The following is a 41,648-nucleotide window of genomic DNA, read 5'->3' on the forward strand; positions in this document are numbered from 1 at the left end:
CAGCTATAGTAACATCATTTCTAGTTTCAAAATCAACATCTAATTGCTGACCATCACAAACCTCTAAAGCTGTTTTAAATCTTTTTACAATTCATTTCAAAGAACTAGGGTAAAAATAGTCATTTTTTGGCAGACATTTGGCAGACATTTGAAAACATACCTATAAAGTAATAAAATTTAGTGAGAAGTTATAAAGCTCAAAAAAATTATTATTAGATTTTGACAGAGTTAAAATAAGAGTTGAGGTGTTTTTTGAAAAAATGACGAAATTTTGTGTTTTTGCCAGGAGGGCAAATCTTGGACTTTTTTTAACCTTAAAAAGCTGAATATTTTAGTATCTAAAAGTTATTAGTTTTAATTTTGGGACACTTTTAAAAATTGACTTAGAACTATTTCTCAAAAATTACTGTCTTTTAATTTAGCTCTTATAAACTTAACTAAAAGTCTTATCTACAATAACTAAATTTTTTACAAATTATTTACAGTTAAGTTTCGATGATGTTCAACTTGATAAATTGTGTCGTAAAACATTTATCGCACTGTAATATTTCTCAGAGAGGATAAGGTAAACACAAATTAAACAGAAAAGATCTTTTTCATTTGAGGATATTCTAATAGGAAATTAAAATAAAAAAGTTTGAATAAACTCGGAAACGCCACCTGTTTAATTAACAATTTTAGATTGGTGATTTTTAAAATTGTTTACCACTTTACCAAATTCTTTACCACTAAAATAACTTCTACAACTCTTTCTATTGTTGAAGTTTACCTACTTTACCACGTTATCCCCGTACTTATATAGTATTAGGACTGGAAAAAACATAAAGATCCGCAAAAACAGAAGTCTTACAGAGTTGGGAATAAATTTGAGACCACTCCCCTTCAGTCTTAATGTGATTTTCATTTTCTATCGGTTATTCTTTGCTCTTATCCAACTAATAAATAGCTCGACAACTTCAGAAATAACTCTAGAAATTTTCTCTTCTGAATTCTCTTTTTGATCTATCTTTTTAAATTTTTTATTATTTCTATAAGGTTCGCTTCTGATTAAAAAGACCTCGAGTTGAAATCCTTTCTATTTTTACTTATCGAGAAATGATAAAATTTCACTCATCATAGATTCCCAAGCGAACCAGGCAAGCCAATTAAAATATTGTACCTCATCAGTTGGACTTGATTTATTTTCTAATTTCCCACATTCGCTTTCAAACTCATCAAGAATTTGTAATATGCTCAAATGATACTTTTTTGCAAAGGCTACTGTATCTGTATAATAGATCATTCCAGGAACCGATCCCGAGTTTGCAGCATAATAATCTTGTGGATTTTCTTTTAAGAGTTTCCATTCTACATCTCCTTGTTTTAATACTTTTTTATGAAAATTTGGAAATGAACTGTGATTTTCTAAAAATCTTTTTTTACTTAATTTAGACATAATGTTTGTTTCTAATAAGGCCACTAAACCTTAAAAAAGACGTGTTGAAACAAACAATAAAATCATTTTCCCTTAAAGTAAATTTTTCTGAAAATCGGAGAAATCTCTTTAATAAGTTAACATAGGAGTTCACAAAAAGCGAAAAGAAAGATTTATTTGATAAATATAAACTTAGTGGAGGTTCTATAGATCGATTTTTGAATAAGACAGAGCTCTTTAAAAGAGTAAAGCAAGTTAGTTGTAAGAAAATCGTTAAATAAACTTAATAACATCACCTGTTGAAAAGCCAATTTTAAATGGTTGGTTATTAAACACTTTACCAAGTTTACCAATCTTTTACAATTCAAAAATCATCCAAAACCTTTATTAATGTTGAGGTTTACCACGATTACCAGGTTTACCAACTGGGTATATGATAGTTAATAATCATATCTATATTAAAAAAAAATCATTCACATAATATATTTTATGTCAAATCTGGGGGAACATTCTACTACTAATAGAGAGTAAGGTACCTCCCCCAGATTTGACAATTTTTATTGAGGCAAGAATAGAAAGATTTTCTTTTTTTCTGATGAAATTTCTGATCCATTTTATTCTCAACAATTTTCATTTGCTTTACAAAACCTCTTTTTAAAATATCTAATGCTATTTTCATTAAAAATTTCATTTTTTTAAATAATGCGCTATGAAGCATAGGTTTTATTTTTTAAACTTTATATTTTTATTTAGGATTGCATTTATCTCGTTTATCAATTTCTTTTTAATGTTTGTATACATTGAATCTGAAGCAACATTGTATACTTCATAAGCATCTACTTGATGATTGTACAATTCTTCTTGACCATTACTATATTTGATATATCTCCAGTTTTTAGTGCGATATGAGAAATTTTGTTTTTCTGTTGGAATTTTAATTCCGTAATTTCCAACAACTGTTAATGCGCCATTTGGTCCTTTCCAGTTTTTTTGTTTGTTCTCTAATAGTGGTTTAAGGCTAAAGCCACCTAATACACCACCCTTCGGATTTTTTTTGTTATTTCCTTCTAAATCACACAAATCGATTAATGTTGGAAATAAATCGATCAGAGAAACAGGTTGTTCAATTTTTAAACCAGGTGTTGTTTCTGGTGTTTTAATGATCATTGGAATTCTAGCACTTTCTTCCCAAGGTGAGTTTTTAAATAAATAGTTTTTTTCACCCATTTGCCAACCATGATCGCTTGTAAAAACTACAATGGTATTGTCTTTAAATGCACTTTTATCTAAAGCTTCCATTATTTTACCAACTTGTTCATCAACAAAAGCTACACATGCTAAATACGCTTGTAGAAAATGTTTTAATGCTAATTCTCGGTCACCATTATAAGATTTCAATAGTGTACGAAAATATCGAGATCCTTTCTTTTTACTATCAAAATTATTATTCCAATAAGTGTCAATTGAGTCATCTGCTTTCCAATGTTCTAATTCTAAATTTTCTATTGGAAACATATCGAAATATTTATCGGGCGCATGCAAAGGGGTATGAGGTCTTACAAAACCAACGCCCATAAAAAAGGGTTGTTGTATTTTCCTTTTCTCAAGTTCATTTATTTTTTCCACAGCCCATTTTGCATGTAGCTCATCTTGCATCAAATCTCTGTCATTATCATTGATGTATCTCATTGGTTCATTACTCCATCCATAGACCAGTCCTTTCTCTCCATTTTTCCCTGTTGAAATTCCAGCATCTGATAAACGGCCATAAGAACCGTCTACAGGGCCAATAGCTCTGTAAGGTGTTGGCACTGTTGGTAATGCTATTTTCTTTTCGCCATCAAAATAAAAAGGACCATAATTATTTTTTAAAGACATTCCCCATTCATCCCAATCTCTTTCAACATTGCCATGGGTTATTTTACCTGTACCTAAAGTTGTATACCCATTTTCTTTAAAAAGCCGCATTATGGTTTTATTATTCTTTAAAACTGGTTGTTTTTTTAAATCTGTCCATCCATAATCTTTAGAAACGTGTGGGTAGACACCTGTAATAAAACTATTTCTAGATGGAGAGCAGACAGGAACATTGGTTTGTGCATTTACAAACTGAACTCCCATGGATGCCAATTTATCAATATTAGGTGTTTTTGCTTGTGGGTGGCCACCAAAAACACCTTGATAATCATTTAAATCATCACAGATAATAAATAATACATTGGGTTTTACTGTCTTGTTTTGAGTAAACACACTCCAACATAAGAAGGTATACATTAGAGTTATTAAAATATTCCTAGTTTTCATTTGCAGTCGTATTAGAAATTATATAGCTGAAACTTAAGTTTTGTGGTTTAATTTGGTATTCTTTATGTGGCATTGCACCCCAACTAGTATCACCACCAACACCCATTTGTGCCATATCTATATTGATATTAACAAAATCTCTTTTTATAATATCTGTGGTGTGACGTTGCTGCTTTGTTTCTCCTGCATCAAAATCACTGTTATATTGATGGTGTGCACTAAAACCGATATAATTGTTTGCAGTAACTTGAATACCTTTTCCTCTAGAATTTGTAAATTTTACCCAACGTGTATCTGTTTTGTATCCATTTTCTTGAGGACGAATATAAGGAAAGTACAAATCTGAAACACTAGACGTATATTGTCCTACTAACGCAGCCGTATTTCTATCTTGATAATTTTCATGCGGTCCTCTACCAAACCATGAAACAGCATTATAGCTTTCATCAATCATAAAATTAGTACCAAATCTTGGTAGAACAGGAAGACTTGAAGCTACATTCTTAAGCTCTGTATATACGTTTACTGTGCCATCTGAACTGATGTTATAAGTCATGACTACTTTCGCATCTTTTATAGCTGGTAAATTATAGGTTGCTTTTACTGTTACATTTTTCCCTGAGTTGTTTTCTTCAAAAGCAATCAAATCCTGATTGTTTGATGCTTCTTTCCATTCACTTAGTTTTTTAGGCATTTTAAAACCAAAATCATTATCTGTTGTAGCACGCCAAAAGTTTGGTTTGATTCCCTTTTTTAATACGTTATCATCACCATAATTCAGGGTTATTATTTCTCCAGTTTTTGTGTTAAACTCAATTTTGAAATTAGCATTATAGATGTTATAAATTGAATCGTTTTTGTTACTAACAATATCACTTTTAGAAATAACAGAATTCTTACTAAAATTTCCTTTTTGAAGCTGAAACTGCTCATAGGCCACAATGTGATTTTTAGGAACTAATGGACTAGCTTTAGAAGTTTTAGCGTATATATTTAGATGATAATCGCTATCGCTATTTGTTAAAGTAGGTATGTCGATTTTTATTTTTGTAGATTGATAAGGAGGCACATCAATTACAGGTAAATTTCCTTCAGCTACTTCAACACCGTTTTCTAAAAGTTTCCATGAAAAGGTTAATGTATTTAAATTTGTAAAATCATAGATGTTTCTGATTTCAATTTCACCAGCGTTTAAATTTGTCTGCTTAAACTTTACATATTGATATACTTTTTTAGTTTCATACAAGGCAGGATGAGGAGTTCTATCAGGATTTACAATTCCGTTTAAACAGAAATTATTATCGTTTTGCAAATGTGCACCACCCAAATCACCACCATAAGCCCAGAATTCTTCATTTTTGTCATTAGTAGTTAGTAAACCTTGGTCTACCCAATCCCAAATAAAGCCACCTTGCATGGTTGGGTAGGCTTCAATAACATCCCAATAATCTTGAAAATTACCAAGGCTATTTCCCATAGCATGTGCATATTCGCATTGTATTAAAGGTCTTGAACCATCTTCTTTTACATATTTAATCATTTTTTTTATGGGCCAATACATTGGTGCTTGTATGTCTGTGTTTTCATAGCCTGTGGCACCTTCATATTGTGTTGGCCTAGTAGTATCATGTTTTTTTAACCATGCATATGTTGCATAAAAATTATCTCCATTGCCAGCTTCGTTACCCAAAGACCATGTTACAATGCTTGGGTGATTTTTGTCGCGCTCAAACATTCTAATTGTTCTATCTAAATGGGCTCCTTTCCAAGATGGTAAATACGCTGGGTGTTTGGCTTGTTTTTCTAAATTATGGTCTAAACCTTGATTCGTAGTTCCCATTCCGTGTGTTTCTATATTGGCTTCATTAACAACATAAAACCCGTATTTGTCTGCTAATCTATAAAAGAAAGGATCTTTAGGGTAATGACTACAGCGAATGGCATTGATATTATTTTGTTTCATTAACTCCATATCTTTAATAGTTAATGATTCTGTTATTCTATGCCCTGTTTTTTCGTCATGATCGTGGAGATTAACGCCTTTTATTAAAACGGGTTTTCCATTCACTAAAAACTGACTATTTTCAATTTTTATGTTTCTAAATCCGACTTTGACTGCTGTAGACTCACCGTTTAATGAAATTAGCAGTGTGTATAAGTTTGGGTGTTCTGCATTCCAAGATTTTACATTTGAAATAATTTTACTAAAATCAATGCTATTGCTTCCTGCATTTAGTGTAACAGGTTTCGTTTCTGAGTATACTGAATTATCCCCATCAAACAACTGTATAGTAACTTCTTTTTCAACGGAAGTAGCTAAATTGTTATCAACTTTTAGGTTTAGATTGAATTTACCATCTTGATAGTCATTTTCTAAATCAGCGATTACTGTAAAATCTTTTAAGCTAATTTTATTGGACGCATACACATAGACATCACGTTCAATACCAGACAGACGCCAAAAATCTTGATCTTCCATATAACTAGCATCAGACCAACGTAAAACTTGCACTGAAACACTGTTTGTTCCTGGTTTTGTAAATTTTGTAATATTAAATTCTGCTGCTGTTTTACTTCCTTCATTATAGCCCACAAATTCACCATTAATCCAAACATACATGGCACCACTTACGCCTTCGAAATGTAAATAATGGTCTTTACCATTCCATGATTCTGGTATTTGAAAAGAGCGTTTATAACTACCATTGTTGTTGATGTTATGAGGAATAAAGGGTGGGTTTGCTGGAAACATATACTTAATGTTGGTGTAGACTGGTATTCCAAAACCTTTCATTTCCCAATTTGAAGGAACCGTAATTGTGTCCCATCCACCTAAATTAAAGTCGTTTTTATAGAATTCTGTTGGTCTAGCTTGTACACTATCAGCATAATAAAAGTTCCAAGTGCCATTTAAAGATTGATATAATTCTGAATTTTGCCAAGTATCATTTTTTAAAGCATCTTCTTTATTACGATATTTATAAAAAGAGGCAGTAGGTGACTCTCTATTGATTTGAAAGATTTCTGGATTTTCCCATTCTGGATTTTCCCATTTTTCAGCAGTATAAATTGGTTTTTCTACATTTTGTTTTTGGCACGAAAAAACAGTTAGTATTGATAGTATTAGGCCTAGATGATAAATTTTCATAATAAAAGCGATTGATTTTTTAATTGATGTAATTATTTAGCAAAAGCCAATTCCTACATTGATTTGTCCAATATTGGCTAGTGGTATTTTCTTTTCCTAAAAAAAAGGCATGTTTACCATTCTGAAAAGCATGAAATTCTGCTGGCACATTATTTTTTTTTAAAGCAAGGTAATAAGCAACACTATTTTCTATAGTTACAGCTTTATCGTTTGAAGCATGTGCTATAAATGTTGGTGAAGTAAAGGCGTTTACGTGATATTGATTAGAAAATTTTACTATATTATCTTTAGATGGATGGTTGCCTAACAATCGGTTTCTAGAGCCTTTATGGGTTATGCTGTCTTCCATTGAAATTACTGGATAAATTAAAAGTGAAAAGTTGGGTTTTGCACTGATTGTGTCTTTATTTTTATAGATTTTATCTTGGTAATGCGTGGATAATGTTGATGCTAAATGACCGCCTGCAGAAAAACCTATAATTCCGATTTTTTGCGGGTTAAGATGCCATTTTTTTGCATATCGCCTCACATATCGTATAGATTCTTGAGCGTCTTGTAATGGTCCAATTGGTTTATTTTCCATAATTTCATCGCTAGGTAATCTGTATTTTAATACAAATGCTGTTATTCCTAAAGTGTTTAACCATTTGGCAACATCATAACCAGATCTTTTTATTGCCAATAAAGTATAACCACCACCAGGACAAATAACCATTGCTGTTCCGTTTGGTTTTTCTGGTACAAATATTTTTAATGTTGGTGTTTTAACGTTTCTAACTTGATCTAAACTCACATCATACGATTCTGTATAAGTATCAGAAGCTATTGCACCAGGAATATCAGTTTCCCACAATTCAACTTCTTGATTTTGAGAATTAACATAACCAGTAATGCAGGCTATTAAGAAAGTGGCTACACCTAATTTATGAAGTATTTTTGTCATTATTGTACTCGTCTTTTGTTTATTATCTAACGTGCTAACTGTGTATCTTAAATTTTTTATTTCTAAAACATCACCCCAAATAAGAAGTGTTTTTGGTTATTTAACAATTGTATTGCTTCGAATTATGGTACGTTTTTTTCATCACAAGAAATTAGAAACTAAAAAAAATAAAACGGTAAACTTTAATTTCATTTGTTTTTAAAATTTAAACTGTTGAGATTCGGTTCTAGCACTTGCCATAAGTTTTTTCAATTCTTTAAATTTTTGGGGCATTTTATCAGCTAGGTTAATAGATTCACCTGGGTCTTTTTCAATATCAAAAAGAAAAAACTTTGGTGTCTTTTTAACATTGTATTTTATTAGTTTCCAATGATTTTTTAAAACGGCTTGTCTGCCACCTTTTTCGTGAAATTCCCAATACAAAAAGTCATGTTTTTTTTGTGGCTCATTTTGTAATAAGGTTGGTAAAAAAGAAATACCATCTGTTTTAGTTTTTAGATCTACATTTAAAAGATCTGTAATGGTTGGCAACACATCCCAAAAAGCAGATGGGTGATTTGTAGTCGAATTTTCTTTAATTTTACCTTTCCATTTTACAATCATTGGCACCCTTATGCCACCCTCAAATAAGTCGCGTTTAAAACCTTTATAAATTCCATTACTATTAAAATAAATCGGATCTGCACCAGCTTCTTTATGTGGGCCATTATCTGAAGTAAATATAAAAATGGTGTTTTTTTCTAAGCCTAAATCTTTTATTTTCTGTACAATTTCTCCTACTTGATCGTCTAATAAGGTTATCATTGCCACAAAAGCTGCGTGACCATTTTTTTGAGAACCATACCTACCTTTTTTATAAAGTTTACCCTGATCAACCCCTTTATAAGATTTTTCTGGGTTGAATTTTCCAATAAATTGATTTATATATTGCTTTGGCGCGAATAATTCTGCATGCGGAATTATCGTTGGATAAAATAAGAAGAATGGTGCTTTTTGATGTTTTTCTATAAAAGAGAGTGCTTTTTGATGGATAAGATTTGGTGCATACTGCTTTTTATTTAAACCTTGATTGCCTTTTAAGATTACTTTAGTATCATTATCCCAAAGAAAATTTGGATAATAATGATGAGCTAACATTTGGCTATGAAACCCAAAAAAAGTATCAAACCCTTGATGAAGAGGTGAGCCAGATTTACCCGAAGTTCCTAAACCCCATTTGCCAAAACCACCTGTAGCATAACCATGATCTTTTAAAATTTCTGCAATGGTAAGGCTTTTTTTAGGAAGCTCCATTTTACTGTTTCCTCTAATTGGGGTGTTACCAGTATGTAACCCTGTCATTAAAGAAGATCTTGATGGTGCACAAACTGTAGAACCAGCGTAATGTTGTGTAAATAAAATACCTTCTTTTGCTAACTTATCGATATTAGGTGTAGAAAACTTTGTTTGTCCGTAAGCACTTAAATCTCCATAACCTAAATCGTCTGCTAGAATATAAATGATGTTTGGTTTTTGCGTTATTGATGCATTATTTTTTTTCTTTAAAGCGCAAGATGAAGATATCAATAGGATTAATGATATGAGTAAAAATTTCAAATTCATAATTATAGTTGACTTTCAATACATTTAATGATTAGTTTGCTTATTTTGTTGTAACCAGTTGCTGAATAATGCACGTCTTTAGAGCCTTTACCGTATTTATTATGAATGGCAATAGATTCTGTATAAATATCATTTACCTGAATATTGTGTTTTTTCATGATTTTCTTGGCAGCATTATTGTATCTCTTAACATCTTTTAGGCGCCTACCAGGTTCATTTATAGGAACATAAGTAGTGGTTACATATATTAATTTTGCACGTGTTTTTTTCTTTAAAATAGTTACAAGTGAATCTAGGTTTAAAGCATATTCATCAATAGTATACTCAGGTTTTCCATTAATTTTATCTCTGTTTCCATATTCTTTTGAATCAGGATGACGATAACACATATCCCATAACCCCCAATTAAATTGAATTACATCCCAATGTTTATCTCCTAGCCATTCTTCAATTTTTTTTAATCCAGTTCCTGTATGTTGGGCATTACCAAAATTATGTGCCACATTTGCCTTTTTTGAAAAATATTTTTGTACAAATGGTGTATAACCAATAGAAATAGAGTCTCCAATAATTAATATCTCCTTTTTTTTATTGACAAAAGCGTTTGTTATTAAAATAACAAATACAAATATTATCGTATAAGAGACTATTTTTTTGATCATTTAATTTAAAATTAATTTACCATTAGATTGATTTCCTTCGTGATCTGTTATCGATATTATGTACACACCTTTTGAACTATTTTTTAAATGAATACGTGCTTCTGTAAGATTGAGATTTTCTGACTGTTGGATTATTTGACCTTGTGTATTGTAGATTATGTATGATTGTATTGGTCTTTTTGTTTGGATTGTAAACATACCTGATGAAGTATTTGGAAAAATTGCAAACGAATTCGAATTGAAATTTAATACATTTAGTGTTTCAGATTTTAGTAACAGCGCATTGTCTATAAACCATCCAGGAGTTGAAGCATCTTTTTCTACATAAAATTTAACAGATGTAACATCCGCAGGAACAGTAAAGTTTAATGTTATTAAGTTCCAATCTGTACTAGATGTCATTAGTTTGCTAGCAATTATTTGATTATTGCTTGCGTTTAGTATTTGAACAGATATTGCTCCTTGAGATGGGGTAACAAACCACTTGGTATAAAAGGATAGGTTGTATGTTGCTAAAGGTTTTATAACTACGGTTTGTTGAAGATTACCTGCGTTAGCCAAAATTCTTCCTGAGCTTGTACCCTCGTAAACGTTTGAGTTGGATATATTTCCGATATTGGCACCATTCCATCCAGTTAAATCACCAGTTTCAAAAAAACCGTTTACTAATAAATTATCAGGAGAGCCTGTAAGCCTGTAATGAATATCTAAATTATTGTTTTGTAAAAGTATGCTCTCTGGAATAGAAGGTGTAGATGCTTGGTTTTTATAAAAACTACCTACATTGGTTAAATTTGTTTTAGACGCATCATAGTAATCAGCAGTATTTGAAAAAGGTTCAAACCAAGCATATCTTTCTACATAATCTAAAGTTTCTAAATATGGTAAGGCCAATTGCATAAATCCATAATTCGTAGCGTTGCTTCTATTCGGATTTGCATTAAATTCTGTAATCCAAATTGGTAGCCCATATAAATCATAAACTCTTTTTAGATAATTTTTAAACCGATTAAAAACGGCATTAGGGTCTGCATTCGGACTATTTTTAGGATTCGAAGCCCAATCATACCAATGTACCCCAATAACATCAATTCTAATATTTTGTGCATTGGCTTTATCATGAAATTCTTTTAACCAGCCAAAAGGTGCATCTTCTCTACCACTTGGTGAAACTAAACGTAAGCCTGTTTTCATTAAGTTTTTATAAGTACTTACAGCAACATCTGTATCACATAAATTATTATATTGCCCTGATTGATCTTCACAATTATCAGATTCATTAAAGGCCAATACATGGGTGGCTTTGTATTTAGATTTGTACAATTCAATATCGGCATCATCATTGGCACCACCAAAGCCCCAAGACATAGGAGCATATTCTATATTTAGTTTAGAAGCTCCGTTATTATTCCATCTGTAGAACCATCCGTTATCTAAGCCAGAAGTATTTCCTCCAATACCTTTTTTGGTTACCCAGTTCCATGGTAGAACTCTAATAAAAGAAATATCATTTAATAAATAGGAGGGAAGCTCATTAACAATTAAGTCTTCTGTAGAAGCTATATAATTTTTACTTTTATTGGTACCGTTTTCCGCAACTGCAAATGTTGCCATAAATCCTTTTTTAAGGATGAAGGATTCCGTTTTATTATTCATACCATTAGCAATAGCTAATCCACTATGCACAATATCTACACTTAGTTTGGCAGATGTACCTTGCAGATTTTTATCATCATATATGATTAACGGATTGGTTGATAAATCATTACTTCTTATAACTGTGCCCTCTAGATAATAATTATCTAAACGAAGGTTTGTTTGATAAATAGCTGTTTCTTCATTTACCTTAAACTGAGATATATAATTATTGAGTATACTATTTGCTCTTGTATTTAAAGTTCTAAGCCAACCAATACCAGAAGTAAAGTTGATAGATACATTGTTTTGAAGTGGAATGTTATTATTTAAATCAACATAACCTTCATTATTTATTGAAACATTACCAGAGGAAAGAGCAGTGGCTTGGAGGCTTGAAGCCATAACAGAGAGGCTACCAGTGCCTAAATCGATGACGCCATTAGCAACTACCAAAGAACCAGCATTGTGCAAATCTAAGGCTAGGTTTATAGGTTGACCAGCATTAATAGTTCCAGAAACAGGAGCAAGATTTGTGCTAAGATTTTGCCAATTATTTTCATCAAAAAAATCATTATTAGAAGCATTACCTGTCCAAATTACTTGTTGAGAGTAACCACAAAAAGAGATCATAAAAATAACAAATACAATTAGCTTTTTTTTCATAGCGTTTAATGGTTATTTAAAATTAGGTTCTTCAGTATCATTATAAGATAATCCTCTAATGGCTTGAAAATCTTCTATCATTTCTAATAATTTCTTACGATTAGTGTCTGCTAAATTATTTTCTTGACCAATATCATCTTTTAAATTATAGAGTTGAAATTGTTTAGAATTCCCAGTTTCTATATTTTTAATTTTATTAACAGCAGGGCCTTTATAAGGAGGAATTAATACCCAATTTCCTTTTCTAAAAGCAGTACGTGTTGTAGCCTCTATAATTAAGTTTTCTCTACCATTATTGGTTTTACCTAAAAAAGTATCTATTAAATTTTGGCTATCAGTTTTGTTTATATCAGCATCAACTAAATTTGCTAAAGAGGCTATTAAATCAACTTGAGAAACCAATGCATTAGACACTTTAGGCTGAATAGTCCCTTTCCAGTAGGTTATGAAAGGCACTCGTGTACCTGCTTCTAAAAGACTGTATTTTCCGCCTCTAAGTTTTCCCCAAGGCTTGTGTTTACCAAGTTTTTGAACTGCATCATCTGCATATCCGTCATCTAATACAGGGCCATTATCACTAGATAAAACAATAAGTGTGTTTTCTAAAATACCTTCTGCTTCTAAAGTTTTTAAAAGTTCTCCTATACACCAATCAGCTTCAATAATTACATCTCCTCTTGGCCCCATGCCAGACTTTCCTACAAATCTAGAATGCGGTGTGCGAGGAACATGAGGTTGTTGCAAAGCATAATACAGAAAAAAAGGATTGTTTTTTTGTGTTTTTATATAGTTTTGCGCTTTCGTTAAAAAGGTATCTGCCATATCTTCATCAATCCATTTTGCAGAGTTGCCTCCTTTCATATATCCAATACGTGGTATACCATTATTAATGCTATTACTATGCTGTGGGTCTCCTTTCATTTTTAAAAGCTCAGGATTTTTTGTGCCTGTAGGTTCTCCTTCAAAATTTTTAGAGTAGCTTACTTGTATCGGGTCACTTGAATCTAAACCTTCTACAAAACCATTTTTTATATATACTGTTGGCACTCTATCTTGAGTTGCTGCCATAATGTAACTATAATCAAACCCTACCTCATTGGGACCTGGAGTAATATGTTCGTTCCAATTTACATTACCATTACCTAAACCTAGGTGCCATTTACCCACAATGCCTGTTTTATACCCTTTGCTTTTAAGTACTTTAGGAAGTGTATTTTGTTTAGTGTCGATAATTAAAGGTGCTGATCCTTCCAAAATTTTTGCTTTTTTATTACGCCATGGATAAATACCCGTTAGCAATGCAAATCTACTTGGTGAACACGTTGCCGAAGTTGAATAACCATTCGTAAATTTAACACCACCGTTTGCTAATTTATCTATGTTTGGAGTAGAAAATTCAGTAGCTCCATAGGCACTTACATCTCCATATCCTAAATCATCTGCATAAATAAAAATGATATTTGGCTTAGAATTAAGTTTTTGTACTGCAGTACTTTTTGTTTCTTTTTTATTTTCAGTTTTACACGATGTAAAAGCTATGAACATAATAAGAATTAGGTAAATTGATTTTTTCATTAATACTAGTGTATTCATTTAGTGTGTTTTTTTAAATCTATTAGGATGAGAATTACTGTATTTTGAATCTTGTAGTAAACCCATAAAAATAGGATCGAGCATTTGAGAATTCCAGTGGTTATAGGCTTTTTCCAGTTGCTTAAAAGCCTCTAGTTTTGTTTGAATAATGTTGTTAGTCTCAGAAATATCTGTAGTTAAATTAAACAATAAAGATTTCTTTTTTAAAGTAACCGCCTTTTCTCCTTTATTGTTTCGAATTGCGTGATTATTGGCATCAAATTTTCTCCAAAATAAAAAATCATGAGGTTTTGTTTTTTGAACTCCATTTATATAAGGAATAAGATCAACACCATCTAAAGTGTTTTTAGTTTTAATTGGTATTGCTGAATTAGCTATGGCTGTTGCAAAAATATCAAATGAGATAATTGAAGACTCATATATAGTTCCTGCTGAAATTTTACCTGGCCATTGCATAGCAAAAGGAACGTGAATGCCACCTTCAAAAAGTTGACCTTTACCTGCCCTTAGAACTCCATTGTCTGATCCATTTTTGCTTTCTGGGCCACCATTATCTGATAAAAAGAAAACAATCGTATTTTCAGTTAATCCTAATGTATTTAGTTTGTTTAAGATTCTTCCCACGCCATCATCCATAGCACTTACCATAGCAGCATACGTCTTTCGTTTTTTATCTTTAATATTCGGAAACCTGTTTAAATATTTATCAGTAGCTTGTAATGGCGCATGTGGCGCATTATAGGCTAAGTACATAAAAAAAGGGTTTTCTTTATATTTTTCGATATAATTTACGGCTTCTCTAGAAAGTGCATCTGTTAAGTATTCATTTTCTTCTATTCTATCATTATTTCTTAAGAGTTTTGTTTTATAAGCATCAAATTGTGCTTTTACTTCATATTCATCTTTTAAGGTCCATAGTTCAGGAAAGTATTGATGCCCTCCACTTAAAAAACCAAAAAAATCGTCAAATCCTCTTTTTAAGGGACGTTGGCTCTCGTGAGCACCTAAATGCCATTTGCCCAAAGCAATAGATTTATAGTTTGCTTTTTTTAGAGCAGTTGCTAATGTTTCTTCGCTTAGAGGTAAGCCCATTTGAGGGTCGTTGGGAGCAAATAAAGGGTTTCTGCCAAAACCGAAACGATCTTGATAACGACCTGTAATTAATCCTGCTCTACTTGGACCACAAACTGCGTAACTAACATATGCATTGGTAAATTTTACTCCATTAGAAGCTATTTTGTCGATGTTTGGTGTTGGGATATCTTTGCATCCATTAAACCCAACGTCATTGTAACCTAAATCATCTGCCAAAATAATGATAACATTTGGAGATTGTTTTTTAACATTGTCATTTTTTTGCGCATTAATGCAATTGAATGAAAGTAAAAGAAAAAAGAAAATAGTTGTGCTTTTCATTTAATTTAAAATTTATGTGCTCTTTTTATTTTGTAAAAACAAAACTAATGTTTGATGTGGCAATAGAGGTGGTGAATTTATTCAATGAGATGGTAAATACAGTCATTATAAAATAATCTGTATTTATTTACTTTTTTGGGGTAAACAAACTCAAATCCCATTCTTTATACCAACGGATCTCCATTTTGCCATTTCTAGTAATTGTAATTGGTAGAAAAACATATTCTGAGTTTGAACTTCCTCTTCCATTCCATCTGTCTCCCATATACATGTAAGCATCTTTATACCCTGGAATCTTGAAAATATAACAAGGTTGAGAATTAAAAGAGTTATTGCCTACATCACCAATAAAAGGGTTTCCTTGGTTTTTATAAGGCCCCATTATGTTTGAAGCAGTGTAATACGTACCAGAATTAGGTGTCCAACCAGTACAATCACTGGTTAGTAAATAAAATGTACCATTTTTTTTAAGGATGCTAGGTCCTTCGCAATGGGCATCAATATCTACATCATTAGTAGTGGTGCTTAAATAATCTTTAGACAATTTCACTATTCGAATCGTTTCATTAATGTGGCCTGCAGCATAACCAATGTATGCTGTACCTGTTTCAGGGGCTATATACATACCAATATCTCGAGATTCATTTCCATTTGGTCTGTAATGATCTTTTAAAACGAAAGGTCCAACAGGGGTTTTGCTTACAGCAACACCAAGTTCTGCAATACGATAATTTTTGCCATTTAATACACCATCATAATGAAACCACATTACATACTGGTTTTTAATTTTATCATAAATTACCTTGGGGCGTTCAAAAACTTTAATGTTTCCTTTTTCAATTACATTGCCTTCGTTTTTCCAATTGTACAAGTCTTTAGAAGAGTAGCAGGCTGCACCTCTTGGTTCTCCACGTCGTTCACCATACCAATAATAGGTTTTTTTATGTGCAACATAAATAATATTACCACCATGACAATCTATATGAACGCCATCTGTATCTAACCATTTACCTCCAGGAGTAAAAGAATTGTATTTAATAGGCTGTTGTGCATGAGTAAAAAAGTATAGAAAAATAGTTATAATAACAAAGTGAAATAATTTGTTTGAGGCTATTTTTTTTACAATAGATTTTATATTTATCATAACATTTATTTTTTTGAGAAATTGCAGGTCTTTTTCAAAACTAAAGATTAAAAACCCTTTTTTAGTTTTCATATAAATCAAAAATATAGTCAATATGATTAAGTTTAGTTGGTTTTTAAATTAAACACCTACATCATCGTTATTTTTTAGATGGATGTATGATTAGATTGAAAAAAAGTTTGTTTATTTTATAATTAATCTACTGATTGTGAGTTTTTTTAGCTTTTTCTAATTGATTTTTTAACGTTATAGACCTTTTTTTTGACCTAAAACTCCAATAGGTTTCAGTTATTCTCAATTAACTTTACGTACTCAAACGTACATCAATGTTAAAAAATATACTTTTTTTTTTGTCAATCACAATAAGCCTTTGTATTTATACGCAAAACACATATTATTTTAGTAGTTCTATTGGAAATGACAATAACGTTGGTAGCGAAACAAGCCCTTTTCAAACTATTGTAAAATTAAATAGTTTACCTCTTAAACCTGGAGATAAAATTTTGTTTAAAAGAGATGATGTATTTACAGGTCAAATCATAATTTCTTATTCTGGTTCTATTGGCTCTCCAATTATTTATAATAGTTATGGCACAGGAAATTTACCTATTTTAAGGGCAAGCAATGGCGATAATGGAGTTGCAGATCCAAGAAGCACGATAAGAATAATTGGCAAAGAATATTTGGAGTTCCATAACCTGCAAATAGAAAATGAACGTTTTGACACTGATGGAAATTCTTCTAATGATGATAAATCTTATGGAATTTACTTTCAAAGTTTTTTAACCCTACCACCGTCTAAAGATTTTGAAGACAGAAACCTATTCAAATATTTTAGATTTAGTAATCTTCGTTTTCAAAATATCTATTCGATTAGTAGTACAAATACATCTTTTAATAGTATTAGGACTTCTGGATTGCATTTTTTTGATGCCTTTGTTAATGATGTAATTGTGGAAGATTGTTTTTTTACAGATATTGAAAGAACTGGAGTTTGGTTAAGACGATACGGATCTGATATTATTATTAGAAACAATTCTTTTATAGATATTGGTGGCTCTGCTACTATTTTATCGCAAACTAAAAGGGTTTTGTACGAAAATAACATCATGAGATTTACGGGTTCTAAAACAGATTCTAGAATGATAGGAAGAGGAAGTGGTATGTGGGTTTTTGCATCAGACAATGTTGTTGCGCAGTACAACATCTCTCAACATGCAAGAGGTGCAGGAGATTCTTCTGGCATGCATGTAGATTATGGAAACACCAATATACTATATCAATACAATTATTTAGAAGATTCTGCTGGTGGTTTTTGTGAAACTTTGGGAGATAATGATAATATTATTTGGAGGTATAACATTAGCGTAAACGAAGGAACAGAAGAAGGTGGAGGAAAAAATAATTTACTTTGGGTTAATGATTATGCAGGTACAAATAGAAAGATAAAAAGTAAAAATATATTTATTTATAACAACACAATTTATCAAGGTAGAGATTATAAAAATGTAATAGCTGATTCTAAAATTTTACTTGTTGCAGAAGATATTAATTTTTTGAATAATATTATTTATTTGGAACCGAATGCCAAATTAGGGATAAAAGATTATGAGTTTAATGTGGGTTCATCAAATTTTAAAAATAATTTGTTTTTTGGAGGTACAATTTCTACTGCATTTAAAAATTTAGATGCTACTAGGTTAGAGGTAAATCCTAGTTTTAATGTACCTAAGTTGAGGTACTTTTCGGGTTATAGCATTCAAACTTCTAGTCCTGTTATTGCAAATGGCCATCGTTTTATTGAGCCAGAGTTTCCTTTGGCAGGTATTGGTATTTTTAAAAATATTACATCAAAAGCAACCAAAGATGTTTTTGGTAACTCTGTAAATCTAGCAACAAGTACTAATATTGGTGCAGATAATAGTAAAGGTATGCCTTCTGTAAATGTAGTAACTTTTGAGGCAGAATCTGGCAATTTTGAAGGAGGCGCAAATCAAATTAACTGTGTAAACGCCTCTAATGCTAAAGCTGTTAATTTTCAAGATAATGGCGAGTCGCTTACCTTTAATGCTATTGATGTTTCCGAAAATGGTGACTATTTAATTACAGTTTATTATTTAAATGCTTTTAAAAGTTCATTAAAAATAGCTGTAAACAACAACGAGCAAGAAACAATTATTTTACCAGCTTCAGACGCTTATTGTTTTCAATCGGGTAATCCTACTTCTTTTTCTTTTGTACAAAAACTAAATACAGGGCTGAATTCAATAAGATTTGAAAATGGCATTTTAGATAAAATAGAAATTTTAGACGTTTCTAAAACAACTCTTAGTTTAGAATCACAATTATTAAACACAAAAAAAGAACTCCTTTATTTAAACAAAACTGTTTTTAAAAGTACAGAAAATATTAAACTCAATTACTTAGACATTAATAGCATTAAAAAAACAAAAGTAACCGTATACAATACAAACGGAAGTTTATTATTCAAAGAATCTTTTTTAGAAAATTCCATGCAATTTAGTGCAAGTAAAATAGGCAAAGGTGTAAAAATTATTGTTGCAGAAATGGGAGGGTACACTCTTGTTAAAAAAATAATAGTCTATTAAATTAAGCTTTTAAGTGGTTTTTTAAACATCATTTTATAAAAGCAAAACCTGAAATCAACAAGATTATTTTTAACAACTTAACTTTATTAAAATGAATAAAAAAAACTTATTTTTTTTGTGTTTTGTATTTTTTATGATTGGCCATTGTTATACCCAAACCAATATAATAGCAAAAAAATATAATCGTAAAAAACAACAAAAACCCAATGTTATTTTAATAATGGCAGACGATATGGGAATTGGCGATTTATCTTTTTTAAATAATGGCTTAACCAATACACCTTCATTACATAAGTTGAAAAATGAAAGTGTTTTTTTTACCAATGCTTATTCATCTTCGGCGGTTTGTGCACCAGCAAGGGCTGCTTTATTAACGGGAATGTATCCTCATAGAACAGGTGTAGTAACTTTAAATTCAGAAAAATATCCCAAACTTACCAGAATAAAAAAACAAATACCAACACTAGCGAATGCCTTTAAACAAAATGGTTACAAGACAGGGTTAATAGGAAAATGGCACACAGGAGTTGGAGAAGATTATCATCCGTTACAAAGAGGGTTTGATATTTTTGAAGGTTGGTTACAAGCAAAACAAATACCCACATATTTTAACTATACTTTAGAATCTAATGGTTCGCAAGTTCATCAATCTAATAAATATTTAACGAGAGATTTATCTGAACGCGCCATAAATTTTATTCACAAAAACAAAGAACATCCTTTCTTTTTGCATTTAGCACATTATGCACCTCACAGGCCCATTGGTGCACCAGAGGCTTACATAAAAAAATATCGAAAAAAAGGGTTCGATAACCAAACTGCAACAGTGTACGCAATGATTGAAATTGTAGATGAAACTATTGGAAAATTACTACTAGAATTAAAGAAATTGAATTTAGAGGAAAATACAATTGTAATTTTTACGAGTGATAATGGGCCAGATCCAATGGTTCAAAAAAGATTTAATTTAAATTTTAAAGGGTCTAAATACACAGTTTATGAAGGTGGAATTCAAGTACCTTTTATGATGAAATGGAAAAACCAATTAGTACCATCTGAAACCGATAAAATTATTACGTTTATAGATGTATTGCCAACATTAGTCAAAATTTGTGATTTAAAATTTAGCACGCCTTTTCATATAGATGGCAGTAGCTTTTTAAACGATAAGAACACTATAAGTGCTACAAAAAAGCACAAAGAATTTTATTGGCAATGGAATCGATATTTGCCTAATTATAAATTTAATGCAGCAATACAAATAGACCAATGGAAATTGGTAAGACCTTTTACCACCAAAGAAATTCCAAAACCAAATACAGATTTACCAGCAGTTTTATATCACTTAAAAACAGACCCTAAAGAGCAAGTTGATTTAGCTAAAAAATATCCTAAAAAAGTAAAAAAACTAACAAAATTATTAGATCGCTGGACGCAGAAAATTGAGAAGGATCGAATAAATCTTAAAGATTAAATATTTACTAAAATATGACCACAAAACACACACACATTATAAAACAATTTTTTATTTTATTCTTTATAAGTTTTAATATATGTAAAGCACAAACCCAAAACAAAATTGAAGATATAGGAGTAGAAATTAATCACTCTAAAGCAAGCTCTAAAATTTATTTAGGTAGTCCATCTATAATCATACTAAAAAATGGGCACTACCTAACATATCATTGTGAAATGGGACCAAATTCTAAGAACACATCACATCCCACAGCACATATTTACCTTTCAAAAGATAAAGGAGTTACATGGCAAAAACAATCAACATTAAACAACATTGTATGGGCCAACCTTTTTTTGCATCAGGATATTATTTATGCAATGGGAGTTTCTAAAGTATATGGAGATTTAGTCATCAGAAAAAGTACCGATAACGGTTTAACTTGGACTCAAGCTAAAGATGATAAATCTGGACTTTTAAGAAATGATTTAGAATACCATACAGCCCCAGTTCCTATGGTTACACATAAAGGTAGAATATACAGAGCTGTAGAGGTTAGAAACCCTGGTTATGGTTGGGGTTTTAATTTTGAAGCCTTACTTATTTCTGCACCAATAGATTCTGATTTATTACAGGCAGAAAATTGGGTAGTATCTAACAGGTTACACTTTGATCAACGATGGCTAGGAACTGCATGGTTGGAAGGTAATGTAGTTGTTACCCCCGAAGATAAATTAGTAAATATTCTTAGGGTTCACTATCAAGAGCATGGTGGAAAGGTTGCCAAGGTACATTATGATGTCAACAAAAACCAAATAAGTTATAATCCAGATAAAGATTTTTTGAATTTTCCTGGAGGCTCAAAAAAATTTACCATTAGGTATAATGAAAAAACAAAACGGTATTGGACGCTATCCAATCATATAAAAGATATTGGGTATAACCCAGAAAGAACACGAAATTGTTTAACCCTATCTTCTTCTAAAGATTTAATGAATTGGCAAGTACATAAAGAGGTTTTATATCATCCAGATTTAGAAAAACACGGTTTTCAATATGCAGATTGGCAGTTTGATGGTAATGATATCATTACAATTATTAGAACTGCTTATGATGATGAATTTGGTGGTGCAGATAACCAGCACAATAGCAATTATATGATTTTTAAAAGAATAAAAAATTATAGTGAATCGTCTAAAAACACAATAGCTACCTATTATAATTTTTAAATTAATAAGTAGAATGGTAAATTTTTAAAATAGTTTATTTTTGTGGATAATATAATTTTTATACCTTTTTTTTAAGTATTTAAAAATATGTATATTGGTTTTGTAAGAATTGTTAATTTTAATTAGATGTAATATTAGTTGAAATAAAATGAATCTTGAACAATTTAAATGAAGCAAGTGTTTTTTTGCCAACATTAAATGAATACTTTTTTAAAATGATGAAACATACAATTATTGCATTACTTTTTTTATGCTCTACGCACCTTTCAGCTCAAAAAAATGATTTTAATTATGTTGTAGATTTTATAACTACAGAGCAAGGTTTATCACACAACTACACCACCAGTATTTTAAGCGATGATTTAAATATAAAATGGATTGGTACAGAAAATGGTATTACAAAATTTAATGGGTACGATTTCGAATACATTAAACCCAGCTCTGTATATAATGAGCTGTTAAATGAAAATATTGAAGTACTTTTTAAAGACTCAAATTCTAACATTTGGATTGGAACAAAAACAGGAGGCCTTTCTGTTTTAGACACAGAAAACAACCGCATTAAAAACTATAACAATTTAATTGATTCTAGTTATGATGAAAGCCTAAGAATTACAGCATTGGCAGAAGATAAAGAGGGTAATATATGGGTAGGTACATGGAAAAATGGATTGTTTGTTATAGATATCAACAAAAAAAAACAAATAAGACACTACAATAGTAGCGTTGCCACATACAGCATTACAAGAGATTTTAAAAACAATATGTGGTTTTGTAATGGTAATAATTTACATTTTTTCAATTCTTCAAACAACGCTATCCGTACGTTTAAAATTCCTGGCCAAATTACAGACATATCAGCAGATGTAAAGCGTAATAAAGTTTGGGTTTCATCTTCTAAAAAAGACACAAAAATATATGCCTTCAATTACAAAACAGATGCTATAGAATCATTAGAAACTGGGGTAATTAGTGATTTTTCCAAAAAAATTTCTTTAGATAAACACAATAGAATTTGGTTAGGAACTTGGGGGAGAGGGGTTTATAGAAGTAACGATAGCCTTACTGAGTTTGTTGAAATTGATTTAGTTTCAAAAAATCCTGAAAAAATCAAAGACAATTATAAAACAATATTAGACATACACCACGATACCAATAATGTTACTTGGATTGCTACAGCAAACGGAGGTATTGTTAAATTGCTAGAAGGTAATGGTTTTAAAAATGCCAATAAATTTATAGAAAATAAAGAATTAAAAGAGCACTTAAACTTTACATCTATACATAAAAACGAAGATAATATTTTTCTAGGAACCCTTTTTAGTGGTTTATTTTATGGTAAAGATTTTTCTAATTTAAAACAAATTAAGGCAATTGGAAATACAAAAGTAAATGCTTTATATCAACACAAAGAAAAACTATATATAGGGGTAAAAGATGGGTTTTATATTTATGATTTAAATTTAGAAAAAATTATATTTTTTTCGAAACGAATCAATAAAGTAACCGCTTTTTTAATTAAAAAAAATACCATTTACATAGGTAGCCAACAGCAAGGAGTTGCTGTTGTTGAATTAGCAAATATTAACAAGCCTAAAAAGTATGCTATTTATTCGATATTCAAAAAAAATAAAAATAGAATAAAAAGCAATCGTGTAACAGCTATTTTAAAAGATACAGACAATCGTGTATGGATGAGTACATACAATGGCTTGCATTTATTTGATGAAGAAAAAAAAGAATTTATACATGAATCATCACTATTAAGTGATAAATCAACTAGTGGTATCATTAATTCATTTGCAATAAAAGGTCGTTTTATTTGGTTAGCCACCCCCAATGGTTTGATAAAGTTAAAACATCAAAATGGTAAATTAACACAAGAAAATACACTTACTAAAAAAGAGGGTTTAAATAACGATTTTATTTGCTCAATAACTTTTGATGCTAGCTATAATTTATGGTTAACAACCCATACAGGCATTGTAAAGTATAATGAAGCAAATGCATCTATTACTAGCTACGATGCTACAAATGGTATTAGAACAACTTCATTTAATAACCGAAGTTTTTATAATTATAATGATGAATCTATATATTTTGGTGGTATTGATAATATTACTTTTTTTGAGCCTTTAAAAATTAAAGATTTTAAAAATATACCAGAAATTATATTTACAGGGTTACGAATTAATAACCAAATAATTGATTTTAATACGCATAAAAAAATTCTGGATAAAAGTTTTAATTATGCTGATAAAATAAAATTAACATATCAAGACAATTATTTTTCAACCCGATTTGCAGCCAATGATTTTTTGGGTCCTTTAAACATTCAATATAGATATTTATTAGAAGGCTATCATAACGAGTGGATAAATTTGCAAAATAGAAACGAAATAAACTTTGCTGGTTTAAACCCAAAAAAATATACGCTTAAAGTACAAGGAACTAGAGATGGGCAAAATTGGAGCCAACCTAAAGTATTAGATATTTATCTAGAAGGATCTCCTTGGAAAAGCCCTTGGGCAATACTAATATATAGTTTCATATTATTAAGTATTGTTGCATATTTAATTAGGTCTAACAACTATAAATTAAAATTAAAAAGTAGTTTAGAAATAGCCAGAATAGATAAAGAAAAAGAATTGGAATTGAGCGAAGCAAAACTTAACTTTTTTACCAATATATCTCATGAATTTCGAACTCCTTTAACCTTAATTATAACTCCTTTAAAAGAACTACTAGAAAGTAAAAATTTATCAGATAAAGTTTATAAAAATCTGGCAATAATAGATAGAAACTCAAATCGGTTGTTAAACCTTATCAATCAATTGTTAGATTTTCGAAAAGCAGATAATGGGTTGCAGGCAATACAAGTTTCGCACGGTAATTTTGTTAGATTTTCTAAAGAAGTTCACCTTTATTTTAAGCAATTGGCAAAATCTAAAAATATCAAATACAAATTTGTATCAGATGAAGAAGAAATATTTTTTCCGTTTGATAGAAATAAAATGGAGATTGTTTTGTGCAATTTACTATCTAACGCTATAAAATACTCTAATGCAGGAGATAAAATAACCATGTCTATAAAACGTAAAGATGGGTTTTGTATCATTTCTATAAAAGATAACGGAATTGGTATGAATGAAGAGGATTTAGATAAAATTTTTGATCGCTTTTTTCAAATCAAATCAGCAAATACAACTAGAATGATTGGAAGTGGCATTGGCTTGGCTTTTTCTAAAAAAATTATAGAACAACATCATGGAACAATAAACGTTAAAAGCAAAAAAAATATAGGAACAGAATTTACCATTAAACTCTCTTTAGATTCTAGTTTATATCAAGGAGAAATTAATGAAAGCTATATCAATACAGATAACATGAAAGCCTATGGACCTTTATCAAATGTACACGCAATAAGAAGTTTAAAAAACACGACCAAAGAGCATAGTGTGCTTATTATTGATGATAATCTAGAAATACTCAATTATTTAGAAGATATTTTAAGTGATACGTATCATATACTAAAGGCAGATAATGGTAATACAGGGTTTACTATTGCTACAGAAGAAATTCCAGATTTAATTATCAGTGATGTTATGATGCCAGAAAAAGATGGCATAACACTTTGTAAAGAGTTAAAAACTAAAATAACAACCTCTCATATACCTGTTATTTTGTTAACAGCCAGAACATCATCAGTTTTTGAAATAGAAGGCCTTCAAACAGGTGCCAACGATTACATTACAAAACCTTTTAATGCTAGTGTAGTAAAGGCAAGAATAGCTAGTTTATTAGAAAATAGAGAAAAAGTAAGAGCGCATTTACAGAATAAAATACGATTTGAACCTACAGAAACAGTAAATATAGACACAGATATTGAAAACACCTTTATACACAAAGCTATTTTGTTAGTAGAAGAAAATATGGAAAACTCTAATTTTGGTATTAATGATATGGTAGACAAATTGCATATGAGTCAATCTACCTTATATCGTAAAATAAAATCGCTTACAGGTCTATCATTAACCGCTTTTATAAAATCTATTCGTTTAAAAAAAGCAGCTTATTTAATTTTAGCCTCAACAGATATGAACCTAACACAAATTGCTAGCGAAGTTGGTTTCAACGATTATAAATACTTTAATGTGTCATTTAAAAAACAGTTTAACTGTTTGCCATCTCAATACAAAGAAAAAAACTCCAAAAGCCAAGGTTAAGGTACTGTTTTCAGTAAATTAATCTATTCAACCAATTCTTTGACTTATTTAACCCACCCTTTTTTTTATGTTTTTTAGAATTTTGAAACAGGGATAAAACCATTTTTTTCAGTGATTTTTTTAAACCAAAAATTAATAGTTAAAATGAATAAAAAAACAACTTTTTCAAAATTAGATGTAAAAAGAAATGCAATAGATAATGTCCTAATCAATCTTATAGATTATTAAATTAAAAAATACAGTACTCACAGCAAAGCCTCTTAAATTTTCTTGTTAGGTAATTCTAATTTAGACGATTATGCGCTAACTAGTAGGTTTTGCTAAAAAACAACCAGAGATAATATTTCAATTATTGATTCGCTTAGCGAAAAAAACTAAAAACAATGAGAGTTAAACAAAAACGATTTTATTTATTTCTAATCCTATTAGCTTCATTAAGCATAAATCATTCCTTATGGTCTCAAGATATTAGTATTAAAGGAAAGGTGGTAGATAGTGAAGGAAACCTACTTCCAGGTGTTTCAATAATAGAAAAAGGAACCACTAATGGTACTACAACAGATTTTGATGGTAATTACAATTTATCAGCTTCATCAAAGGGTATATTAGTTTTTAATTATTTAGGTTTCGAAGTTAAAGAGGTGTCTATTAATGGCAAAAATAATATTGATGTTGTCTTAAATTCTAGTACAACAGATTTAGAAGAAATTACTATAGTAGCTTACGGAGAGCAAAAAAAGACTACTGTAACAGGGTCAATAAGTACAATAAAGTCGGCAGAGCTTGTGCAATCTCCAGCACCTAACGTTGCAAACTCTTTAGCAGGTAGGGTAACAGGTTTGTCTACAGTTCAATTTTCAGGACAACCAGGAGCAGATAATCCTAATATTTATTTACGTGGAATCGGTTCTTTGTCTGAAGGAAGATCAACCCCTTTAATGATTGTTGATGGTGTAGAACGATCTTTTATGTCTTTAGATCCTAACGAAATTGAAAGTATATCTATTCTTAAAGATGCGTCTGCTACTGCTGTGTATGGTGTTAGAGGTGCAAATGGTGTTATTTTAGTAACTACCAAAAGGGGTAAATTCGGAAAAGCAAAAATATCAACAAGTTTTTCAACTGGTATTCAAGAGCCTACAAGATTATTAGATTTTGCGGATAGTTACACCTATGCTCAGCGTTATAACGAGGCTCAATTAAATGACGAACCCAATATTGATCCTGCCAATCTTAAATTTTCTCCAGAGGCATTAGAAGCATTTAGAACTGGTTCAAACCCAATATTATACCCCAATACAGATTGGGTAGATTATCTTTTAAAACCAAATGCACAACAAACACAAGCAAATATTAATATTTCTGGTGGTACCGAAAAGGTAAAATATTTTGTATCTCTAGGAATTTTAAATCAAGATGGTTTATTTAGAACATTTGAGTCTGATTACGATTATAACTTTTCTTTTCAAAGATATAACTATCGCTCTAATTTAGATATTAAAGTAACCAATACCACAAAATTAGGAGTTACTATTGGTGGTCAGGCCAGAGTAACAAATCGTCCAAACACAAAGAATAATTTTAGTGAATTGTTTAGAGATATTTATTGGTCTGTACCATTTTCAGGGCCTGGTATTGTAGATGGTAGATATATTTTAAATGGTGATTTTTACATTCCTGGTAACAAAAAGGATGGTTTAGATCCATTCTATGGTCAAGGATTCTCAAATATTTTAAATAACAGATTAAATATGGACCTTGATTTGGTTCAAGAATTAAATTTTATCAAAGGCTTAAAGTTCAGAACTAAATTTGCCTACAATACAGCCTACACTCATAGTAAAAATAGAAATTCTTCAGTAGCAAGTTACACACCTATTTTTCTTAGAGATATAGATCAAAATGCCGACCCTAATAGCAATGAAATTGTTTACCAAAGAAATGGTCAAGATGGTAATTTAACCTATGGTGAAGGCTATGGTACAAGTAGAGACTGGTATTTAGAGGCAGGTTTAAATTATAAAAACAAGTTCGGTTATCATAATGTTAGTGGTTTGCTATTGTATAATCAACAAAAAAGATATTATCCAGGCCAGTTTACAGATATTCCTCTTGGTTTGGTGGGTATTGTTGGTCGTGCAACCTATGATTATAAAAATACTTATTTAGCGAACTTTAGTATTGGTTACAATGGTTCAGAAAATTTTGCTAAAGGCAAACGTTTTGGTGTTTTTCCTGCGTTTTCTGCAGGATGGGTAATGACAAATGAGCCTTTTATGGAAAATCAATCCGTATTAGATTTTATGAAAATACGTGTATCATATGGTCTTGTTGGTAATGATAGAATTGGAGGAAATCGTTTTCTTTATCTTCCAAATAGTTTCGATCCAACCAGTGGAAACTACAATTTTGGTACAGATACACCATTTAATCAACCTGCAGCAAGTGAAGGACAAATAGGAAACCCAGATGTTACTTGGGAAACTTCCGAAAAACAGAATTATGGAATAGAACTTAAATTACTTGACAATAAATTAGGCTTAAATGTCGATTACTTTATAGAAAACCGTTCAGATATTTTAGCTTTTAGAGGTACAGTGCCAGCCTTTGTTGCTTACGATTTACCTGCTGTAAATATTGGTAAAGTGCAAAATAAGGGTTTCGAAATTGAATTAAAATGGAATCATAAAGTCAACAGCGATTTTAATTACTGGATAAACGCAAATGTATCTAATGCCAAGAATAAAATCGTCTTTCAAGATGAAGTGCCTCAAACAGAAGATTATCTACTCAGAACAGGAAATCCTGTAGGACAACCTTTTGGGTATATATTCGATAAATTTTATAATGATGCAGATACTGGTAATGATGCACTTCCAGATCACCTATATAACTTAAAGCCGGGTGATATGGTTTACAAAGATTTAAATGGTGATGGAATTATTAACCAAGATGATCAAAGAGCAATAGGTTATCCTGTATACCCAATGTATAATTTTGGACTTAACTATGGCTTTCAATACAGAAACTTTAGCTTAACGATGTCTTGGGCAGGAGCCACAAATACATCTAGACTTTTAGCAGAAACTTATCGTGTAGCATTTGGGGCAACTTTAGATCGATCATTATTACAATATATGGCAGATGGACGCTGGACACCAGAAACTGCAGATACAGCCACATACCCAAGAATGACGCTTACTGGTAGAGCTAATAATACCAAAAACTCAGATTTCTGGCTACGTGATGCTTCATACATTCGATTAAAAAACCTCGAAATGGGGTATAACTTCAAAAATCAATTTTTGAAAAAAATGGGCATTGGTAACTTAAAAGCATTTTTAAATGGTACTAATTTAATTACCATCTCTAAACTAGATATTACAGATCCTGAAACAAGAACAGGTAGCGACTCAGTATATCCGCTAACTAAAGTGTATAATTTTGGTTTAAGAGTAAACTTTCTTTAAACAAAAGAAATTAAAAAAGAGGATAACGAACATTTATAAAGCAATACATAGCAGAAAATTAGATATAAAGAAAAATAATTTAATGGATGTTACAATTGATAATAAAAAATATAAACAAATGAAAGCAACTAGAATAATTTATATGATTACCATGCTAGCGCTAATTTTAAGTAGCTGTGAAAAAGTAGAGTTTGGTAATGATTTTTTAGAAAAAGAGCCTAGTGTAGACGTTACTTCAGACACCATATTTAATTCGTTAGAGTTGTCTCAGCGTTATTTATGGCGCGGATATTCTACATTACCTTACGGATTAAATACCAATTGGTCTGCAAAAGGAAATAAATTAGGTATGGATATTTTAGAATCGCTATCAGATTTGAGCCATACTTTTATGCCATGGGGTGGTGTAAATCAACTTTACTACAATGGCCAATATTCTGCAGCAGTAGAAAACAATGATGCAAGGGTAAAGTATAGCTATACCAAAGAACAAAGTTGGGATGGAATAAGAATAGGATGGAATTTTATAGAAAATGCAGATCAAATTCCAGACGCAACGCCTGAGTATATAGCACAGTTAAAAGCAGAGGCAAAAATGATTATTGCACTGCATTACACAGATATGTATCGTAATTTTGGAGGCCTTCCTTGGGTAGATCATGCTTATACTCCTACCGAAAATACAGATTTACCAAGATTAACATCAAAAGAAACTATGAATAATATAGTGGCACTTTTAGACGAAGCTATTGCTGATTTACCTTGGGTTACAAATGACCCAGCCAATTGGGATGGACGCTTTAACAAGGCTGCAGCAATGGCTTTAAAAGCAAGAGTGTTGCTTTTTGGAGCAAGTCCTTTATTTAATGACACTCAGCCATATCTTTCAGGTGAAGCTTCTGATAAAAATTATACTTGGCATGGAGGTTATGATCCAGAATTATGGTTACGTGCAGCTGAAGCATCTAAAGAATTGTTAGATAAAATTGCGCTAGAAGGGGGCTATGCACTTAAAAATACAGGAAATCCAAGACAAGATTTTCAAGATGCTTATTACGATAGAGGTAATGGAGAGGTGTTAATTAGTACTAGAGTTAGATATAGAACTGGTTTTCGTTTTGATGGGCAATATTATTTTTATCAAAGTGCTGCTGGTTATGGTACAGCCTGTCCTACTAAAGAATATGTAGATATGTTTCCAATGGCAGACGGTACTCCAATTAATTCACCAGGTTCTGGCTGGGATCCCAATGACCCCTGGGCAAATCGTGATCCAAGACTTTATGAAACAGTACTTGTAAATGGTGATGATTTTAAGGGTAGAAAAGCAGAACTTTGGATAGGTGGACGCGAACGTAGAAATATTAACTTTAATGGCACCAGATCAGGGTTTGGTATAAAGAAATTTCTATTAGATCAAAATGCAGCCACTTCTTTTCAGTCTGTTGTGCATTGGCCATATATGCGTTTGGCAGAAGTATACCTCTCTTATGCAGAAGCTTTAAATGAGGCAAATGGTGGTCCAACACCAGAAGCATACGCAGCAGTAAATATTATAAGAAATCGTGTTGGTTTAAATGATTTGGCATCAGGGTTATCTAAAGAAGCGTTTCGAGAAGCTGTTTTGTTAGAAAGAGCTCTAGAGTTTGGTTATGAAGAAGTTAGATGGTATGATATAATTCGTTGGAAAAATGAGGAAGCTTTTACAAAAGCATTGCATGGAGTAAATACTACAAAACAAGGTAATACTTTTTCTTATGAGGTGTTCGAACTTCCAGAACGTTATTGGCAGAGTAATTTTTCGCCAAAATGGTACTTAAGCGCATTTCCGCCAAATGAAATTAATAAAGGCTATGGCTTGGTACAAAACCCAGGGTGGTAATACATACAATTTTGAATATACTAATCAACATCAAATGAAAAATAACAAACTAGAACAATTAAATGACAGCGATTCAAAATATAGATATATGTATAGTTCTACTGTTTCTCGTTTTCAAAATTTATTAATGTCTACAAATCATAAATCTCTTAAATTTTTCTCTTTTTTAGTACTAATTATTTCTTCTCAAGTAATTTTTAGCCAAAATAAAGAGGTTCAAATCTCTGTTTTAAATGACTTTGGAAAACCTTTTGAATCTGTTCGCATTCAACCTTTAAATAGCATTATCGGGTCAGTAGTAACCGATAAAGAGGGTAAAGCTACTTTAAGTATAGATTTAAATACATTTATAAAGTTGTCTTTTGCTGATATGCAAAAAACAATCGAAGTAAAATCGCCAGAACTTAAAGTAAAATTAGGCAAATTAGATAAAGAAATACAACTGGGTTTTGGTATGTCTAAATCAGCTCAAGAAATTACCTCATCAATAGATATTGTGTATTTTAATAAGCTAGAAAAAAGCTCATTAAACAATCCTTCAGAAAGTCTGTATGGTCAATTATCGGGCTTAATGGTACTTCAAAATGCAAATGAACCTTGGAGTAGAACACCAAATATTAATGTTAGAGGTAGAGGTACCTTGGGTAATAATGCCCCATTAGTAATTGTTGATGGTTTTGAAAGAGACTTACCCTCTTTATCTCTAGCAGATATTCAAAGTGTTTCGGTTTTAAAAGATGGTACAGCATTAGCTAGATATGGCCAAAGAGGTGCAAATGGTGTTATATTGGTTACCACAAAAAAAGGAGAATACAATTCTTTTAAAGTAGAGGTTTCTTATGATCAAGGTTGGAATTTTCCCTTACGAGAACCTAATTTCTTGAATGCTTTTGATTATGCGAATGCAGTAAACCAAGCTAGCATTCTTGATGGTAATGAAGCAGTATACTCTAACCAAGATTTAATTGCATTTCAAACAGGTGAAGATCCATCATTGTTTCCAAATGTAAATTGGTTTGATGAAACTTTCAGATACTTTGGTACAACAACAAACATCAACACCAGTTTTACAGGTGGTGGAAAAAACATTAAATATTTTGCATCTCTTAATTATCAAAATGAAAGAGGTTTATTCGATAATACTACTTTAGATGAACGTTATGATAGTCAGATAAAATACGATCGATTTAATTTTAGAACAAACCTAGATATCGATTTAACAAACACCACAAAATTCATTGTAAATATAGCAGGAAATATTGATGGTAGAACAGAACCTGGGGCAAGAGTTAGTGGTGTAATGGATGCGCTTTATAGTGTGCCTTCTGCAGCTTTTCCTGTAACTACACCAAATGGTGAGTGGGGAGGTACAGAATTTTATGATAACAATCCTGTTGCGCTAGTTTCTTCAACAGGTATTCGTCAACCCAATGGAAGACAAATTGCAGCGAACGGTCAAATTATCCAAAATTTGAATGGTTTAATAAAGGGCTTGTCTGCAGAAGTTGCACTAGCTTATGATAATGAAGTTAATTTTTTTGAGAGAAGATTGCGTGGTTTTTTGTATGAAAGTTTATCTTTTACAAGAGACCCAAATACTGGAGAAATCAACAATACATTTTCTAATATTTTTGGTAACGAAACAGATTTAAACTTTGGTAACAGTTTCGGAAATCAAATGCGTCATGCAACATTGTATGGTAAACTCAACTACGAAACTTCTGGTGAAAATAGTGAGTTTAACACATCTGTAATGTATCATCAAGATAAGCGTGTTATACAAGGGCAGTACAATACATTTCTACGTCAAAACCTTATGGCTTCTGCCAGTTACTCTTACCAAAATAAGTATTTTATAGATGGTGTACTTTCTTATGCAGGAAGCAGTGTTTTACCAGACGGAAATCGCTTTGGGGTTTTTCCTGCTATTTCTGCAGCATGGGTTCTAAATCAAGAAAATTTCTTAAAAGAAAATAAAATAATTGATTATCTAAAATTACGTGCCTCTTGGGGTATGAGCGGAAATGACATTATGTCTCCAAACCTAGACGACCAAGCTTTTACAGGTGGAGGAGGGTATTTCTTTACAAACAATAATAGTAATTTTGGGGGTATTAGAGAAGCGCGTTTAGCATCACAAGGGCTTACTTATGAAAATTCTATAAAAACCAATATTGGTGTTGATATGGAATTACTGGGTGGTTTGTCATTAAAGTTTGATGCATTTTACGATAAGCGTAAAAATATCTTAGTGGGTACAAATGGTGCAATACCTTCTTTAATTGGGGTTGCAACACCAATAGAAAATGCTGGTGAAGTTAAAAATCGAGGAATTGAAACATCACTTTTATGGAAAAAAGAAATTAATGGTTTCAAGTACTTTATTGGGGGTAATTTTACCTTTGCACAAAACGAAATTGTTGAAATGAATGAAGAGTTTCAACCTTTCGATTACTTAAAACAAACGGGTAATGCAATTGGGCAGCAGTTTGGTTTACAGAGCCTTGGTTTCTTTCAAAATCAAGATGATATCAATAATAGTCCACAGCAATTATTTTCTGATGTAAGACCAGGTGATATCAAATATAAAGATCAAAATAATGACGGGGTTATAGATAACCTTGATATTGTACCCTTAGGTTTTTCTGATAGTTATCCAGAAATGTATTATTCGTTAAACTTCGGATTTGAAATGAGAGGTCTTGGTGTAGACATCCTTTTTCAAGGAATTGCAAACCAAACAGTATTTTTAAATACAAAGAGTACCTTCTGGGCATTGCGTGGCAATAATAATATTACTGATTTTTCTGCCAATAGTTGGACCCCAGAAACTGCAAGCACTGCAACGTTACCAAGATTATCCTTATTAGAAAATGAAAATAATTATCAAAAAAACGATATCTGGTTAGCCAAAGCAAATTATCTAAAATTAAGACGCTTTGAGGTGTACTACAATTTTCCTAAAAATGTAATAAGCAAACTAAAAATGAAAAAAGCTAAAATATACGGACGAGGAATGAATGTGTTTTCTATCGATTCTATTAGAGAAACTGATCCAGAAGCTACAGGTGTTGGGTATCCATCACTTGCATCTTACCACCTAGGAGTTAAACTTGAATTTTAATAAATAAGTAATTATGAAACTACTAAAAAATAGAAACTATTTCCTACTTACTTTGCTGTTACTGTTAGCTAATAGTTGTGAGTATCTAGAATACGACGAAACATCATTTAATAGAAAAGAAGATGTATTTACAGATTTTAATCGATCTAAAAACTTTTTAACTGCAATTTATAACTACTTGCCTACAGACTTTAATAGTATAGATGGTGCCATGCGTGCATCTGCATCAGATGAAGCTGAACATGTATTAGATTTATCAAACATTCAAAGATTTAACCAAGGTAGATACAGTGCACTTCAACCCATAGATAATGTTTGGGGAAATATGTATTCGGGCATAAGAGCTGTAAATATGTTTTTAGAAGAAACAGAAGGTCAGGAGTTTATAGAAGATCAGTATAATTTAGATTACGATGAAATTATAGAACAATTTAAAAACTATCCTTACGAGGCAAGGTTTTTAAGAGCTTACTTTTATTTTGAGCTTTTAAAACGATATAAAAATATACCCTTAATAACAAAAGTACTAACTCCAGAAGAAGCTATAAATGCAAAGCAAAGTAGTTTTGATGAAGTAGTAAGTTTTATTATTAGTGAGTGCGATGCTATTTCTTTAGAACTTCCTGAAAGTTACATAGGTTTTTCATCATCATCAGAAACAGGTAGAGTTACTAAAGGCGCTGCTCTTGCACTAAAAGCACGTTTGTTACTGTATGCAGCTAGCCCATTGCATAATACCAACAACAACAGTTCGTTATGGGAAGCAGCGGCTATTGCAGCAAAAGAAGTAATTGATTTAAATGTTTATAGTTTAGAGAATAATTATGCCAATATTGTAAATAATTACACCAGTAATGAGTTGATTTTAGAACGACGTGAAGGAAATACCAACGGTTTTGAACGTAGAAATTTTCCAGTAGGTTTTGAAGGTGGAAACACAGGTACTTGCCCAACTCAAAATTTAGTAGATGCTTATGAAATGCAAAGTAATGGGCTGCCTATAACAGATCCTGCTTCTGGTTACGACCCAAATAATCCGTATTCAGGTAGAGATCCTCGTTTGCAGCAAACTGTCATCACTAACGGATCTACCTGGAAAGGTCAAACTGTACAAAGTTTTATTGGAGGCACTAATGGAAAGCCAATAACCAATGCAACAAAAACTGGCTATTATCTTAAAAAATATGTAATTGAAGCTATTAATTTACAGCCAACAAATACAACAAGTAGAGAGCATACTTGGGTATTGTTTAGGTATGGAGAAGTGCTTTTAAATTATGCAGAGGCAATGAACGAAGCCTACGGACCTGAGAATGCAAACTCTCTTGGTTTAACAGCCCTTGAAGCGGTAAACTTAATAAGGCAAAGAGCAAATATGCCCAACTTTCCATCTGGCTTAAGTCAAAATCAATTTAGAGATAAACTTAGAAATGAACGTATGGTAGAGCTAGCTTTCGAAGATCATCGCTTTTGGGATATACGTCGTTGGAAAATTGGCCAACAAACCACAGATATTTATCAAATGGAAATAACACCAAATAATACAGGGGGTGGTTTTGTTTTCGAAAAAAAATTATTAGAAGTAAGGGCATTTGAAGATCGTATGAATTTGTACCCAATTCCGCAAGCAGAACTTTTTAAAAATAGAAATCTAACGCAAAACATAGGTTGGTAATAATCATTAAAATTAAAACAGCTGTATGAAAAGCTATCTAATCATATTTTTCATTTTTGGAATAGGAGTAGCCTCTTGTGAAAGACAATTTGAAGCCAATAAATTCGACTTTGAAGATATTCAAGATACTAACATAAATTTGGAAAACTCATACTCAGAGTATTCGCCAGATAAAAGAGAGCCATTAACATATTCTGGCTATGAATTAGTTTGGAATGAAGAATTTGATGTAGATGCTACAAGCGTAGATTTAAATGACTGGAATATTGAACAAGGGTTTAAACGAAATGAAGAGTTGCAATGGTATCAAAATAATACCACTATCAAAGAGCATACTTTAATCATAGAAGCTAGAAAAGAAACCGTTTCAAACCCTAACTATAACCCATCATCTAGTGATTGGAAAAAAAATAGAGCATCAGCAGAATATACTTCTACTAGTATTACAACTCGTGGAAAGCATAGCTGGAAATATGGCAGGCTAGAAGTTAGAGCAAAAATACCAACAGAAAAAGGTGCGTGGCCTGCTATATGGACTTTAGGTACAAATGGTGAATGGCCTTCTAATGGAGAGGTAGATATCTTAGAGATGTACTTAAAAAACGGTAATCCCTCTATACTTGCAAATTTTGCTTGGGGAACCAATCAAAGATGGAAAGCTTCCTGGAACAGTTACACTAAGCCTTTGAGTGAATTTATTGCTGCAGATCCTGATTGGAAAAATAAATTTCATGTATGGAGGATGGATTGGGACGCCAATACCATGAGTATTTATTTAGATGATGTATTCTTAAATAGCCACAGTACCCAGCAGTTGAATGCAACAACAAATTTTGGAGGTGTTAACAAACCTTTTAATCAAAAACATCATCTACTCTTAAACTTGGCGATAGGTTCTAATGGAGGAAACCCAGATCAAACTCAGTTTCCTTTGCAATATGTTATTGATTATGTTAGGCTATATCAATAAAAGCTAATGAATATCATAAGCTAAGTTTTAATTCAATTAAAACAAAGATTTATCAAAAAAATAACAAAAAACTGTTGTGATTGCAACAGAAATTACAAACAAGAATATTAATTATTAAATTTTAGAAATTATGAAAAAAGTTACTTTATTATTTGCATTATTAACCATATCATTAAGCTTTGGGCAGTCATTGCCCATTACTAATGGAGGGTTTGAAACTGGAGACTTAACTGATTGGGCAGGCTTTGGTACAGCTGTAGTAGAAGCAGATGGTGTTGTAGGAGCAGGTACAACAAAAAGTGGAACCTATGCAGGAAGAATTAACAATTGGGGAGAAGGTGCTTCTATGGCGAAAGACTTTGATGTAGTTCCAGGAGAAACTTACATCGTTAATTTTTGGTTTACAAATCAGTTTTTTTACATAAGTACAAATGCGAAAGTTAGAAATTATACAGGAGATACTAATGGAGACTTTATAGCGTTAACACCTATTGTAGCTGATGGTGGTGGTAATGCAAATAACTCAGAAAACTATCAGTGTACAATATCAGATCAAAACCCTTCTTTTGATTGGAAAGAAGCTAAGTTTTCTTTTACTGCTCCAGTAGGGGTAACAAAGGTAAGGTTTCAATACTATAGCCAAGTAGGTGCGTTTAAATATATTGATGATTTTTCGGTGACTAAAGAAACAACAGCTTCAGTAAAAGATCAACAACAGCTTGATTTTGTATTAAGCCCAAATCCTGCTAATGATTTTATTAAAATTTCATCGGAAGAAAATATCAATAAAGTAGAAATATACAATTTATTAGGAAAATTAGTTTTCAAACAAAACATGACTGCTAATAAACAAATAAATATAGCTGACCTTTCAGATGGTGTATACATTATAAAAGCTTCTAATAGTAAAGCGGTTGGTACTTATAAATTGATTAAAAAATAGGAATATTTTTTAATCAAGGTTTTATTTACAAATGACAGAGCTTGCTTTTTTTATTTAAAATAAAAAGATACCTCTGTCATTTTTTATTGAAAATATTTAAACAAATAGATATGAAGCCAACAATTTTATTTTCGTTTACGTTTCAAAAATATCTAATATGATTAAAAGTCTTTATTTACTGGGCATTGTTATTGTGTTATCATCTTGTATGAGCAACAAAAAGAATGATAAAATAACTGGTTTACAAAATCAAAATATTAATAAACCGCCAAATATTATAGTTGTTTTGGTAGATGATGCAGGCTATATTGATTTTGGTTTTATGGGTAGCAAAGACTTGCAAACACCTTATATAGATAGTTTAGCCAAAAGTGGTGTTGTGTTTACAGATGCTCATGTAACTGCAACAGTTTGTGCGCCTTCAAGAGCAGGATTAATTACAGGTAAATACCAACAGCGTTTTGGTTTTGAGGCAAATGGAACAGGGTTTGGTAATTCTGGTGAAATTGGATTGTCTGATAACGTTATAACAATAGCAGATGTTTTCAAAAAAAATAATTATAAAACCATAGCTATAGGGAAATGGCATTTAGGAAGCGATGCTTCAGACCATCCTAATAAAAGAGGGTTTGATGAGTTTTACGGGTTTTTAGCGGGTGGTAGATCTTATTTTCCGATGAAAAATCCGTCAAAAAAACACATGCTTCAGCAAAATGGAAAGCAAGTTTTTTTTGACGGTTATCTCACAGATGTTTTAGGAGATCGTTCTGTAAGTTTTGTAGAAGAAAACAAAAGCAATCCTTTTTTTATGTATCTGGCATATAATGCAGTTCACACACCTTTGGAGGCTAAAGAAGAAGATTTATTGAAATATAAAAATCATCCAAGGCAAAAATTAGCTGCCATGACTTGGTCTTTAGATAAAAATATTGGCAAACTTCGTAATAAACTTAAAGAGTTGAGTTTGCTTGATAATACACTTATATTTTTTTTAAGCGATAATGGTGGGGCGCATAATAACTCATCAAAAACGGGGCCTTTAAAAGGCTGGAAAGGGAATAAGTTTGAGGGTGGACATCGTGTGCCATTTATTATGAGTTGGCCAAAAAAAATTACTGAACAACAAAATTTTAATGGTTTAACATCGTCATTAGATATTTTTAGTACTTCAATGGCTGCTGCTGGTATCGAAATAAATAAAAATTTATTGTTAGACGGTACCAACCTGTTACCTTATTTATCTGGTAAAAAGAAAGGCAATCCTCATAAAAAACTATTTTGGCGAAAATTAGATGAAGCTGCTGCTAGAATGGGCGATTATAAATTGATAAGATTAAAAAACTATGGAAGTGTGCTGTACAATCTAACTAATGATTTGGGCGAAACGAATAATTTAATTACCAAAGATAGCCTAGCTGCTAATCAATTGTTGAGAAATTTATCGAATTGGGAGTCTAAAATGATAGCTCCTCTTTGGCGAGAAAGCAAAGCCTGGGAAGAGGTAACTTATCACATACACCTACAGCTTATAAAAAATAAAGAGGTGTTATTCAAAGATCCAAGAGGTAAAAAAAGCCTTCTGAGTCACTAAATTTTAAAAAGATAAAATATTTAGCAATAACTTTAAATACAATTAATTATGCCAAAGCTGTCACTTAAATTTAAAATTTCCATTTTAGTAATCTTTTTTTCTAGTCATTTTTGCTTGTTGGCTAAAGATTATTATGTGCATCCTACTTTAGGAAACGATACTAATTTAGGAACTTCAATCAAGGATTCTTTTAAGACATTAAACCAATTAAAAAATATTAAGTTACTGGCAGGAGACCGTATTTTTTTAGCTTCTAATCAAATATATGAAGGCAACATTATTTTAAAAAACTTGCAAGGAACCAAAGAAAATCCAATACTTATTAATACCATTTCATGGAACTCTAGCAACTCTGTTATTCCTGCAACTATCAACTTTAAAGGAGCGCCAAACGGAATTTTAATTGAGGATTCTAGCTACATTACGATTTCTAATGTACAATTAACAGCAAATGGCTTTTATGAGTACTCTAAAAAAGTATCTAAAATGAGATGTGGTATTTTGGTAACAAACAAACAATCAAAACACATGACAAACATCAGCATAAATAAAGTGTTTGTTTTTGATGTTTATTACGAGAATAAAGGTTTTGTAAGAGGCAAAAAAGAAGTTAAAACGGCTAACGGAACTCAAAAATACGGATGGGGAATTCGAGTTATTAATTCAAATCTTAATGGTTTTATAGATGATATTCGTATAGAAAATTCACATGTTAAAAGCGTATCTCATACTGGTATAAAATTAACTGGCAAAAAGAAGAATATCACTAAAGTTTTTATTAATGATAATAGACTAGAAGCAACTGGTGGGCCAGGTATTCAAATGTCTGGTGTAGCGCATGTAATAGTTAAAAATAATACAGTTACACATTCTGGTAGTTTTGATGACTCTAGAAAATGGGGACGTGGAAGTGGTTTATGGACGTGGAGCGCCTCTTACGTACTTATTGAAAAAAATAAGTTTTTGTATGCTAATGGCCCTGGAGATTCTGCAGGTGCTCATATAGATTTTAATTGCGATAATGTAGTGCTTCAATATAATTTAAGTGCTTATAATGCTGGGGGTTTCTGTGAGATACTTGGTAATAACTACAATTGTGCATATCGTTACAATATCAGTATTAACGACGGTCACAGAGTAAAGGGGGTTAATGGAGCATTTCAAGAAGGTAAAATTTTTTGGTTAAGTGGTTATCAGGGAACCAAGAAAAAAAGAAAAGGCCCAGTGAACTCTTATTTTTATAACAATACCATTTACTCAGATGCTAGCATTGTTTCTAAAATAGCCATAGATAATACAAGTAAAGGTATTTTAATTGCAAATAATATTTTTTATTTACAAGGTGCATCTAAAGCAGTTTTAGGAGATCAATACAGACCAGATAAATTAAATAATAAAGGGGTAGAAAACGTGATTTTTAAGAATAATTTATTTCTTAATAAACAAAACTGGCCTAAAGAAATAGGTATTACAGATTCGAACCCAATTTATGGAAATCCATTATTTGTAAATCCTGGAGGAATTAATTTACAAGATTATATTCCTAAAAATAAAAACTTGGTACTAAAAAAGGGTATTAAAATTACATATTTACCAAAAGATACAATTGGATTGTTACAAGGTTTTAATCTTGATTATGATATTTTAGGCAATACTATTAAAAATAAACCTAGTCTTGGAGCAATTTTATATATTGAGTAGTATTTTCTAAAAACCAATTAAATATCATCGGTAATGCTGTCAAAAATAGTTGGTGGTTTTGAAGATAATTATTTTTATATTATCGACATTAATCTTAAGTGGACTTAAGCTCTGCTGAGGAGCTACTTATTAGCAATAAGATTAATCTTATACAGAAATAAAAAGGACGACACTTTCCCATCAAGTGTGTAAGTTAAAAATTACAGGATTAGATTTTTCATAGTTTAATCCTGTTTTCAAATATA

22 protein-coding genes are annotated in these 41,648 nt (G+C 31.3%); 12 read left to right on the forward strand and 10 right to left on the reverse strand.

Going from position 1 to position 41,648, the window contains the following annotated elements; all coding sequences use genetic code 11:
• Positions 1–1,081 precede the first annotated feature (1,081 nt).
• The 10 genes from ACW9UN_RS15750 to ACW9UN_RS15795 all read right to left on the reverse strand — a co-directional run bounded on the left by ACW9UN_RS15750 (position 1,082) and on the right by ACW9UN_RS15795 (position 16,527).
• On the reverse strand, positions 1,082–1,435 hold the full coding sequence (locus ACW9UN_RS15750; protein WP_459487322.1) for a DUF7222 domain-containing protein: 354 nt from the start codon (positions 1,433–1,435) through the stop codon (positions 1,082–1,084).
• 702 nt (positions 1,436–2,137) lie between these two features.
• Complete coding sequence (locus tag ACW9UN_RS15755) at positions 2,138–3,718, reverse strand: sulfatase (RefSeq protein WP_459487323.1); 1,581 nt, start codon at positions 3,716–3,718, stop codon at positions 2,138–2,140.
• Positions 3,708–6,866 (reverse strand): beta-galactosidase, LacZ type, encoded by a 3,159-nt coding sequence (gene lacZ, locus ACW9UN_RS15760; protein ID WP_459487324.1) that lies wholly within the window; start codon positions 6,864–6,866, stop codon positions 3,708–3,710. Before lacZ ends, ACW9UN_RS15755 begins: the two co-directional genes overlap by 11 nt.
• Positions 6,867–6,885: 19 nt before the next feature.
• The gene (locus ACW9UN_RS15765; RefSeq protein WP_459487326.1) at positions 6,886–7,809 is read right to left on the reverse strand and encodes an alpha/beta hydrolase; all 924 of its coding nucleotides are present in this window, start codon (positions 7,807–7,809) and stop codon (positions 6,886–6,888) included.
• A 198-nt stretch (positions 7,810–8,007) separates the two neighbouring features.
• A complete protein-coding gene (locus tag ACW9UN_RS15770) occupies positions 8,008–9,411 on the reverse strand; it encodes an arylsulfatase (protein WP_459487327.1) in 1,404 nt (467 codons plus the stop codon).
• A 2-nt stretch (positions 9,412–9,413) separates the two neighbouring features.
• Positions 9,414–10,073, reverse strand: a complete 660-nt coding sequence (locus ACW9UN_RS15775) for an SGNH/GDSL hydrolase family protein (protein WP_459487328.1) — start codon at positions 10,071–10,073, stop codon at positions 9,414–9,416.
• Positions 10,074–12,374, reverse strand: coding sequence for a glycosyl hydrolase (locus ACW9UN_RS15780; RefSeq protein WP_459487329.1), 2,301 nt, complete (start codon positions 12,372–12,374; stop codon positions 10,074–10,076).
• Between the two features lie 12 nt (positions 12,375–12,386).
• Positions 12,387–13,967: a sulfatase family protein gene (locus ACW9UN_RS15785; RefSeq protein ID WP_459487330.1), complete on the reverse strand. Its 1,581-nt coding sequence runs from the start codon at positions 13,965–13,967 to the stop codon at positions 12,387–12,389.
• Entirely contained in the window at positions 13,968–15,383 is a 1,416-nt protein-coding gene (locus ACW9UN_RS15790) for a sulfatase-like hydrolase/transferase (RefSeq protein WP_459487331.1), read from the reverse strand.
• A gap of 127 nt (positions 15,384–15,510) precedes the next feature.
• Positions 15,511–16,527, reverse strand: coding sequence for a family 43 glycosylhydrolase (locus tag ACW9UN_RS15795; protein WP_459487332.1), 1,017 nt, complete (start codon positions 16,525–16,527; stop codon positions 15,511–15,513).
• 350 nt (positions 16,528–16,877) lie between these two features.
• Here ACW9UN_RS15795 and ACW9UN_RS15800 point away from each other — a divergent pair, with 350 nt between their 5' ends.
• From ACW9UN_RS15800 to ACW9UN_RS15855, 12 genes are all read left to right on the forward strand, one after another.
• Positions 16,878–19,136, forward strand: coding sequence for a carbohydrate-binding protein (locus ACW9UN_RS15800; protein WP_459487334.1), 2,259 nt, complete (start codon positions 16,878–16,880; stop codon positions 19,134–19,136).
• Between the two features lie 91 nt (positions 19,137–19,227).
• The gene (locus tag ACW9UN_RS15805) at positions 19,228–20,610 is read left to right on the forward strand and encodes a sulfatase-like hydrolase/transferase (RefSeq protein ID WP_459487335.1); all 1,383 of its coding nucleotides are present in this window, start codon (positions 19,228–19,230) and stop codon (positions 20,608–20,610) included.
• 14 nt (positions 20,611–20,624) lie between these two features.
• Complete coding sequence (locus ACW9UN_RS15810; protein ID WP_459487336.1) at positions 20,625–21,821, forward strand: sialidase family protein; 1,197 nt, start codon at positions 20,625–20,627, stop codon at positions 21,819–21,821.
• Between the two features lie 215 nt (positions 21,822–22,036).
• Entirely contained in the window at positions 22,037–26,047 is a 4,011-nt protein-coding gene (locus ACW9UN_RS15815; RefSeq protein ID WP_459487337.1) for a hybrid sensor histidine kinase/response regulator transcription factor, read from the forward strand.
• Positions 26,048–26,430: 383 nt separating this feature from the next.
• Positions 26,431–29,517, forward strand: coding sequence for a SusC/RagA family TonB-linked outer membrane protein (locus ACW9UN_RS15820; RefSeq protein WP_459487338.1), 3,087 nt, complete (start codon positions 26,431–26,433; stop codon positions 29,515–29,517).
• An 82-nt stretch (positions 29,518–29,599) separates the two neighbouring features.
• Positions 29,600–31,399 carry a RagB/SusD family nutrient uptake outer membrane protein gene (locus tag ACW9UN_RS15825; RefSeq protein WP_459487339.1) on the forward strand — a complete coding sequence of 600 codons (1,800 nt, stop codon included), beginning with the start codon at positions 29,600–29,602 and terminating at the stop codon, positions 31,397–31,399.
• Entirely contained in the window at positions 31,353–34,523 is a 3,171-nt protein-coding gene (locus ACW9UN_RS15830) for a SusC/RagA family TonB-linked outer membrane protein (RefSeq protein WP_459487340.1), read from the forward strand. Before ACW9UN_RS15825 ends, ACW9UN_RS15830 begins: the two co-directional genes overlap by 47 nt.
• A 13-nt stretch (positions 34,524–34,536) precedes the next feature.
• Positions 34,537–36,198 carry a RagB/SusD family nutrient uptake outer membrane protein gene (locus ACW9UN_RS15835; RefSeq protein ID WP_459487341.1) on the forward strand — a complete coding sequence of 554 codons (1,662 nt, stop codon included), beginning with the start codon at positions 34,537–34,539 and terminating at the stop codon, positions 36,196–36,198.
• A 25-nt stretch (positions 36,199–36,223) separates the two neighbouring features.
• Positions 36,224–37,168 carry a glycoside hydrolase family 16 protein gene (locus ACW9UN_RS15840; RefSeq protein WP_459487342.1) on the forward strand — a complete coding sequence of 315 codons (945 nt, stop codon included), beginning with the start codon at positions 36,224–36,226 and terminating at the stop codon, positions 37,166–37,168.
• A gap of 130 nt (positions 37,169–37,298) precedes the next feature.
• Complete coding sequence (locus ACW9UN_RS15845; RefSeq protein ID WP_459487343.1) at positions 37,299–38,111, forward strand: T9SS type A sorting domain-containing protein; 813 nt, start codon at positions 37,299–37,301, stop codon at positions 38,109–38,111.
• A 157-nt stretch (positions 38,112–38,268) separates the two neighbouring features.
• The gene (locus ACW9UN_RS15850) at positions 38,269–39,702 is read left to right on the forward strand and encodes a sulfatase-like hydrolase/transferase (protein ID WP_459487344.1); all 1,434 of its coding nucleotides are present in this window, start codon (positions 38,269–38,271) and stop codon (positions 39,700–39,702) included.
• Positions 39,703–39,750: 48 nt separating this feature from the next.
• On the forward strand, positions 39,751–41,403 hold the full coding sequence (locus ACW9UN_RS15855; protein WP_459487345.1) for a right-handed parallel beta-helix repeat-containing protein: 1,653 nt from the start codon (positions 39,751–39,753) through the stop codon (positions 41,401–41,403).
• The last annotated feature ends 245 nt before the right edge of the window (positions 41,404–41,648 follow it).

The organism is Polaribacter litoreus, assembly GCF_054584775.1.

Excerpts from the sequence above, each read along its gene's own strand:
- ACW9UN_RS15750 (WP_459487322.1), bottom strand. The coding sequence starts at position 1,435 with ATGTCTAAATTAAGTAAAAAAAGATTTTTAGAAAATCACAGTTCATTT.
- ACW9UN_RS15755 (WP_459487323.1), bottom strand. The coding sequence starts at position 3,718 with ATGAAAACTAGGAATATTTTAATAACTCTAATGTATACCTTCTTATGT.
- lacZ (WP_459487324.1), bottom strand. The coding sequence starts at position 6,866 with ATGAAAATTTATCATCTAGGCCTAATACTATCAATACTAACTGTTTTT.
- ACW9UN_RS15765 (WP_459487326.1), bottom strand. The coding sequence starts at position 7,809 with ATGACAAAAATACTTCATAAATTAGGTGTAGCCACTTTCTTAATAGCC.
- ACW9UN_RS15770 (WP_459487327.1), bottom strand. The coding sequence starts at position 9,411 with ATGAATTTGAAATTTTTACTCATATCATTAATCCTATTGATATCTTCA.
- ACW9UN_RS15775 (WP_459487328.1), bottom strand. The coding sequence starts at position 10,073 with ATGATCAAAAAAATAGTCTCTTATACGATAATATTTGTATTTGTTATT.
- ACW9UN_RS15780 (WP_459487329.1), bottom strand. The coding sequence starts at position 12,374 with ATGAAAAAAAAGCTAATTGTATTTGTTATTTTTATGATCTCTTTTTGT.
- ACW9UN_RS15785 (WP_459487330.1), bottom strand. The coding sequence starts at position 13,967 with ATGAATACACTAGTATTAATGAAAAAATCAATTTACCTAATTCTTATT.
- ACW9UN_RS15790 (WP_459487331.1), bottom strand. The coding sequence starts at position 15,383 with ATGAAAAGCACAACTATTTTCTTTTTTCTTTTACTTTCATTCAATTGC.
- ACW9UN_RS15795 (WP_459487332.1), bottom strand. The coding sequence starts at position 16,527 with ATGATAAATATAAAATCTATTGTAAAAAAAATAGCCTCAAACAAATTA.
- ACW9UN_RS15805 (WP_459487335.1), top strand. The coding sequence starts at position 19,228 with ATGAATAAAAAAAACTTATTTTTTTTGTGTTTTGTATTTTTTATGATT.
- ACW9UN_RS15810 (WP_459487336.1), top strand. The coding sequence starts at position 20,625 with ATGACCACAAAACACACACACATTATAAAACAATTTTTTATTTTATTC.
- ACW9UN_RS15815 (WP_459487337.1), top strand. The coding sequence starts at position 22,037 with ATGATGAAACATACAATTATTGCATTACTTTTTTTATGCTCTACGCAC.
- ACW9UN_RS15820 (WP_459487338.1), top strand. The coding sequence starts at position 26,431 with ATGAGAGTTAAACAAAAACGATTTTATTTATTTCTAATCCTATTAGCT.
- ACW9UN_RS15825 (WP_459487339.1), top strand. The coding sequence starts at position 29,600 with ATGGATGTTACAATTGATAATAAAAAATATAAACAAATGAAAGCAACT.
- ACW9UN_RS15830 (WP_459487340.1), top strand. The coding sequence starts at position 31,353 with ATGAAATTAATAAAGGCTATGGCTTGGTACAAAACCCAGGGTGGTAAT.
- ACW9UN_RS15835 (WP_459487341.1), top strand. The coding sequence starts at position 34,537 with ATGAAACTACTAAAAAATAGAAACTATTTCCTACTTACTTTGCTGTTA.
- ACW9UN_RS15840 (WP_459487342.1), top strand. The coding sequence starts at position 36,224 with ATGAAAAGCTATCTAATCATATTTTTCATTTTTGGAATAGGAGTAGCC.
- ACW9UN_RS15845 (WP_459487343.1), top strand. The coding sequence starts at position 37,299 with ATGAAAAAAGTTACTTTATTATTTGCATTATTAACCATATCATTAAGC.
- ACW9UN_RS15850 (WP_459487344.1), top strand. The coding sequence starts at position 38,269 with ATGATTAAAAGTCTTTATTTACTGGGCATTGTTATTGTGTTATCATCT.
- ACW9UN_RS15855 (WP_459487345.1), top strand. The coding sequence starts at position 39,751 with ATGCCAAAGCTGTCACTTAAATTTAAAATTTCCATTTTAGTAATCTTT.